Source organism: Sphingomonas sp. Leaf231 (assembly GCF_001421995.1).
Classification (GTDB): Bacteria; Pseudomonadota; Alphaproteobacteria; order Sphingomonadales; family Sphingomonadaceae; genus Sphingomonas.
The window spans coordinates 115,343-166,752 of sequence record NZ_LMLS01000006.1; the positions used below are offsets into that span (position 1 = coordinate 115,343).

A 51,410-nucleotide genomic window follows, 5' to 3' on the forward strand; every position below is an offset into this window, starting at 1 on the left:
CGGTCGGGATCGTACCGGGCAGGCCGGACGTCTCGGTATAGTGCAGTGTCCGCGTGGCCAGACCGCGAATGGTGAACGATCCTGGCAGGCCCAGCCCGCTGAGCGGACGGCGATAGCTCGCCTCGATGTCGAAGCCGTTCGTGCGGACCCGCGCGAAGTTGAACAGCTGCTCGTTGACGAACAGCGGGCCGGCAGCGGTGTCGAGATTGAAGGAAGAGCAGAACTGGGCGATGTTCTGCAGGAAGCACTGGTTGATCGCCGACTGGCCGCTGAAAGGCGTGATGATGCCTTCGACCTTGATGTTGTAATAGTCGAACGACGCGCTGAAGCCCGGCAGGAAGCCCGCGGTGCCGCCGTCGAAGACGAAGCCGCCGGTGGTGTTGCGCGAGGTTTCGGGCTTCAGGGTGGTGTTGCCGATCGTGTTCGACGGCGACTGGACGAACTGCCCGCCGGTCGGCGACTGGTCGGGCGCGCGCGGATCGAGGAAAGTCGCGTTGGCGAAGGTCGGCGTCCGGAACAGCTCCGACAGATTCGGCGCACGCACGTCGCGTGAGGTGACGCCGCGCAGCCTGACGCCGGTGAGCGGCGTGTCCCAGGTGGCACCGACCTTCCAGCTCGTGATCCAGCCCGAGGTGCTGTAGTGCGTCTCACGGATGCCGGCGTTGATGTTCGCGCGACCGATCTGGTCCTCGTTCGAGATCGGGATGTCGAGCTCGATGAAGCCCTCGTGCACGTTGTAGCGCCCGGTGCCGTTCTTGTAGTTGCCGGCGTACCAGTTGCCGCCGGTCAGCGTGTTCTGGGTCGGGTCGGCGGGATAGTCGGCCGTGTTCGGCGTGGCGCCACTCACGCCGTTACCGTACGGATCCGCCTTGGTGCGATACCATTCGCGTCGGTATTCGTAACCGAACGCCACCGACAGCGGTCCCGCCCAGGTCGAGACGGGCTGGCCGTTCAGGCTGACCGCGCCGGCATTCTGCGTCGACCACGTATGCTGATAGGGGCCGATCGCCGGCTTTACGTAGTTCAGCGCCGCCTCGGTCACGCCGCCGTCGCCGATGATGTTGAGCGGGACGCAGCCGGCCGCCCGCGCGGCGGCGTTGGCGCAGCCGATCGTTCCGTTGGGCAGGCGGATCGCCTGATAGGCCGCCCGGAAGCGCGAGATGTTGAGCATGTTGTCGACATGCAGGTCGGTGTAATTGCGCCCGTACTGGTAATAGGCGTCGTAGCTCCATTCGGTGTTCAGGCCGCGGAACTTGCCGGTCGCGCCGACGACGTAGCGCAGGTTGGTGCGCACCGGCTTCACCTCGATGAAGTCGCCGAGTTGCGCCAGCGCGGAGCCGTACTGGAACTGCGTGATGCCGGCGTTGGTGCAGGCCTGCTGAATCGATTGCGGCACGAACGGATTGGCGTTGGCGTTGTTCACGCCGCACTGGACCGACAGGTTCGCCTGTTGCGCGAAACCTGGGTTGGGGGAGTTCTCCGAACTCACCCGCGAGCCGTTGAACGTGAAGTAGATTTCGTTGTTCGGCGCGAAATCGAAACCGACGCGCGAGTAATAATTGTATCGCTCCAGCGTCGAGGCCAGGCTGGTGCCCGCGCCGACCACGCCGCTGGTATCGCCGCCGGAGCAGAACGACGGCGTACAGCCCGTCACCGCGCCGGTCCCGGTCGGTACGCCGTTGGATCCATACTGGAACTGGTACGGGGTACCGTTGGCGCCAAAGGCGGTGCCCTGTAGCGGTCCGGAGGTGATGAGGCCGAACTTCGAATATTGATATTGCTGCGCGTTCTGGATGTAGACGACGCGCGGCTGGCCCGCAGGCGTGTTCGTCACGCCGGTCTGTACGAACGCCGGCGAATTGTACCAGTCGCGGCCGTTGGCACCGACGATACCGAAGCCCGGGTTGGGTACGCCGCCCTGCCGCCCGTATTCGGCGCTGACGACCACATGGAGGCGATCCTCGTAGTAGCTGTTGCCCCATGCCGCCTGCGCGGTGACGCCCTCGTCGTCGCCATAGGTCGTGATGCTGCCTTGCAGGTTGGCCTTGAACCCCTTGAAGCGCTTGTCGGTAATGAAGTTGACGACGCCGCCGACCGCGTCCGACCCGTACGAGGCCGATGCGCCGCCGTTCACCACGTCAACGCGCTGGACGAGCAGTTGCGGAAACTGGCTGACGTCCGGCACGCCCGAGTAATTGGCGCCGACGAAGCGCTGCCCGTCGAGCAACGTCAGCGTGCGGATCGCGCCGAGCCCGCGGAGCGAGAAGGAGCTGAGGCCCTGTATGCCGCTCGACGTGCTGCCGACGGACGTGGCCCGGCCGGTCGAACCCTGTAGCGACGGCAGCTGGGTGACCGCGTTGAAGATGTTGGGTTGCGCCAGGCGTTGCAGGTCCGCCGCGCCGATCACCTGGGTGGGTGTCGGAGCGTTGAAGCCGCTCGAGGTGATGCGCGATCCGGTGACGATGACATCGCTGCCCGTTTCGACCGCGGGGTCGGGTTGGTCGGCCGTAGCGATGCTGTCGGGGGTGGCGGGGTCGCTGCCGGAGGGCGTCGCCGCGGCCGAGCCGGGCTGCGTCGTCGCCGATGGCACGGTCTGCGCGGTCGCCTCGGTCTGCGCGGTCGCCTCGGTCGCCTCGGTCTGCGCCTGCGCCGGCATCGACAGCGACAAGGCAAGCGCCGTCCCGCTCGCCGCGATCAGCGCGCCGCGGCGACACGCCATGCGGCCACGTACCAGGTTCTTCTCGAGTGTCAGCACGTCCATACCCCTCCTCCCGTCGGCGAAGAAGCTGGTCGACGCTCTCATAGCGCATCGGCGACCCGATGATCCGGCGGTTGTTCCACCTGGACCTGCGCTTTTGGTCGAGCATCGCTGACCATCCTCTCCTGTGGACCCTGTTGTCGTGCAGATCTTTCGAATTGTCGACAAAAATCTCGCAATGTGTGCAAGAAGTTTGCGCCAGATCGATCGCATCGGCGATCGATCGCCGGTCCCGTCGAAAGGCGACGCTGCGCACGACCGGCCGGCATCCCCGCATCAGGGGACCCGGCGGTGAACGACCGGCAGGATACGGCAAGTCGCGGTGGTCAGGGGCGCTCCGGCAAGCCGAAGACGTAGACCGCATAGCCGGTGATCGGGCGATGCACCTCGGTCAGCATCGTTCCCGGCTTGAGCTGCGGGCTGCCGCCGCCCAGCGCGGTGGTCACGGCGACATATTGGTGGCCGTCAACCGCGAAGGAGACGGGGAAGCCCTGCACGGTCGTTCCCAGTCGCGTCTTCCACAGCGTCTCGCCGGTGCGCACGTCGACCGCGCGGAAGACGCGGTCGAAGTCGCCGACGAAGGCGAGATTGCCCGCAGTCGACACCACCGAGGTGAGGAAGGGCGCGCGCTGCTGAACGCTCCACAGCGGCGTGCGGTCGCGCGCGCGATAGGCCGACAGCCGCCCGAGATTGCCGCCGGTAGCGGGCATTTCGTAATAGACCTGGCTGCCGTTGCCCAGCATCAGCACGCAGCTTTGGCTGAGCGGGATGACCAGCGCGTCGCTCGGCTGGTGATAGCTCATCGCCTGCCAATTGTGCCCTCCCTGGGGGCCGGGGCAAGAGGACAGCCATTGATCGGACTGTTGCTTGACCACATCCTCGCGATAGCTGGGTCGGCCGGTCACCGGATCGATCCGGGTGAAGACGTTCTGGAACACCGTCTCGGTCGCACCGACGAACTTGCCGGTGGCGCGATCGAGTTGCCACAGGATACCGGCCTTGCCGATCGTGTAGAGCGACTTGCGCTCGCCATGATCGACCAGCACGCGCTCGAACACCTCGTCCAGGTCGAAGGTTTCGCCCGGCGCGTGGTTGAACCACCATTTCAGCTTCCCGGTCGCGGGATCGAGCGCCAGCGTCGAATTGGCGTAATCGGTCGCGCCGGTAGCGGAACCGCGCTCGTCGCGACGCCACGGCTTGCCCTGCGCGGTGCCCCAATACGTGGTGTCGAGTTCGGGGTCGTAGGTGCCGGCGATCCACGTCTCCGATCCCTTGCGATCGTTGTCGGGCATCCCGCCCCAGCTCTCGCCGCCGGGCTGGCCGGTCAGCGCGACGGTGGTGAAGGTCCAGTCGCGCTTGCCGGTCGCAGCGTCATAGGCGCTGATGTAACAATGGTCGGGCGTGCCCTTGCGCCCGCAATTGGTCATGCCGACGATCACCTTGCCCTTGATGATGATCAAACCGCCGGTGGAGCGGCCGACGCCGGGCTTCTCGTCGGTGATGTGCGTTTTCCACATCTCCGCGCCGCTGCGCGCGTCGAGCGCGTACACCCAGCCCTCCGGCGTGTTGACGTACAGGTTGGTGCCGTACAGCCCCATCGCACGCGTCTCAACCGAGGAGGGGCCGGGCCCCGCGCTCGTCGGAAACGGGCCGAGCCGGTTTTCCCACAGCAGTTCGCCGTCGCGCGCGTCCAGTGCCTGTATGACGTTGCCGACGCCCCACATGTACATGATGCCGTCATGGACGATGGGGGTGTCCTCCATCGTCCCGTTTTCCGGCATCGACCACATCCATTTTAGCTGGAGCTGCGCCACGTTGCCGGTGGTGATCTGCGCCAGCGGACTGTAGCTCCAGCCCTGGTAGTTACGGCGGAACATCAACCAGTCGCCGGGCGGCGGATCGCGCAGCATCGCGTCGGTGACCGGACGATAATCGGCGATCGCGCCCTTCAGGGTCAGCCCGGGCTTGCTCGGCAGCACGAAGCGGCCGGGATCGGCGTATTTCACGGTCTGCCCCGGCGCGGCGAAGCCCGCCGAGGTGGCGGGCGCGGCGGCGCCACCCGGGCCGTTGGCGGGCGCCGCTTCCTTGGCGCCGCCGATCTGGGCCTCCTGCGAGGCGACGCTGCCGGCGGGCGCGCCGGTCGCCGCCGTGGCGTCCTGGGTGGGAGCGGTGAAGGCATCCGCCGGTGGCGTTCCGCTCGCCACCGCGCCCAGCAGGGTGGGGGAACGGCGATCGAGCGGCGTGCCGCCCGCGCGCGCGCCATTGGCGTAGAGGATGTAGGCGACGATCGCGTCATAGGTCGCGTCGTCCAGGCTGGCACCGCGGCCGTACGGCATGGACGCGTGGATCTTGCTGTAGAGCGCCGCGATGGCGCGCTTGCCCCACACGCCGTTGAACGAAGCGCCGGTCAGCGCCGGCGCATCGGTGGCGCCGGCCAGATCGGGCTGGTGGCAGGCGGCGCATTGCTCGCCGTACGCATCGCGCCCGGCGGCGACCTGCGCGCGTGTGAAGAGCCCGTCGGGCTGCTGCCCGATCGCGATCGTGCCGACCAGCGCGGCCCCCCCGGCGGTCGCCAGACAGGCGGCGCGGACGCGGAATGACAAGCGTCGCATCTCAGCGCCGCGGCGTATCGAGCTGCGGCAGGAACCAGGCGTCGCGTTGCGGCACGCCGGGCGTTGCGCGCGCGTGCGCGGGGAGCAGCCAACCCCATAAGGTGCCTTTCGGACCCCAGGCATAGCCGGGCGGCGCGCTCTCGCTGTCGATCTGGACGTACAACCGCCCGCTGCGCAGCGCCGCCGCCTGCGCCGCGCTGAGCCGGTAGCGCCCCGCGACCGTTCCCTCCGTGCCGCCGGTCACGACGAGCGACAGCGCCTTGGTGCCCGGCACGCCGATTGCGGGGCCGATCAGCAGATGCGCCGCGGTGGCGCGCGACGGCAGTCCGTGGAACGTGCCGCTGAGGGTGAGTCGCGTCCCGTCGAGCCGCGCCGCCGCCTCGCCGCGGCCGGCGATGACCGCCTTGGTCTCGTCGTCGAGCGGCATCGGGCCGAGATCCGCCTGATAGTCGGCGGCGTGCAGAGGGACGGCGACGATCGTCGCCAACAGCAGCCCCGCCAGCGTCCAGCGCATCCCGTTCCTCCCCGTCGCGCCAGCGCCGGTTGACGACGACCATCGTCCGTGCGCTTGACGTCGTGCCAAATCGCATACAAGATTGCGACTGTCCATACAAACGAGGCACCTTCGGGGAGCGTCGCAGAAAAGGAGAGTGGGATGAAGGGGTTGCTGTACCTGGGCAGCGTGCTTGCGGCGCTCGGTGGCGGTGTCGCTGCCTCCGCTCAATTCTCCGGGCGCGAGGATCCGATGCCCGTGACCCAGCCCAGGATGCCGGGCGAATATTGGGCGCCCAAGCCGACGCAGCCGACCGCTTATGCGACGCCCAACAAGGTCCACTGGAAGCTCGCCGACATTCGTGCCGCGCATCGCGGGCAGAGCGACTGGATCCATCCCGTGATCCGTAACCCGGAACAGGACGCCGATTACGTCTCGCTCGGCGCGGGTAAGAAAAGCAAGCCGCGCTTCTACGCCGACGACCGGATCATGTTCATCGTGTGGGACGGCAGCCTGCGCGTCTCGATCGACGGCGCGGAGCCTTTCACCGCGACCAAGGGCTATATGGTCAGCGTGCCGTTCCGCCACGTCTATTCGGTCGAGAATGTCGGCCGGCAGCCGGCCGTATGGTTCGAGGTGCGCCAGGCCGGCTCCGCGCCACTCTACCCCGCCAGCGAGACGCCCGACCCGGTCAAGGGTCGCACTTATGTCAAGGTGACCGGCAATCCCGGCCCGGCGAAGGACCGCGAGACCAACCCGGTCTACGTCGACTTCTTCAAGACGATCGCCGTCGGCGACAAGCCGTATAACGGCAAGTTCGTGTGGGACGATCACTGGACGTCGAACATCCTGCGCGGAAAGGCCGCCGATGCGGTGCCGCCCGACACCAACAAGGGGCATTTCCATACCGAATGGACCGAGTTCTGGTTCATCATGGAAGGCAAGATCGGGTATAAGATCGAAGGTTATCCCTATTTCACCTCGGAGCCGGGCGATGTCGTCACCGCCGCGCGCGGGCGCTGGCACCGCGCCGGCAACGATCCCAGCGCGCCGATGTCGACCCGCATCCCGATCAACCCGCGCCCGGTCATCCTCCACAATTTCGAGCCCGCGCACTGACCCGGCCGGCAGAGGATCGCGCGATGCGCTTCACCCGACGCGCGCTGCTGGCGCTGCCGCCGCTTACCTGGCTCGCGCTGCGCGCGCCGCTCGCCGCGGCGCAGGTCAGCCCGCGCCAGCGGGCGCCCGGCGATACCGACTGGCGCCATTACGCCAACGACCTGGCCAGCACGCGCTACGCCGCGCTCGACCAGATCAACGCGGCGAATTTCAATAGCCTGGAGGTGGCGTGGCGGTTCCGCACCGACGCACTCGGCGCGCGCCCCGATTACCAGCTGGAGGCGACGCCGCTGGTCATCAACGGCGTGATCTATTCGACCGCGGGATCGCGGCGCGACGTGGTCGCGCTCGACGCGGCGACCGGCGAGCTGTTGTGGATCCATCGCGAGGACGAGGGCGAGCGCGCGCGCAAGGCGCCGCGCCAGCTCTCCGGTCGCGGCGTATCCTACTGGACCGACGGCACCGAGGAGCGGCTGCTCTACGTCACGATCGGCTATCGGTTGATCGCGCTCGACGCACGCACCGGGCAGCGCATCCCCGCCTTCGGCATCGACGGCGTGGTCGATCTGAAGACCGAGTTCGACCAGGACGTCGACCTGATAGAAGGCGACGTCGGCCTCAATTCGACACCGCTCGTCGCCAGGGACACGGTGGTGGTGGGGGCCGCGCACACCGCCGGCAACGTGCCGAAGACGCGCGACAACGTGCGCGGTTATGTGCGCGGCTATGACGCGCGCACGGGCAAGCGGAAATGGATCTTCCACACCATCCCGCGTCCCGGCGAGTTCGGTTACGACAGCTGGCTCGACGGTACCGCGAAGATCGGCAATGCCGGCATGTGGTGCCAGATCTCGGCCGATCCGGCGCTCAACCTCGCCTATCTCGGGATCGAGCTGCCGACCGGCGATGTCGGCGGGCAATATCGTCGCGGGCCGGGGCTGTTCGGCGAGAGCATCGTCGCGGTCGACCTCGATAGCGGCGAGCGGAAGTGGCATTACCAGCTCGTCCATCACGGGCTGTGGGATTACGACATCCCCTGCGCCGCGATGCTGCTCGACGTGCCGGTCGGCGGCCGGATGCGCCAGTTACTCGCGCAGCCGACCAAACAGGGGTTCCTCTACGTGCTCGATCGCGCGACGGGGAAACCGATCTGGCCGATTCCGGAGCGCAAGGTGCCCAAGGGCGACGTCGCCGGCGAATGGTATGCGCCGACGCAGCCGATCCCGTCGCGCCCCGCCGCTTACGATGTCCAGGGCGTCGGCGACGACGACCTGATCGACTTTACGCCGGAACTGCGCGCGAAGGCGCTCGCGCTCACGAAAAACTACCGCCGCGGCCCGCTGTTCACCCCGGCCTCGATGTTTGATCGCGACGGCACCTGGGGCACGCTGACCGCACCCAACCTGACCGGCGGCACCAACTGGCCCGGTGGCGGAGCGGATCCCGAAACCGGCGTGGTCTACGTCTATTCGAAGACCGTCGCGGACGTGATGAGCGAATTGCCCAACGACGATCCGACGCGGTCCGACTTCGCGATCATCAACGTCCGTGGCCTGCCCGACGCACCGCGCCGCGGCGACCATAGCTATGGCGTGCTGACCGTGGACGGCCTTCCGCTGCTCAAACCGCCCTATGGCCGGATTACCGCGATCGACCTGAAGCGCGGCGCACACGTCTGGCAGGTCGCGCACGGCGAGACCCCGGACGCGGTGCGCAACCATCCCAAACTCAAGAATGTGACGGTTCCCAAGACCGGACGCGCGGGCAATGTCGGGCCGCTGGTGACCAGGACGCTGGTGATCTGCGGCGAACCCGGCGTCTTCACGCTGCCCGACGGGCGACGCGGCGCGATGCTGTGCGCCTATGACAAGGCGACGGGCGAGCAGAAGGGCGCGGTCTACATGCCCGCCGGACAAACCGGTGCGCCGATGACCTACATGCTCGACCAGCGCCAGTACATCGTCATCGCCATCGGCGGCGGTGCGTACAGCAGCGAGCTGGTCGCCTATCGTCTCCCCGCCGCGTGACCGGCCCGTCCAACGAGGTGCGTATGACCCGCTCTTCCCTCCGCCCGTTCCTTGGCGTCGCGCTCGTGGTGCTGCCCGCGGTCGCCTTGTCGCAGGGTGCGCCGCGCGACGTCTGGGGCGGCGTCTACACCGCCGCGCAGGCGCAGCGCGGCGCGGCGCTCTATGCCTCCACCTGCGCCAGCTGCCATGGCGATGCGCTCGGCGGTAACGACCAGGCCCCACCGCTGGCGGGCGGCGGTTTTCGGGCGAACTGGACCGGGCAGACCGCGGCGGCGCTGTTCACCCGGATCAAGACGACGATGCCGCTGGACAATCCCAACTCGCTGGGTGCCGCCAAGGTGGCCGATATCGAGGCGCTGATCCTGTCGCGCAACGGCTTCCCCGCGGGTCAGGCGGAATTGCCCGCCGACCCCGGCGCGCTCGATGCGATCGCGATCACCCAGGACAAACCCGGCGCGTGAGCGTGTGCAGGCCCTTGCCGCCACGTGCAGATGTTGTATGCAAGATACAACTGATGGATACAATTGAGCGCCGGACGGCAGGGCGGGGACGATGACGGGCGATCAGCCACTGGCGGGGATCCGGGTGCTCGACGTGTCGCAGGTGATGGCGGGGCCGTTCTGCTGCATGCTGCTGGGCGACATGGGCGCCGACGTGATCAAGGTAGAGCCGCCGGTGGTCGGCGACAGTTCGCGCCGGTCGATGGGGTTCCGGCTGAAGGGCGACGACAGCCCCGGCTTCCTCGCGCTCAACCGCAACAAGCGCAGCATCGTGCTCGACCTCAAGGACGCGGTCGACCGCGATACCTTCTACGCGCTGGTCGACACCGCCGACGTGGTGGTGGAGAACGGTCGGCCGGGCGTCGCCGCCCGGCTGGGCATGGGCTATGAGACGTTGCGCGCGCGCAACCCGCGGCTGATCTACGCCAGCATCTCGGGCTTCGGCGCGACCGGCCCCTGGGCGATGCGCCCGGGTTACGACCTGATCGCGCAGGCCATGTCGGGGCTGATGAGCGCGGTGGGCGTGCCGGATGCCGCGCCGGTGAAGAACACCACCCCGGTCGGCGATCTCGGCTCCGCCTTGTTCGCCGCGTACGGCATCCTGTCCGCGTTGTTCGCGCGAGAACGCAGCGGCGAGGGGCAGCTCGTCACCGCCTCGTTGTTCGAGGCGGCGCTGGGCCTTTCGGTGTGGGAGACCGCCGAATTGTGGGGCACCGGCAAAAGCCCGCGCCCGCTCGGCAGCGCCAATCGCATGTCCGCGCCTTACCAGGCCGTGGAGGCGGCGGACGGCTGGTTCGTGTTCGCCGCCGCCAACCAGAAACTGTGGCTCGCGTTGCTCGGCGTGATCGGGCGGCAGGAGCTGGCGGACGATCCGCGCTTCGTCGACAACAGCCTGCGCGTCGCCAATGCGCCCGAGCTGATCGCGTTGCTGCGCCCCAGTTTCCGCCCGCGCGCCGTTGCGGAATGGGTCGAAATGCTGCTGGCGGCGGGCGTGCCCGCCGGGCCGATCCTCGACTATGCGCAATCGACCACCAGCGAGCACGCGCAGGCGCGCGCCATGGTGCAGGATATTCCGCACCCGGTGGAAGGCAGCATCAAGGCGCTGGGTTTCCCGGTGAAATTGTCCGAGACACCGCAGCAGGTGCGCTATCCGCCGCCATTGCTGGACCAACATGGCGACGAAATCCGGTGCGAGCTGCGCGCGGCGGGGCGGTTGGCGCGGGAGATCCCGGCGTGAGCGCGGGCGTCACCCGGTACGAGAAGGACGGCGCGGTCGCGCGCATCACCTTCGATCGCCCTGCCGCGTATAACGCGCTGACCTGGGACATGTGGCGCGGGCTGGGCGACGCCTGTGCCGCGATCGCGGACGACCGCGAGGTGCGTGTCGTCACGCTGCGCGGCGCAGGCGGGAAAGCCTTTGTCGCGGGCACCGACATCGCCGGCTTCCGCGACTTCACCAGCGGCGAACAGGGCGTCGCCTATGAGGCCGAGATGGACGGCTATGTCGGCGCGGTCGAGTCGCTGCCGCAACCCGTGATCGCGATCGTCGACGGCTGGGCGGTCGGCGGCGGACTCGCGCTGGCGTTCGCAAGCGATTTCCGCGTCGCCGCGCATGGCGCGCGGTTCGGCTCGCCGCTGGCGCGCACCATCGGCAATTGCCTGTCCGCGCGTGGTTATGGCCGGCTGGTCCAGCATGCCGGCGTGGCCATGGCGAAGCGGCTGCTGCTCGGCGCGGAGATTGTCGATGCCAGGGACATGCAGGCACTCGGGCTGGTCAACGCGCTGGTCGCGCCAGCGGAGATCGACGTCACCGTCGCCGCCTTGGTCGAGCGGCTGCTGGCCCATGCGCCGCTGACGATGGCGGTAAGCAAGGAGGCGATCCGCCGCGCGGCGGTCGCCGCGCAACCCGACATCGCCGACTTGATCGCAAGCGTTTATGGCAGCGCCGATTTCGCCGAGGGCGTGCGCGGCTTCCTGGCCAAGGAGACGCCACGGTGGAGCGGCGCGTGAGCACGCGATGATCGCTGCCTCGATCCCCGCCTCGATCGAAGACTTCCGCGCGCTCGCGCGGCGGCGCCTGCCCGACTTCCTGTTCGAATATATCGACGGCGGCTCCTATGCCGAGGAGACGCTGCGCGCGAACACCGACGATCTTGCCGCGCTGAAACTGCGCCAGCGCGTGATGCGCGACGTCGACGGGCCGCGGCTGGAAACGACGCTGATGGGGCAGCCGGCCAGCTTCCCGGTCGCGCTCGCGCCGATCGGACTGGCCGGGCTGTACGCGCGGCGCGGAGAGGTGCAGGCGGCGCGCGCCGCCGCGACGGCCGGTGTTCCGTTCATCCTCTCCTCCTCGTCGTGCTGCGCGATCGAGGAGGTCGCCGTCGCCGCGCCGGTGGTGCTTCAGCTGTATATCATCAAGGATCGCGGCTTCATGGAGGACCTGCTGGCGCGGACCGCCGCGCTGGGGGTCGATACGCTGGTGCTGACCGTCGACCTGATCGTCCACAGCCCGCGCCGCCGCGACGTCCGCACCGGCCTGACCGGTGACCAGGGCATCGCGGCGCGGCTGCGGCGCGGGATCGAGATCGCGCGGCATCCCGGCTGGGCATGGGACGTCGGCGTGCGCGGGCGGCCGCACACGCTGGGCAATTTCGCCGCGCGCATGCCGGGCGGCGCGGGGCTGGCGGAGTTCACCGCCTGGGTGGGCCGCAACTTCGATGCCACGGTCACATGGGCCGATCTTGAGTGGCTGCGCCGCCACTGGCGCGGGCGGCTGGTGATCAAGGGCGTGCTCGACCCGGAGGATGCGCGCGACGCCATCGCGGCCGGAGCGGAATCGATCGTCGTGTCCAATCACGGCGGGCGTCAGCTTGACGGCGCGCCCTCCGCGATCGCGGCGCTGCCGCGCGTGGTGGAGGCGGTCGACGGGCGCGCCGAGGTGCTGATGGACGGCGGCATCCGTTCGGGAACCGACATCCTGCGCGCGCTTGCGCTCGGCGCGCGCGGCGTGTTGCTGGGCCGCGCCTGGGCCTATGCGCTCGGGGCGCAGGGTGGGGCGGGGGTGACGCGAATGCTGACGTTGCTGCGCCATGAACTGGCGGTGGCGATGGCGTTGGCGGGGCAGCGCGACGTCACCACGATCGGGCGCGACGTGCTGGTCGCGCCGCCGCGCTGATCGCGCGGGACGTTCACTCCGCCGGGGAATAGTGACGCGCGAGATAGTCGACCAGCGGATCGAACTGCGCGTCGGGCACCTGCGCGCCATAACCGACCATCTTTTCCACCGTCGCCGCCCAGTCTGCGCGCGCGCGGCGCTGGCCGGTGACCTGCGCCGCGACGTGGCAGGCGGTGCAGGCGCGTTCCGCAAACGCCTTCACCGGTCCCGGCGCGAAATCGGTCGAGGCGGAGGCGACTGCCACGGTCGCGGTCGGCGTCCGGGGAGGATTCGGCGCGCGGACCGGCGCCACCGCCCGCGCTGCGATCGCCGCGACGCCGCGCTCGCCGGTGCGCGGCAGGGCGAACACCACCAGCCGGCTGGCGCTGTTGGGGCTGCCGAGGAACGAGCCGCCGGCCGACACCAGCGCGACATATTGCCGCCCGTCCCCGCCACGATAGCTTACCGGCTGTGCGTGCGCCGCGGCGCCCAGCCGGAAGCGCCACAGCTCGCGCCCGCTCGCCGTCGCGAAGGCGCGGACGTAGCGGTCGTCGGTCGCGCCGATGAACGTCAGGCCGGTCGCGGTGACGAGCGGTCCGCCGACGTTGGGGCGTCCGGTCACGCGTCGCGACGGCGGCAGCCCGTCGGTGACGCCGAGCGGCACCTGCCACGCGATCCGCCCGCTCGACACATCGACCGCGGCGAGCTGCCCCCAGGGCGGGCGCTGACACGGCAGCCGGCTCCCGTCCTGACCGAACCATGACGGGCCTGGCGCGACATTGTACCAATTGCCCTGCGCATCCTGCCCAAGCTGCTCGATCGAGCCGAGCTCGCTGGTGTTGATCACGTACAATCCGCGTGCGGTATCATAAGCCCCGCCGCCCCAGTTCGGCCCACCGCCGCTGCCGGGGAAGCGCACCATCGGCCGGTCGGTGCGCAGCGGCTCGAACGGTGCGGCGAAGCCGGCGTGCTCGCGTGCGATGCGCGCGCGACAGAAGGCGGTATGTTCCGGGGTCAGCGTCGCGATGTCGGTCGCGTTCATCGCCTGACGCGTCAGCGGCGCGGGTGCGGCGGGGATCGGCTGGGTCGGCCACGCCTGTTCGCCCGCAACGCTGCTGCGCGGCACGGGACGTTCGTGCACCGGGAAGATCGGCTGGCCCGTGACCCGGTCGAGCACGAACAGATAACCCGATTTGTTCATCGCCGCGATCGCCGGGATCACGCGGCCGGCGCGGCGCACGTCGAACAGGGTCGGCTGCACCGGCAGGTCGAGATCCCAGATGTCGTGGTGGACGGTCTGGAAATGCCAAAGGTGCCGCCCGGTGCGCGCATCGAGCGCGACGAGCGCGTTGGCGAACAGATTGGCGCCCGGCCGGTCGATCCCGACGCGGTCGTAGGCGGGGGTGCCGAACGGGACGTAGACGATGCCGCGGCCGACGTCCGCCGCCATGCTGCTCCACACGTTCACACCCGTGCGCCGCAATCCGTCGCCGGCGCGCCACGTCTCGGCAAAGCGTTCCCCCGCGCGCGGGATCGAGCGGAAGGTCCACAGCAGCCGGCCGGTGCGCGCATCCCAGCCGCGCACGTCGCCGGCGGGGCCGCGCGTCGGCGATTCCTGCAGCCGTGCACCCGTGACGATCACGTCGCCGACGATCGCGGGCGCGCTGTTGATCTGGTAGCTGTAGCCGGCGGGATAGCCCCCGCCATCGGTGCCGTTCATGATCTCCGGGGTGCGAAGGACGAGCGGCGCGAAGCCCGCCGCCACACGGCCGGTCGCCGCGTCGAGCGCGAGCAGCCGCCCCGATCGCGTGCCGACGAACAGCCGCGCCGGGGTGTCCGGGTCGCCCGGCCAGTAAGCGAGCGCGCGCCCCGCCACCCCGTCGTCCGCGGGTAGATCATGGGTCCAGCGAGTCGCCCCGGATGCGCCGTCGAGCGCGACGATCCGGCCATAAGGCGTCGCGAGGTACAGCATGCCGGCGATCGCGAGCGGGGTCATGTTGCTGGTCAGCAGGCGCGCGTCGGGACGGTCGGCCGGGCGCAGTTCGAAAGTCCACACCGGGATCAGTCGCGCGACATTGGCCGGGGTGATCTCGCCGAGCGGCGAGAAGCGCCGTCCCGCCTCGTCGCCGCCGAAGCTGGTCCAGTCTGCCTGTGGGGCCTGCGGGCGGCTCGGCCCGCCGATCATCGTGGCGACCAGCAGCGCGGCGGCTCCCCGCATCGCGGCTTTCCTCATACACCCTCTCGTTTATGCTCTGGGTACAGCGACTTGCCAGATTGCATACATCGCGTAAACATTGCATGCATCGATCGACTGCGGGCAAACGACCCGCGCGGCGGGCGGAGGAGAGCGGGTGATGGCGAGCGGCAGGCGGGCGATCTATCGGTGGGCGGTCGCGCTCGCCGCGGTGGCGGTGGGCGGGGCAGGGGCGACGGCGGGGCACGCCGAGCCGATCCTCTATCGCGGCTTCACGCTGATCGACGGCACCGGCGCGGCGCCCCGTGCCCGGCAGGCGATGCTGGTCGATGACGCACGGATCCGCTGGGTCGGCGCGGAGGGCAAGGCACCGCGGCGGCGCGGCGTGCGCACCGTCGACCTGGGCGGCAAATATCTGATGCCCGGCATTATCGACCTGCACATCCACATCGGCACGGTGCGCGATCTCGTCCAGAAGGCGGATTATTTCACGCCGGACTCGGTGCAGCGCGACCTGCGCACCTATGCCGCGTTCGGGGTGACGACCGTGCAGTCGATGGGCACCGACAAGGATAGCGTGATCGCGATCCGCGACGCCGGGCGCACCGGTCCGCAGACGATGGCGCGGCTGCTGACCGCGGGGCAGGGGCTGGTGTTCAAGGGCGGCTATGGCGGCGTACCCGGGATCAACCACCCCGTCGCGACCCCTGAGGAGGCTGCCGCCGAGGTGGAGGCGCAGGCGCGCAAGGGTGTCGACTATATCAAGCTGTGGATGGACGACGAACTCGGCGCCATGCCGAAGATGTCCTATGCGATAAGCAAGGCGATCATCGACGCCGGCCACCGCCACGGCAAGCGCGTGCTGGCGCACGTCTTCTACCTCGCCGACGCCAAGATGCTGGTGGCGCAGGGGATCGACGGTTTCATGCACAGCGTGCGCGACAAGCCGGTGGACGCCGAGCTGATCGGCGCGATGAAGGCGCGCGGCGTGTGGCAGGGTGCCGCGACGCTCAGCCGCGAGGCCGCGGTTTATGCGTTCGCCGCGGACAATCCCCGCACCCGCGACCCCTTTTTCCGGCAGGCCGCCGACCCGGCGACGATCGCCGGGCTGGAGAGTCCCGAGCGCGAGAAGACGATCGCGTCGAGCCGGATCTACCCTGCCTTGCCGCAGATCGACGAGCAGGCGCGTGACAATGCGACGGCGCTCGCGCGCGCCGGGGTTCGCTACGGCTTCGGCACCGACGCCGGGCCGCCGGGGCGGCTGCCGGGCTATTCCGAACATTGGGAACTGGAGCAGCTGGTGAAGGCGGGGTTCACCCCGGCGCAGGCGATCCACGCCGCGACCGGGCGCTCGGCCGCCTGGCTCGGCACCGGCGACCGCGGCGTGATCGCGACCGGGCGGCTGGCCGATTTCGTGGTGCTCGACGCCGACCCGACGCGCGACATCCTCAACAGCCGCCGCATCGCCGCAGTCTATATCGGCGGCAACAAGGTTCCCTCGGTTCGATGAGCGGCGTGCCGCTCGCCGCGGCGGCCGAGCCGACGACCGCCGTCGCGGCCGCCCGCCCGACCCGCGTGCGCCACGTCGTGCTGTGGCTGACCGTGCTGGCCTATATGATCACCTATATGGACCGCGTCGTCATCTCGGTGACGGGGCCGATGATCCAGCAGGAATATGGCATCGGCGACCGCACCTGGGGCTGGGTGCTGGGCGTGTTCCAGATCGGCTATGCGCTGTTCCAGATTCCGGGCGGCTGGCTCGGCGATCGCTATGGCCCGCGCCGCGTGCTTACCGCGGTGGTGGTCTGGTGGTCGACCTTTACCGCGCTGACCACCGCGACCTGGAGCACGGGATCGCTGATCGCGTGCCGTTTCCTGTTCGGCTGCGGAGAAGCGGGCGCGTTTCCCAATGCGACGCGCTCGCTCAGCCGCTGGATGCTGCCGTCCGAACGCGGCTTCGCGCAGGGCGTCACGCATGCGGGCGCGCGGCTGGGCGCCGCGCTGACGCCCCTGGTGGTGGTGTGGCTGATGATCCACTTCGGCTGGCGTGCGCCCTTCCTGATCTTCGCCGGGCTCGGGCTGGTCTGGGCGGCGGTGTGGTACGGCTATTATCGCGACCGGCCGCAGGATCACGCGGCCACCAACGCCGCGGAGCGCGAGATGATCGCTGCGGCGCTGGCGCCACAATCGGCGGGCGATGCGACGGCCAAGGTGCCGTGGCGGCGCATCCTGGCGCAGCCGCAACTCTGGCTGATCTCGGCGATGTATTTCTGCTACGCCTATTCGATCAACATCTTTCTCACGTGGTTTCCGAAATATCTCGGCGAGGTGCGGGACTTCGAACTGGCGCAGATGGGGTTGTTCGCCAGCCTGCCGTTGATGGCGGGCGTGATCGGCGACGTGACCGGCGGCTGGGTATCGGATCATCTGCTACGGCGGACGGGGCAGGTCACCCGCGCGCGACGCGTGGTCGCGGTGGTCGGCTTCGCGCTCGCCGCGGTGGCGATCCCGGCGGGGGTGCTGAGCGGGTCGCCGCTCGTCAGCGTCGCGTGGTTCGCGCTGGCCGTGTTCGGGCTGGAATTGACCGTGGGCGTCTCCTGGGCGCTGACGCTCGACGTGGGCGGGGTCTATGCCGGATCGGTGTCGGCGGTCATGAACACCTTCGGCAATATCGGCGGCGCGCTGGCTGCGGTGATCACCGGCTACATCCTCCACTGGAGCGGGTGGAACGCCGCCATGTACGTGCTCGCCGCGCTGTCGGCGCTGGGCGGGTTGCTGTTCCTGCGGATCGACGCGGCACGGTTGCTCTACCGCGACGCAGACTGACGCGCGCCGCTACGCGAGGTGCCCGACGCCGGTCATTCCGCGCCGGGTGCGCTCTTGTAGGCGCGTGATCTTTGCTCGCGCCGCGCGCGTTTGCGCGCCTCCTGGATGCTGGCGGCGCCATTGTCGAAATGCGCCTCCATCAACCGCGTGATCGCGACTACGTCGCGCGCGCGGAATGCGCGTTCGATCTCGACATGTTCCCCGAACGCCTCGGCCCAGCGCGTATGATCGAGCGTGCTGACATGGCGCGCGCGCTCGGCGCGCGGCAGCAGCAGCCGCCACGCCAGGATCAGCGAGCTGTTCCGGGACGATTCGACGATATGCTCGTGGATCAGGCGATTGGCTTCGAGATAGCGTACGCGGTCGCGGACGTCGAAATAATGCGACAGGTCGTCCTGCAGCTCGGACAGCACCTCGACATCCTCGGGCTTCATCCGCTCGCACGCCAGCCGCGCAGCGAGCGACTCCAGCGCTCCCAGCACGCTGAACACGTCGGAGGCGGCCTGTTCGTCAAGCTGGCTGACCTGCACCGTACGGTTGGGCAGCAGCGTGACCAGCCCTTCGGCGGCGAGCGTCCGCAACGCCTCGCGCACCGGGGTGCGCGACGTGCCGAACCGCTCGCTGAGCGCCACCTCGCGGAGCGGCTCGCCGGGCGGGAGATCGCCCGACAGGATCATTCGCCGCAGCAGGGTCACCGCTTCCTGGTGCCGGTCCCCCTTGCGGGCGGGTGCGCGGGTGTCGGGTACCACGGGGGAGGAAGCGTCGGACATTGCATGCTCATACGCCAGCGTGTCGACAACGGCAAATCCGGGCCGATGCGGCGGCACCCTCAACCGGCGGTCGGATACCGCGCGGCGAGTGTCCGCTTTCCTCACGGCGTCACGCCGCCGCTTGCCATATCAGCGCGACACCGACCGCGATCATCAGGATGTAGATGGCGGTGAAGAAGCGTTCGGGCGCAACCCGGCGGGCCAGCGCGACCCCCGCGACCGTTGCGATCAGCGCGAGCGGCAGGAGCGCGAGCGAGGTCATCAAGTTGGCGCGCGTAAACTGGCCAAGCGCGACATAGGCCGGGACCTTGATCCAGTTGACCGCCGCGAAGAAGATCGCGGTGGTGCCGATCAGCCGATCGCGCGGAAGATCCCGCGGCAATACCCATAACTGGAACGGCGGCTGCCCGGCGTGCGCGATCTGGCTGGTAAAGCCCGAGGCAGCGCCGAAGAGCGTACCGAGCCATTCGGGCCAGCGTGCGACGCGGCGGCGCTGACGGCGAGCCGCCCACAGGCGGTACAGGCCAAACAGGATCGAGATGAGCCCCACCGCGGCCATCACTGCCTCGGCCGAAACGCTTGCAGCGAAACCGTAGCCGAGCGTGATGCCGACGGCGGCGCCCGGTAGCATCCAGCCGAGCAGGCGCCAATCGACGGTGCGGCGGAACGCCCACACGCCGACCGCGTCCTGCGCGATGAGCAACGGCAGCGTGATCGCGGCGGCGCGGACCGGGTCGATCGCTAGCGCCATCAGCGGCAGCGACAGGGCACCCATGCCAGCGAACCCGCCCTTCGCAAGGCCGAGCAGGATGACGGCGGGTATCGCCAGCAGGTAGAATTGCCAAGCGGTGATCATTGCCCGTCCGGATGGATGATAGTGCGAGATTGCCATCAGCGAGGTTCGTCTGCCGCGCAACCACGTCAGCACCGGCGTCCCACGATTCAACATCGTCCAAATGGGCGACCCTGCACAAGTGAGGGCAAGCACAGCGTTCACAAATTGATTCCGCGTTCGCGGTGCATGGTTGCTGGCAGCTGCTTTCAATCGATGGGGTAGCGCCAGCGGAAACAGAGGCGAGCGGGGCAGGTCGGCGAACGGCAGCGACAGAGGTCAACGAACGTTCGAAACCGTGGTGCTTGAAAACACGCCGGCGAATTCGACTGGTCATCGCAACGGGTGTTTGTTGATCTGGGCGAGGCATTCGTCAAGCGCTTCGGCGGGCGTTTTCCAGCCGAGAGTCTCTTGGGGGCTGCCATTGAGGATGGCGGCAACAGCCGCGATGATTTCGGCACCATGCGCGCTGAGGTCGGTACCCTTTGGGAAGTAATGGCGTAGCAGACCGCTTGTATTTTCATTGATGCCGCCCTACCAGGGCTTTGCGGTCCGCAGAGATAGACATAGACCTTCAGTTACGCGCGCGCACACGACATCGATATGGCCGCATGAATCACAAAACAAAGGTCTCTGATAGACCCGGCGCGGTTCAATACTCCAAAGCTGACTTTTCGTTGCTACCACGCGAGCGCTTTAGGCAGTGTATACGCCGATACAAGCCGCCTGTTATCGGTTCCGGGCCGGTCGATCACGCCGGATCGAAGCACCCGGTGAACTCGCGATCGGCATAGTAGCGCAGCTTGGTCGCGATCACCGGCCGCTGTCCGGCGAGGAACAGGAGCTGGCGGTCGGGACTGAGTGTGCGGGCCTCGTCGGGGGTGAGCAGAGGGCGGCCGACATGCTGCTGCCCGAAGCTGATCCCGCTGCCCTCTGCGTCGAGCGCGCGGCTCATCGTTTCGAACACGACCGTCTCCTGGCCGAGCAGGTCGGAGACGAGCTGGGCGCTCTCCCGGTCGTTGACCCCGAACACCTGAAGGACGCCGGCGTTGGACAGGAAGGTGCCGGCGCGCTTGCCGTAGAGCGCCTGCAACTGGTGGATGTCCTGGACGATCGGCCAGAGCTGGATCCCGTAGCCCGCCATCAGCCCCATCGCGCGCTCGACCGGTTCGAGGTGGCCCAGCGCCGCGAACTCGTCGAGTAGGAACAGCACCGGCCAGGGCGGGCGTCCCGGCGCCCGCGCCAGCTCGGTCAGCGCTTGCGCGACCATCAGGCGCAGCCAGCGGGCATAGGTATCGAGCCGATCGGGCGGCAGGACAAGGAAGATGCTCGCCGGGCGCTCCTTCAGATCGGCGAACCGGAAGTCCGAAGCCCCAAGCGTCGCGGTCATGCGGGGGCTGTCGAGGAAGTGGGTATGGCGCTGCGCGGACGACAGCACGCCGGCCGCCTCGCGATCGGACTTGCCGAGCTGGCGGTTGGCGGCACGCGCGACGAGGCCACCGGCCTTCTGCATCCGGTCGAGCAGGCCTGCGAACCCCGCCGGCGCCAGCGTCAGGTGATCGCGCAGGGTCGCCAGCGTGCGGGTCGCGGCCGGTTCGCTCGCCACGATGTGCATCAGCAGGCCGGCGATCAGCGCTTTCGCCTCCTCGTTCCAGTGCGCCTCGCCTTGCTGGCCGTGCGCGTCGTGGACCAGCGCGTCGGCGAGCGTCATGCAGTCGTCGGCGACATCGAGGCCCGCCGGGTCGATCCGGTCGAGCGGGTTGAACGCTGCCGCGGGCAGCCCAGTGATCCCGAACGGATCGAGGACATGGACGGCACCGAACTTCCCGCGCCGGCACGCGGCGATGCGCGCATTCTCGCCCTTGGGATCGATGCAGACGACGGCGAAGGGATATTCGAGCAAATTGGGGATGATCGTGCCCACCCCCTTGCCGCTGCGGGTGGGTGCGATCGTGAGCAGATGGGCGGGGCCGGCATAGCGCAGCAGCTTGCCCGACTTGCGGTCCCGGCCGATCAGCAGGCCCATGTCACCAGTCAGTCCGCGCGCCTCGGCGTCGGTCGCGAAGCGGGCCGAGCCGTGGGTGTCGTCGGCGGTCGTGCCGCCATAGTGGAGGATCAGCGGCTGGAAGAGCGCGCGCAGCGGCACGAGCAGGATCGCGGGCCAGATCAGCAGCAGGATGACCGTGTGGAGTATGGGATAGCGATCGATGCCGGCATACCAGACCAGCGCGGCCGAGCCGAGATTGAGGACGATCGCGACGGCGATCATGAGAACCAGGACGCCGAACAGGTGGCGGGCGAAACGGAAGGGCGCGAAGACCAGGCTCTGCACCGCCCAGACCGGGTTTGCCCAAGCGATACGCCCGAGGTTGCGTGATGCGCGCGCCAGCTGGCGGAACCACCCGGTCATCATGAAATCCTTTCGTCCGCGCCGATGGCGGTGCGAGGGTGCAGCGCGATGACCGCAGCCCCTGCCCGGCCGGGCAGGGGCGGTGCCTCGACCGTCACCATGTCTTGCCAGCGCGACCGGAATAGCAGGCCGACGGGATCGATGACGCCGGCGAGCAGCCCGGGATCGGCGACGAGGACATGATATGCGGCACCGGTCGCCGGGGCTCCGAGGTAATGGACGTCGCCCCCGCAACCGACGACGGCGCACGGATCGCTCCGGTCGATGAGGCTGGCGGACCCGCCCAGCCGGACGCGCATGGCTTCGGGATCGACGTGCAGCAGAACATGGCAGCGCCGGCAGCGCGACCGTGTCCGCGCGAGGCTGGCGATCATGCTGTCGAGCGTGCGCGTCCAGGCCGGCCAGAAGGTCATGACACGCCCGGGTCCGGACGGTCCGGTCATCGATCCTTAGTGGCGTTGATGCCCTCGTCAAAACTGGTGAAATACTCCTGCACCCGCTTGCCCTGCGGCAACGAGCGACCGTGCGCGAGCAGAGCGTCGAGAAGCTCGCTGTCGGACAGTTGCCCGGCGACGTAACGCGCATTCAGCCGTTCGATCTCAGGATCTCGTTCGTCCCCAGACGGCGCGACACTGCCACGCACGAAATCGACCGCTTTCTGGCGAGCCGTGTGTTCCTCATCGGACAGTTCAGGCATCGGTCCTGCTCCCTTCCGCTTCGCTATCGAAGGCGCGCCGCCCCCGTCGTTTCCAGAGCGCGAGCACATCGTCTGCCGTCCCGCTCCGCGCCTTGCCGACCAGTTCCAGCAGCGCGCCGTAGATGGTGGCGCGATCGTCACCGGCGAGGTCGACCAGCCCGGCTTTGTGCACGAGTCCGCCGAGCTCGATTAGGTGACGCGTGCGCTCGCGGCGGGCCACGACCCAGTCCCGCGTATCAGTCCGACTCCGCGCCGCTTCCAGACGCCGGATCAGCGCCTGGTTGCGGATTTGCGCTACAGTCGTCGCTGCCAGCAGTCCGGCTGCCCTTTCGCCCGCGTCGCTGAAAGAAGGCGGCGCCTTTCCCGCGCCACGCCTCCTTCACATCGGCATCGGCCGAGGCGACCGCATCGAGCAACGCGCCGGCGAGCGTTTCCATGTCGAGCGCATCGGCGCCGGTGGTGGTGACGAGGGCGCCGAGCTGTTCGACACGCCGGGCCTTCAGGGCGCGAGCCTTGTCCTCCAGCGCCTTCAGCTCGGCATCGTAATCGCGAACCTTCCGCATCGATCCTCCGGAACGAATGTCGGAACCATGATGCCAGTGCACAGGTTAAACAGCAATCCCGTCGTGATAACATGTTGGTTCAGCACTATTTCACAAACACATTCCGTGAAAATGCGCCTTCGAAGTTGGCGAATCGGTTCCGTCGATTGATCGACAATCTATCAATCTCAGGAGGCGTGTTGTTCAATACGGATCGTAACAAATTATGCGTGAAGTCACGTGCGGTGGAGAGGAAAACTGAACATGGAGTGAAAACATTCCGGACGGATTGCTATCGATAACATGCTTATTTGATTGTGTCAGGCTGAAGGTAGATCAGCGCGTTGCTATAGGTCAGTCAAGAGATGCGCAGCAGATCGTGAGTGCGCGCTTATACGTCGTTGCCGACGTGCGCTTGAAAGTGCAGAATGACGGACGCGATGGCGATCTATCATTTCAGCGCCAAGGTCATCAGCCGCGCTAACGGCTCCAGCGCGGTTGCGTCCGCTGCCTATCGCTCGGGATCGGCGCTGTTCGACGAGCGGCTGGAGCGGCATCACGACTTCTCCAACAAGGCCGATGTCATCCACTCCGAGGTGCTGCTGCCGAAGGGCGCACCGGAGCGGTTGGCGGATCGCACGACACTGTGGAACGAGGTGGAGGCTGGCGAGAAGCGCAAGGACGCGCAACTGGCGCGCGAGGTGGAGTTCGCGATCCCGCGCGAGATGACCCGCAAGGAGGGCGTCCGGCTCGCGCGCGACTTCGTCCAGGCGCAGTTCGTCGACCGCGGCATGGTCGCGGATCTCAACGTGCACTGGGACCGCGCGGAGGACGGCAGTCCCAAGCCGCACGCGCATGTCATGCTGGCGATGCGCGGGGTGGGGCCGGACGGGTTTGGTGCAAAGGAGCGTGACTGGAACGGCACCGCGCTGTTGCAGCACTGGCGCGAGGCGTGGAGCGCGCATGTCAACGAGCGGCTGACCGAACTCGGGATCGATGCGCGGATCGACCATCGCTCCTATGCCGAACAGGGCATCGCGCTCGAGCCGCAGCACAAGATTGGACCGGCTGCATCGCGGCGACCGGGGCAGGGGCTGGAAGCCGAACGGATCGAGGATCATGCCCGCATCGCGCGCGAGAACGGCGACAGGATCATCGCTGATCCAGAGGTCGCGCTGGACGCGATCACGCGGACGCAGGCGACCTTCACGACGCGGGATCTGGCGGTGTTCGCGTTCCGGCATTCGGATGGCAAGGAGCAGTATGACCGGGTGATGGCGGCGGTGCGCGCCAGCCCCGAACTCGTCGCCTTGGGCAAGGACGGGCGCGGCGATGCGCGGTTCACGAGCCGGGAGATGATCGCCACCGAGGCGCGGCTGGAGCAGGCCGCCGACCGGCTTGCCGGCACGCGGGATCACTTCACCGGTGCCGGGCATGTCATCCGCGCGCTGGAGGCGGCCGAGGGGCGCGGGCTGGTCCTGTCGGAGGAGCAGCGCGATGCGCTCGGGCGGATCACCGCCCGCGACGGGCTGGCGTCCGTCATCGGCTATGCCGGCACCGGCAAGTCGGCGATGCTGGGGGTCGCGCGCGAGGCGTGGGAGGATGCCGGCTACACCGTGCGCGGCGCGGCGCTGTCGGGGATCGCGGTCGAGAATCTGGAGGCTGGCTCCGGCATCGAGTCGCGCACAATCGCCAGCCTTGAGCATGCGTGGAGCAGAGATCGCGAGCAGCTTTCCCCGCGTGACGTGCTGGTGGTGGACGAGGCGGGGATGATCGGCACGCGCCAGATGGAGCGGTTACTGTCAGCCGCGGACCATGCCGGCGCCAAGGTGGTGCTGGTCGGCGACCCCGAGCAGTTGCAGGCGATCGAGGCCGGCGCGGCGTTCCGGGCACTGTCCGAGCGCCACGGGGCGGCGGAGATCACCGAGATCCGCCGGCAGCGGACGGACTGGCAGCGCGATGCGACGCGCTGGCTGGCGACGGGGCGCACCGAGGAGGCGGTTCGGGCCTATCGTGACCGGGGCATGGTGGTGGCCGCGGACACGCGCGAGGCGGCGCGGACGGGGCTGGTGGAGGGCTGGGACCGGCAGCGCCAGGCCGAACCGGGGGCGACCCGTATCATCCTGACCCACACCAACGCCGAGGTGCGCTCGCTCAACGAGGAGGCGCGCGAACGGCTGCGCATATCGGGCGACCTCGGGCAGGATGTGGACGTGCAGGCGGAGCGGGGCGAGCGGCAGTTCGCGTCGGGCGACCGGATCATGTTCTTGCGCAACGAGCGCGCGATGGGGGTCAAGAACGGGACGCTCGGCACGGTCGAGCAGGTATCAGCCGAGCGGATGGGCGTGCGGCTCGATGACGGGCGGCAGGTCGGGTTCGATCTGAAGGACTATGCCGCGGTCGATCATGGCTATGCCGCCACAATCCACAAGTCGCAGGGCGTGACCGTCGACCGCACGCATGTGCTGGCGACGCCGGGGATGGACCGGCACGCCGCCTATGTCGCGCTGTCGCGGCACCGCGACGGGGTGCAGCTTCACTACGGCCGAGACGACTTCGTCTCCGACGCGAAGCTCGCCGCGGTACTGTCGCGTGACCGTGCCAAGGACATGGCGGCTGACTACGTGGCCGAGCCTGACGAGGTGGTGCGTGCTTTCGCGGACAGACGCGAGATCCGCCTGCCCGAGCGGGTGCGCGAGATCGTGCGGGCCGTCGAAACGAAGGCCAGGAGCATGTTTGCCGGGTTCCGGCCGAAGGCGTCTGACGCCGAACAGGCTTTTCCGCGCGAAAACACGAGCCGGCCCGACCAGGAGGTGGCGATCCGGCGTTATGCGCGCGCCGCGGTCGATATCGCCGGCATGGAAGAGAAGGGCCTGCCGGTGTTGCCGCACCAGCGCACCGCGCTGGCCCGCGCTGGCGAGGCGCTGGACGGTGTGCGCCCCCACGGCACCCGAGACCTTGCCGCGGCGATCGAGCGCGATCCCCGCCTCGCGCACGATGCCGCAGCGGGGGACACCCGAAGCGCTGTGCGGGGGATGGCGGCGGAAGCGCAGGTCCGCGCCGATCCGCAACTCCGCGCCGTGCGGTTCATGGAACGCTGGCGGGCGCTGGAGGCCGGGCATGGCGACGGGCGGGGCATGGCCGCCCAGGCGGAAATGATCGACGGGTTGCGCCATGATCCGGCATTGCGCAGCGAGCTGGAACGCAGCGCGCCCGAGCTGGGGCTGAACCGTGACCGGCAGCAGGTGGCCGAGCAGATGCGGGAACGCCAGATCGAGATGGATCGCGCGCGCGATCGACAGCAGGATCGCGGGTTCGAGCGGTAGGGGAGAGTGAATGGCGGACGGCGAGGGAGCTGACGAAGACGGGGCGGCACGGGCGTTCAAGGATCTCCGGGGCGAGGTCACGCTGCTGCGCCGTGCCGTCGAGCGGTTGGCGGCCGAGCGGACCGGGGGCAGTGATGCGCCGGACTATTCCGAGACGCTGGGCGTTATCGCCAACAACATCACCGCGACCGCGCAGCGCGTCGATGCACTGGTGAACAGTCCGGCGCTGGCGCTGACGCCCGAAGAGATCGGTCGCCAGATCACGACTGCCGGTATTGCGGGGCGGAGCGAGGATCGCCGGGCCATCGCCGCTGCCCGGCAGGTGATCGAGGAGGTCGCGACGAAGCTCGGTCGTCAGCTGGACTCGCATGTCATGGCGGACGATCAGCGGCGCCGGCTGTGGCAGGTCGGGCTTGCCTGTATCGTGGCAGGCATGGTGCTGTGGGCGATCCTTGCCGGTCCTCTCGCCCGCAGCATGCCGGCGAGCTGGTTGCTGCCGGAGCGGATGGCGGCGCGATCCCTGCGCATGCCGATGTGGGAGGCGGGGCAGCGACTGATGCGGGCAGGGGATGCGCGGGCTTATGCCGGCGTACTGGCGGGCAACCGGCTGGTGGTCGCCAACCGCGAGACGCTGGAGGCGTGTCGCAAACAGGCGGCGAAGGCGGAGAAGACGGTGCGTTGCACGATCGAGGTGGGAACGGGCGAATGACGGACGGTAACGCGGGCATGACGCACGAGGCGCTGGAGGCCCTGATCGGGCGGATGCTCGATGCCGAAAAGCGGGAAACGCCGCCCCCGGCGGGTGAGGAGGGGGACTGGCTGTACGGCAGCGCCGGCTTTACCGAACCCGACCAGCATGGCTGGATGGCACCGCTTCCCTCCGCGCATGTCTGGGTGCCGCAGGCGCTGGTGTTCTGGCATATGGTCGTGCGGGTGGGGGGGGGCGCGGACGAGGATCTGCTGCGCGATCCGCGCCATTCGCTGGCGCGCTGGCCGACGATTGACGCGGCGGTGCGGGACTACGTTGCCTGACGGAGAATGCCTGCTTGGCTCGATGCCCGTAAGCCGTGCGAAACATTACTGATTGACGCGTCGGCTACTACGATCGAGCAGCTACCAACGGAATGAACTCGATCTCCGCTCGGTGCATCGTCTCACGCGCAGCGGGCGACTGAACTGTCACCGATGGACGGGCACCGGCACCGCCAGTTGAGGAGAACTCTATCCTCTTCAGCGGTATGCCTCGCTGGACCAAGGCGTCGACAACCGCTTGGGCGCGCTGCTCCGCTATATTGTGCTCTGGTGAATCGCCTTCGCCCTCGCCGTCCTCGCCAAAAGCCATGACTCGGATTTCGACCTCCCCGGAGCGGTTGTATGCAGACACGGCGTTGTTGATGAGGGTCAGCGCTTCCGGCGTCAGCGCGCTCTTCCCCCATTCGAAGAAGGTTATGATCTTGCCCGGCACGGAGGCAGGTCGCGCTAAAGGGCCCGGCTCATTCTTCAGGATGCCATAAGCCTGCAACAGGCGGGGCAGCTCGGCACGCATGCAATCTCGTACCTGTTGCCGCTCGGAAATCAGAGCGGCTTCCCCGACCGCGAGATCCACGGATTTTGTGACTTGGTCCACCGTGTAGGTTCCAGAGCTCGCCAAGGTGCGCAGCTGAGCGCCAATCGAGGTTTGCACTTTCGTCGTGTCCGTCTCGCGTATATCCGCGAGGCATAGCTTGGACGCCTGCCGAATGGCGTGAGGGTCCCCCGGTTTCTCATCCAGGTTCAGGGTGAGTTTCCGGCGTTCATTCGGCCGCGATCTTGGCCGCGGCAGCAGCATATTCGACCGGCGTCAGCCAGCCAAGCGATGTGTGGGGACGGCTCTCGTTGTAGTCGCGCCGCCAAGCCTCGATCTTTGCCCGCGCGTCCTCCAGGGACAGGAACCAGTGCGTGTTCAAGCACTCGTCCCGGAGGCGGCCGTTGAACGACTCCACGAAGGCATTGTCCGTTGGTTTGCCCGGCCGGCTGAAGTCCAGCGTGACGCCGTTCTCGTAGGCCCAGCGATCGAGCGCCTTCGAGATGAACTCGGGCCCGTTGTCGACCCGGATAGTCCTGGGTGCGCCGCGGACCGCTGAGATCCGCGTCATCGCCGCGACCACCTGCTCACCCTTGATGCCCTGGTCGACATCAATCGCCAGCGCTTCCCGCGTGAAGGCGTCGACCACCGTCAGCGCCCGCAGCCGCCGACCATCGAACAGCGCGTCCGAGACGAAGTCCATAGACCACATCTCGTTGGCCGCCGCAGCCGCGGGTTGTCGGTCGCGGTTGGCAGCGCTGACGTTGCGTCTGGGTTTCTTGAGCCGAAGGCTCAGTCCATCATCCCGGTAAAGCCGGTAGACGCGCTTGTGGTTCACGAACCATCCTTCCCTGCGCAGCAGGATGTAGATGCGGAAGTAACCGTACCGCGTTCGTGTCGCCGCCAGATCACGGATGCGCAGCATCAGCGGCGCCTGGTCCGGCCGATGCGACACGTAGCGCACCGACGAACGGTCAACGCCTAGCGCCAGACAGCTGCGTCGCTCGCTGACACCATGGGACGCCTGGACGTGCGCAACGAGCTCGCGCCGTCGTCCAGGCGTCAGAGCTTTTTTGCCAAGACGTCCTGCAGGATGTGCTTGTCCAGACTCAGGTCGGTAACCAGCTGTTTCAGCTGTCGGTCATCCTCAAGCTGCTTCAGGCGCCGCAGCTCGCCCACGCCCAGACCGCCGTACACTTTCTTCCAGCGATAGAACGTCTGCTCCGAGATCCCCATTCGCCGGATGACTTCGGCCGCCGGCGTGCCGGTTTCCGCCTGCTTCAGCGCAAAGGCGATCTGCTCCTCGGTGTACCTCGACTTCTTCATTTCCAGCTCCTTGCCCGAAGGCTCCTCAAGGCCGGAAACTCTCGCTCAAACTGGATGAAAAAACAGGGGAAACGTTAGCTGTCATCCAATCTGAGCAGAAATCAGCGCTGTTTGCGAGCAGGAGGCGCTACGATTGCAAGTGCCTACAGGTAGGGGGCGTCGTCTTCCCGGGACAGCCCGCAGCGATGACGTGGAGGATCCGGGGTCGAGGCGCTCCTTTTCCGATCCGGGTCGGGGGCGGGGTCGGGCATCTTGGTTATGAACCTGGGGCGGCCACCGGTACGCCAGTTTCCGCCTGCTTCGGCACAAGGGCGAAACGTCAGCGTCGACGACGGTCGGGATTGCCCGATTGCAGACTGTCGACCGCTGCCTTGAGTGACGATGCCGCATCGGCAGAGCCATCATAGACGCGATCGATCCGGCTATGCAGTCGCGATTCCACCCTATTGGCAATCCTGCCATCGACACGTGCGTTGGGCGGTCTGGTTCGATCGAGCGGCACGTTCGTACTACGCCGGCCAACTTCACCTGCTGCCGAGTTCAATATCGGTGTGCCAGGGCTTCCCTGTGCGATGGCCGCGAACCCGGATGCATGGCATATGGCGAACGCCAGACTGGAAAGTGTCCAGGCGAACGGATGACGGCGGATCGCGCGCATCACGGTCATGGACGCCGTTCGCCACCGGGAGATGCCGGTTGCAACACCGCTTCCTCGATTGTCCCTGACACGCCCGCCATGGCGTCCGATGGTTGAGCGGTCAGGCGCAGCGTCTGCGTGCCGCAGCCTGGCGGAACGTCGAAATAGCCGGTGAAGGGCACGGAGGCGTTTTCGGATACGGGCAACGGCAGGCGGCCGAGCTCCACGTTGCTTCCGCGGCACACCAACGACCAGTAAGGGCGCATCTCCTCCGCCGCTGCGATGCCGTTGCTGCGCCCGCTCAGGCGGTAACGCCCGGAAGGCAGTACCTGAAGCTGTTCCAGCAGCGGACCACCGACACTCGCCGCGACCGAGAAGTCGAACACCCCGGCCTTGCCGTTTCGTTGGACAGACGTGGTGATCCCCACGTCATCCAGGGTGCGCCAGTCGAACAGGGACGGACTGGTCAGATCGGCCATGAAATGCGGGTCGCGCGATTGCGTGCGCGATGCGCCTGGCCGCAGTTGCGAGTAATAGGCCCAGGCCTGATCCAGCCGACCGCTTTCGATCAGGCCGTCTACCGTGGCACGACGGGCATTGTCCGAAACCGGAACCCCCGCCCGCGCCAGACCGATGAACAGATCGGCGATCGACTGCGGATCGGGGCCTTTCCCCGCGACATAATCGATGAAAGCGTTGCCCCATGCTGGCTTGCCCTTCAGCGTCCCGATCAGCGCCGCACGGATATTCGGGTCTGCAGTCGCACCGGCCAATACCGGAAACAGCAGATCGGGTACGTGACGCGATGTCCGCAACGCGATATCATAATGACGTAGCGCGCCAGGTACATCGCCACGCCCGACCGCATCCTCGATCGCCCAGAGCTGCGTCTGCAAATCGCGCCGCGTCAGCAAGGCGGCATAAGCGAAGAACCGCCGTGCGCCTCGCGTATCGCCGCGCACTTGAGCATTGATACCCAGGGTCGACACCGCTGCGATCGCGGTCGGATCCTGTGCCAGCGCACGGGCGGCCAACCGATCGGCTTGCCGCCGATCTACCGCGGTCACTTCCGGACCGGATCGGGATGCCGCATACAGGCCCGTGATCCGCCCGTCGCCCGGGGCCAATGCAAAGGCGCGCGCGGGATCACGTTCCCGCAGGGAATAGGCCAGCGTCGATTTGACCGCCGCAAATCCTGCCCAAAGCGCCAGGAAAGCCAGCCCCAGTCTTACGCCCCATTCGACGACAGAACGCTGCTGCCAGGCGCGGCGGCGCATTACTTTCTTTTCCCATCCCGGCCATAGCCATAGCCGTATTCATAGCCATAACCGTATTGCGCCTTGCGGGCCTCGAACTTCGTCAATACGCCGCCGATCACCCGAGCGTTCGCGCTCAGGAGGCGCTTGAGCGCGGTCTTGACCATGCTCGAGCGGATGCCGTGCGATTCAACGGCGTAGATGACGCCCTCGACGCGGCTGGCGATAAGCGGTGCATCGGCCAGACCCATGACCGGCGGGGAGTCGATCACGACATGGTCGTAGCTTTCGAGCAGCCGTTGGATCAGCACAGGCAGGCGATGCCCCATCAGGAGTTCTGCGGCGTTCGGGGGAATGGGACCGGCGGTCATCGCCGAAAAGCCGAACTCGCTCATCTCAAAGACGAGATCGTCGATATTATCGTGACCCGTCAGGAAGTTGCTCAGGCCACGATCGTGATTGACGCCGCCCAGGTGATGGACAGATGGGGAGCGCATATCGCCGTCGACCAGGATGACGCGTCGGTCCGAGCGGGCCAGCGTGGCGGCCAGCGCCAATGCCGTCGTCGACTTGCCCTCTGCCGGCCGGGTCGAGGTCACCGCGAACGAACGTGGCACGCCGTGTTCGGTGGTGAAGGCCAGATTGGTCTGGACGGCCAGATAGGCATCGACCAGATCGGACTTGCGATCCAGCAGCGCATCCTTGGGCGTGCCGGAATCGATCTTTGGAACCGATCCGAGCAGCGGCAGCCCGAGCCGCCGCTCCACTTCGACCGGATCGGCGATTGCTTCGTCGATCTGCTCCAGGCCGAGTGCGACCAGCGAGCCCAGACCAAGCCCCGCCAGCAGGGCAATGGCCAGGTTCAGCAACAACTTGGGGCTGGACGGCTGCTGCGGAACGTCGGCCATGTCGACGATCGAGATGTTGTTGACGCCGACGCCACCTGCGACACCAATTTCCTTGAAGCGCTGTAGCAGGCCATCATACAGTGCCTTGTTGGTGTCCACTTCCTGCTGGTAGATATTGTACTGGATGCTGCGACGGCGCAGATCCAGATAGCTGGCTTTGAGCTGGTTGACCTTGACCTCCAGCGCCCGCTCCCGCTCGAGCGCTTCGCGATAGCCGGCCTGCAGGGAGCCCGAAACGCGGGCTTCCTCGCGCGTGATCGATCGATCAAGCTGGTCGATCTGCGACTGGATTGCCTGCGCCGCGGGATAGCCGGGCTCGAATTGCGTCATGAGGCGCTGATACTCGGCCGCCAGCTCGACGCGCCGCTGACGCAACGTGCTGATGACCTGATTGCGCAGCGCCTCTGCCGAGGCCCCCGAGCGACCCGCCTGTTCATAGCGTGCCTGGGCCTGGATGCGATCGGCGGTCGCCTGTGACAAGGCGGCGTTCAGTGCCGACAGGTCATCCGCGACGATCGAGCGTTCGGAACTGGTGCGCCCGTCGCCGGATTGCGAAGGCAGGTTGATGATGCGTTGCGCCGATGCGTAGCTGACGAGCTGACGTTGTGATTCGTCGAGACGCTCCTTGATCTGGGCCAGCTGACGTTGAAGGAGGTTGCGACCATAGGATGTCGCCTGCACCTTGCGTTCCAGATTGGTCTGGATAAAATTTTCCGCCCATGCATTCGCGATCTTCGCCGACAGATCGGGTGAGGGGCTGGTGAACTTGATGGCGACCAGCCGCGACTGCCGCGCGGGCGTTATCGACATATGGTCCAGCAGGATCTTGCCAGCCTTGCGCTGGCGCGCCTGGCGGCCGCTGGCCGGATAGCGGCCGTTGGCGAGCTGGAATGCCGGACTGTCGTCGGAGACGCCGAAGAGATCGAAGAATTCCGGACTATCCACCAGACGTAGCTGCGCGGCCACACGCTCCGACAGGGCGCGAGATTCCAGCAGGCCGTACTGCGTTTGGTAGAATTCCTGGTCGGCGACGCTGGCATCGCGCGCGACGCCTTGGAGATCAGTGACCTTGTTCGATTCGCGCGCGATTTCCACCGTGACTTCGGCTGTGTATTTCGGCGTCATCAGCAACGTGGCGACCAGGCCAAGCAGAAGGCAGCCGATCGCCGTTCCGATGATGACGTATCGCCACCGCATTGCGATACGCAGATACTGACGAATCAGCGGCATCCGTTCGGGCTCGATGCCGCGCAGGGCCGCAATATCCGTACGAGGGGGCGCGATGCTGCTGGGCAGACCGTTGGGCGTAATCGGAGTCATGAAGCGGCCTATTGCAGGATCGCGATGAGCGGTGCCGCGATAAGCGGCGACAGCGAAACGAAGTTGCGGAACATGCGCCGCTGCGGGGAATCGCCTACGACGATGACGTCATTGGCGTAGATGGCGGGATCCTGATAGGCGCCGCGCCGGATCGCACTGATATCGTAGAGCCCGGCCATCCGCCGTCCGCCGACCGTGCGCAGGATGACGATTTCATCCTCGCGGGCAAACTCGGACAGCCCCTTCGCAGACGCGATGGCGCGCATCAGCGTCATCTGATTGGTCACGGGATATAGACCCGGCTCGACCACCTGGCCGTCGATCGTCGCCACCTGGCTGACCGACGTCTTGATGTTGACCGTCACTTCCGGATTGCGGACGTACCGTGCGCGCAGCGCCGTCTCGATCGCACGTGCGACCTCGCTGGCGGTGCGACCGCGCGCGTCGATCACGCCGGCGAGCGGCATCGCGATGCGTCCGCTGGAGTCGACCTGTATCTCCCGGGTGAGGTCGGGCACGTTGAAGACGTCCACCTGAATGGTGTCGAGCGGTCCGATCAGCGTGGGTCGGTCGGCGGCGACCAGGTCCGTCCTGACGGGCGGCGGCAATTCCTTGCTGTCGCTCAATACCGTCAGTTGCGGTGTCGACTGCAACGGAACTCTGCCGCCACATGCGGCCAGCGCCATCGACAATACAGAGGCCGTGATAAGCTTACGCATGCGGTTACATGATCCAGGCTCGCGACGAGCGTGCGCGCTATAGGAGTTGGTGGTCATCCCGTAAAGCAGAGGCGACTGGACGGGGTCGTCACCGCTCCGCGCGTTCTTCGCTCAGCCACATGGCTGCGATGACCACCACCGCCATGATCATGGGCGTTCGGGCGGGATAGTCGAAAATGCTGGCGACCATAACCAGGAGCAGGATGCCTGATCCCGTCCGCGCGACGTGCTTCCGATCACTGGTCGGGCCGCTCCATACCCGCAGGCTGGTCCGAACCCACCACACCACCGCCGTCAGCAGCAGCATGCCGCCTGCCACCCCAGCGTCGAGCACCACCTCGAGCCAGTCATCGTGCGCGTGGTTGAAATATGTCGGCTTCAGCAGCGCGAACGGCTCGTGGATGCGGAAGATCGGGTCGAAGCTGCCCAGCCCGGCGCCGGCAGGGAAATAGGCGGAAAGTATGGCGAGCATGGTCGGGAAACCGCGACTGCGCATGTCCCGGCCCATGTCGACCGAGAATGCGCGATCGATGGCGACTGCCCGGTCGGCGGTGACGGCAAGCAGGACGGCACCGACGGCTATGACGGTCACGCTCGCGATGATGACGGGCAGCACCCACCGCGGCCGGTGCCGCAGTTCACGCCGGATGCCGTCGCTTGCCAGAAGCAGCCCGATCACGATCGCCAGCACTCCCAGCAGAAGCCCAGCGCGCGACCCGGTCGCCAGGATCGTCAGGACGAGGACCAGCGTCAGGCCGAGTGCCAGCGGTGCACGCCAGCTGGCGCGCCGCTCGACCGGAAAGGCCCAGGCGGGGCACAGCAGGCAGCCGATCGCGAGGAAGAGGGCGAGGTGGTTGCGATTTGCGAACGAGCCGCTCACCTGCCCCGGAGAGTCGTTGATGAGCGGATTGTTGAAACCTGCGCCAGCGAACTGGAGCAGTCCGAGTATCATGGAGCCGACCACCAGGCCGAGGATGGCAGTCGGCAACCAACGACGGTCCCCGGGTCCTGCCTGCCACATCAGCGCGATCATCGCGGCCGGCACCAGCAACGAGGCCAGGGCATTGGCCGTGGCGCCAGGCACGATGGCCAGCGGTCGCCACGGCTGGGGCAGCGCGGTGATGTCGGCGGCCTGCGACATCAGGGTCCGACCGGGCAATTCCTGCCACCACGCCGGCGGTAAGGGGATCAACTGGATCGCCGGGAGCGCGATGGCGCATCCCAGCAGGACGCCGACCGGCCAGATCGCGGACCATGCCGGCCGCCGCCCCGCCAGCGCCGCCCAGATGAGGATGGCTGCCGATACCCCGCGAACCACCAACTGCCCTGACGCATCCGGGCGTGACGCTCCGCCTGCCAGCCACAGGACGCCGAGGAACACGATCAGGGCGACGGGATAGATGCCGAGCCGTGCAAGATGGAAAGAGCGGATCGAAGAAGACATACCAGGCGCGCGCTTACGCGATCAGACGACATTGGGAAACCGGCAAGATGGGGGAACGGCGGGTACCCGGTTTGCCCCAAATGTCGGTTGCTCGATTTGGCATGAATCATCTAAGGGGGCCAGCATGGCATCCCAGCGCATCCTGGTCGTCTTCGGAACCCGGCCCGAAGCCATCAAGCTTTTTCCTGTCGTGAGGGCACTCGCCGAGCGGCCGGGCATTCAGATCAGGACGTGCGTGACCGCGCAGCATCGCGGATTGCTGGATCAGGTGCTTGACGTCGCGGGTATCGTTCCCGACCACGACCTTAATATTATGGAGCCCAACCAGAGTCTCGACCGGCTTCTAGCACGGCTCGTCACCGGGGTCGGCGGGGTACTCGACGTCGAGCCGATCGACCGCGTGATCGTCCAGGGTGACACGGCTACCGCACTGGCGGGAGCACTGGCGTCCTATTATCGGAAGATTCCTGTTGCGCATGTGGAGGCGGGCTTGCGGTCCGGCGACATCTACCACCCGTGGCCCGAGGAAGTGAACCGGCGGATGATCGCGCCGATCGCCGACTATCATTTTGCTCCTACCGAAACCGCAGCGGAGGCGCTGCGCAGGGAAGGGATCACGCACGGCGTTCATGTCACCGGCAACACGGTGATCGATGCTCTGCACGCGACGCTGGCGCGCATTGCCGATACGCCGTCGATGACCCGCGCGCTCGATGCCATCCGGCCCAGGATTGCGGAGCGGAAAGTCGTGCTCGTGACGACGCATCGTCGCGAGAATTTCGGCGACGGCATGCAGCAGATCGCGAGCGCCATCGCCCGTATCGCGCAGCGGGACGATGTTGCGGTCCTTTTCCCCGTCCATCCCAATCCGAGCGTCGTATCGGTCATGGACGCGATGCTCGGCGGCTGCGACAACGTCATTCGGGTCGATCCGCTCGACTACCCGACCTTCGTCAGTGCCTTGTCGCTGTCGCATATCGTGCTGACTGATTCCGGCGGTGTGCAGGAAGAAGCGCCGGCACTAGGCAAGCCGGTTCTCGTCATGCGCGAGACGACCGAGCGACCGGAGGGAGTGGCTGCGGGGACGGCCAGGCTGGTCGGCGCGCGCACCGATCAGATCGTCGCCGGTGTCATGGATCTGCTGGATCATCCTGAAACCTATTTGGCCATGTCACGCGCCCATAATCCCTTCGGAGACGGAAAGTCCGCCGCTAGGATTGCGGATCTCCTGTCGTAACCCGCGGGAATAGGGTCATTGCCGGCCAACACCGCTCGCTGCAGTCTCAGACATTTCCATAGGACGTAAGAGACGTAAGATGGGCTCCCACGCTCTACACAGCCGGCGGATCCGCCATTCCTTGCGCAACCAGATCATCGCCGTCCTGATCAGCGCGATACTGCCTTATCTCGTGCGCCTGCTGTTCATCGACCAGCAGCAGCAGGATTTCACGGGGCTGCATGTTACGCTGGCTGCTGCCAGCATCGGCGGGTTGCTGATAGTCTTCTCGCAGCGCAATTTCAGCCGCTATCCTGGTGCCGAATCGGTATCCTCGATCCTTTCCATCACCTCCCTGATCTATGGCCTTATCGTCGCCATCTTCCTGATCGGACGGATCGACTATGTTCGGGCTGTTCTTGTCGGTAATTATCTGCTGTGCGTCATCTTGCTGTTTGCCGAGCAGGTGATCGGTTCCCAACACCGGCACATGCGGATCGCGATCGTTGAGCAGGGAGATGCGCGACGTTTCGATGCGCCGGGTATCGAATGGATGCCGGTTTCCGATCCGGCCATGCCGATCCTGGAGGTCGACGCGATCACGGTCGATCTTCGCGCAAATCTGTCGGCGGACTGGGAGCGCCGGATCACGGAACTCGCGCTGATCGGCGTACCTGTCTATCACATCAAGCATCTCCGTGAATCCGTGACCGGCATGGTCGAGTTGGAGCACCTTGCCGAAACGAGCTACGGTACGCTGTCACCGCCCTATATCTACATTCTTTTCAAGCGCGTCATCGACGCGGTCATCGCGGCGATCGCCCTGTTGATTGCATGGCCGGTCATGTTGCTTGTCGCTTTGGCGATCAAGCTGGATTCGCCCGGGCCGGCGGTTTTCCGCCAGACCCGCATTGGGTTTGGCGGCCATCCCTTTACCGTGCAGAAGTTCCGGACGATGCGCGTGTCGCAGGCCGCTGCCGACAGTCGGTCGGCGGCCATGACCCAAGCGGATGATGTGCGCATCACCCGGATCGGTCGTTTTCTTCGCAAGTCGCGGCTGGATGAATTGCCGCAGCTGCTCAACATCCTGCGCGGCGAGATGAGCCTCATCGGACCCCGTCCGGAGGCGGCGGTGCTATCATCATGGTACGAAAGCGAGATTCCGTTCTATCGTTACCGCCATATTGTGATGCCCGGCGTGACGGGATGGGCGCAGGTCAATCAGGGTCATGTCACCAATGTCGAAGATGTTACGGCAAAGCTGCACTACGACTTCTATTACATCAAGCATATATCCCCCTGGATCGACATGCTGATCGTATTGCGTACCATGATTACAATGGTATCGGGGTACGGCGCAAAATAAAATTGATCCTACGAGTGGTGAGAGGCCCGAACGTACCGCGCAGCATATTTTGAGACGCGTTATGCAGAAACTGTCGGTATTGCCTGTTACGGCGGAAAGATTGTTTGATGACGTCACGTCGGTCACGGCCTGCCGGTAGAATCCCGGAAATCCTGCTTTTACGGTCGATTCCGCTGCAGCGGGATTCGCGTTCCAGCAAGATGGCGGCTGCCTATACGAGCCGTGGCTGGCGGGTGACACCGCTCATCTGGTCGCGCGGCGAGGCAGGGGAGAATAATGGGGCGATCGTCTGCACCGCGAAAGGCGGTTACGGCAATCGCTTCAAGGGGCTCGCGGCCAGGCTGCGCTGGATGGCCTTCATGGCGCGCCAGATGATGCGGCACCGGCATCGCTATGATGTGGTGCATGCCGTCGACCTCGATACCGCGATCGTCGCGGTGCCGATTGGCCTGCTGCTTCGCAAGACCATCGTCTACGACGCTTTCGACAGCATCGGCGCCATTCTTGGCGGCGGAAGGATCGCCGCCTGGCTGATAGCGGTGGAGCGCGCCTTCATCAGGGCATCGGCCGTGGCGATCTTCCCCGATCCGATCCGGCTCGAGCAATATGGGATCACCGCCCGCGGGAACGTGACGATCATCAGCAACGTACCCGATGAGGTCGCAGGCGTGGAGGCGGCGATCGGCGACGAGCCGCCCGCGACCGTATCCCGTCCGTTGCGCTGTGTGTATGTGGGAACACTCGAGGCGCAGCACCGCGGCTTGGAATATATGGCCGCCATCTGTCGCGCCCTGCCCGAAAAGGTCGAGTTCGTGGTCGGAGGAACCGGCCAGATCGAGCCGCTGCTCAAGGCGCAGAACGACGAGATCGCAAACCTGCGGTACGTCGGGCGGCTCGGCTACGACGATGCGCTGGATCTCATGCGGTCCGCCGACATCCTCTACGGGCCGTATCTGCTCTCGGCGCCCGCGCACCGTTATGCGTCACCCAACAAGCTTTACGAACACCTAATGCTGGGCAAGCCCCTCATCACCAATACCGGTATCCCGCCGGCGCGCGTCATCAAGGAGGCGCGGTCGGGATTTCTGTTCGACGGCTCGCTTGATTCGATCGTGGCGCTGTTGCGCGACCTTGACCGGGATGCCTGCCGTGAAGCCGGCAAACGCGCCCGGGCCTGTTGGGACGGGTTCTATTCCACGCTGCGGGCGCGCGAGTTGCAGGCCTTCTTTGAAAAGCTCTACGCGCGCGACGCGCATTGAGCGCAGGCTGATGCCGCCTGACCATTCATCCAGTCGCCCGACGTCGGGAAATGACAGCCAGGAGCGGTATAGTGGACGATATGGGGACCGACAGACGTCAGCTCCTGGCTGCGCTTGCGCTTGCCACCACCCCCGCAGCATCATCGGCCGGCAGCAGCCCGGGCACCGCTCCGTCCTCGCCGCGCTCCCCGGCACAGCCGGGCGTGCCGATCGAGGCGTTCGGCGCGCTCGGCGACGGCAGTCACGACGACACGTCCGCCTTTGAAAAGGCCTTCGATGTCGTCGTCGCCGGCACTTCGATCCTCCTTGCGCCCGGTCGTTCCTATCGCCTGACGCGGTCGCTGCGCTTCACGAAGCCGCTCATTCTGAAGGGAGGAACCAAGGAGGATACGTCGCTGGTCTTCGACCGCGGCAGCTACGCGACGCTGGGGGACCAGCGCGCCGCGATCCTGCTTCCGCATCTGGACGATGCGCGCACCCCCCGCGAGCGCGGTGCACAGCGCAGCGTCCTGACCGGCTTCTCCGTCCACTGGAAGGGGGGGGGCAGCGACGCGCTGCACGGCGTGCTTGTCAATTCGCCCGTCTATCTGGCCGAGATCGATGTTCACGGCTTCCCGCATGACGGTTTCCGGATCGAGGCTGCGACGAAACGCCTCAAGGGCAATGCCAACGGCAGTTCCTTTACCGATTGCTCGGCGCTGGGAAACGGTGGCCATGGCTTTGCGCTTTACGGCGACAACGCCAATGCCTGTGTATTCATCGGCGCGCGCGCCTTCGACAACAAGGGGGCCGGGTTCTACGACGCCAGCCTGCTCGGCAATACATACATTGCCGCCGAGGTCGACAACAACAAGGGCGGCGGATACACGTCCGATGAAAGCCTGCCGAACACGAGCGTGTTCGTCGGATGTTATGCCGAGCCTGGACAATTGTATCGGCTCAACCCGCGCAATATCGTTATCGGACCTCTTGGTCACACCAACGGTTATTGCCCGGCGATGGTCAGATCGCTTCCGTCGGGGGAGTTGTTCACGTCGACGGGGCTCGTTGTCGCCAGGGACGTCGCTACGGCTGGTGCAAACGGCAAGGACGATTGTTTCCGCATTTCGGTGCGCGGCTTCGAACTGATGCACGGTGACGGACAGAGCGTGCGTCTTTCCAAACTTTTGTCCTCCGATTACGTCGACCTCCTGAATGCGGGCCATCCGGTCATGCGGCTTCCGGCGCGGGCGATCGCGGGTAACGTGGATGTCGCACGCCCGTCTTTTCCTGCGGGCTTCACCCTTGGGGCAAGCGGCCGGTCGGGCATTATCGGCAGTGGGACGCACCCGCCACGCGACGGAACCCATGCCAGGGGGGCATTGTGGCTGAACGAGGAGCCGGATATGGGCGGCTTCGTGGGATGGACCTGCATACGGTCGGGCTCTCCCGGCGTATGGCGGCCCTTCGGAAAGATCCATTCGTCATAGGGCCGTATTTCGCAGCACCGACCAGCCGCAGCGTCAAGGAAGCCCGCTTGTTCATCTATCTCGCGACGTTCATCGTCTTTTCGACCATCGCCGTCCTTCGCCTGTGGGAGCGGGAAGACCAGATCGTTATCCCTGTCCTTTGCGGCGTGTTCATCACGGTTTTCGTCGGATACCGATACCAGATCGGCGTCGACTGGACGACATACGAAACCATCTTTCTCGACAATGTCCGCTCATCGCTCCTCGATGCCCTAAAGCAGGGCGACAGCGCCTATTCGTTCACGAACTGGATCGTAGGCCGTGCTGGCGGTCAGATATGGCACGTCAACCTCATCTGCGCGGCACTGTTCTCCTATGGCCTGATCCAATTGTGCCGGATCCTGCCTCGACCCGGACTGGCGTTGGCGGTAGCGGTTCCGAACCTCGTCATCATCACGGCCATGGGCTATACACGGCAGGCGGTGGCTGTCGGCTGCATCATGCTGGCCTGTCACCATTTTCGCGGTGTGTTCCATTGGAAATGGATCGGCTGGCTGTGCCTTGCGCTGTTCTTCCACAAATCGGCCTTTCTCGTCTTCCCCGCGTTCTTGCTTGCCAGCAACAAGCATCGATGGGTCAGCATCGTCGTCGGCGGTGTTCTGGCGTTTGCCGCGCTCCTGCTCATCGTGTCGAGCGGATTGAACGACATCCTGTCGCTGTATCTTGAGGGCGATATCGATTCGTCGGGCGCGCTTCCCCGTATCCTCGTTTGCTCGAGCGGGGGCGTTGCCTTCCTGCTCATCAAGGACAGGCAGGCTCTTTTTGTGGACCGCTCGAAATTGTTCCGCAATATGGCCATGATGATGGTGGCGCTGCTGCCGCTGTATTTCCTAGTTCCTTCCCGTACAATCATGGACCGGATCGGCGTTCTGCTGATTCCCATGCAAAGCGTCGCATACGCCGGGCTGGCGGCAAGCTTCGCGATGCGGAATCGTCATCTGGAATTGCCCTTCACGATGATGGTGATCGCCGCATATGGAGGGCAGATGCTGGTGTGGTTCTTGTACGCTACCTTTGCGAGCTACTGGATTCCCTATTCCAATATCCTGTGGGTAAAGTGGATCTGAGGGACGATGTTGATCGCGATTATCGGAAACAGTGCGCAATCGCTCCTGTCGTTCAGGAGTTCGTTGATCAGGAAATTGGTTGGCCGGGGGCATCGCATCGACGCCTATGCGCCCGATTACGCGCCGGACACTGCCGCAGCGGTAGAGGCTCTGGGCGCGCGTGCGGTGCGTTTCCATATGCAGCGTAGCGGCACCAATCCCTGGCAGGATGCGCGCACGACGTTGGAGATCGCCGGACTGCTGCGGCGCAGTCGACCGCAGGCTGTGCTCTGCTACTTCATGAAGCCGGCGATCTATGGATCCATCGCGGCGGGCATTGCCGGCGTGCGGCGCCGTATCGTGCTGCTCGAAGGGCTCGGTTATGGTTTTGCACCTGGCGCGAACGAACGGCTGCGGCATCGCACGATCGCGGCGGTGATGAAGGCATTGCTGCGATCGTCGCTCACGCTGGTGAACCGCGTCCTTGTGCTCAACGGGGAGGATCGCGATATTCTGGTCGAACGGCTTCATGTGCCGGCAACGCGGGTGGAGAATATCGGCGGGATCGGTGTCGAGCTGGACTGCTATGAACCAGCCCCGGTCAATGCGACCGCCCGGGTCTTTGCCCTTGCCGCCCGCATGATCGTCGAGAAAGGCGTCCGCGACTATGTCGAGGCCGCGCGACGGATAAAGACCCGGTACCCCGACACCTCGTTCCTCCTGCTGGGCGAGGTGGACGACAATCCCGGCTCGCTGCAGAGATCCGAACTGTCGGAGTGGACGGAGAAGGGATTGGTCATCTGGCCGGGTCGCGTCGACGATATCCAGGGATGGCTAAAAAAATGCGACGTCTTCGTCTTGCCGTCCTTCTACCGGGAGGGGGTGCCACGGAGCATTCAGGAGGCGATGGCACTCGGCCGCGCGATCATCACGACCGATCATGTCGGATGCAGGGACACCGTGGTCGTGGGCGAAAACGGCTATCTGGTGGATATCAGGAACGTCGACCAACTGGAGGCCGCGATGGAGCGGCTGATCACCCAGCCCGGTCTTGCCCGCCGCATGGGTCAGGCCAGTCGCCGCCTGGCGGAGGAGCGGTTCGATGCCCGGCGGGTCGACGGCATCATCACGGCGCATCTCGAAGAATAGGGGCGATGGTCCGGATACGTCGCGAAGATGGAAGGGCCTGATGCGGGATCGTCCGGCGTGCCCTACACGGCACCATGCCATAGCCGCCGGAGCAGGATGACGATGTCCCGGGCGTTGCCGGAACGCTCCGCGACGCCGGTAGCGGCCTGGACGTCCGATCGCGACAGCGGCACGCCCCACATCCGCGCGAACGCGCGTCGCTCACGGGATATGAGGGCCGGGAGATATCGCGCCCACGATGCAGGCACCATTCCGGCCTGGATGAGCGCCGATCGCAGCCGCAGATTGTTGACGAGAAATCCCAGGAGCGTTGCCGGCTTTTGTGATTCGTTGACCTGGACGCGCATCACTCCCAGCCGTTCCGGCACCCGGTAAAGTCGTCCGGCGGATGCCAGGCGCACGTGGAAGAAATAATCGGCGGTCGGATGGTCTTCCGGATAGAAACCGCCAAGCTTCTCGATCATGGCCTTCGGGAAGATCATGCCCAGTCCGGTTCCGGAAACATGGGCCCAGAACAGCTTCTGCGGCGTGATAGGGACGAGCGAGCGTCCACCCGACCGGATCAGTCCCTTCGTCGCTGACAGGGCAGGGGCGATGCGCCGTCGACGGGGGCGCGCTTCGCGCTGATCGAGGATCGAGACGTCACAGGTGTAGGCGGTGTCGCCGCGAGCCAAGTCGATATGGGCCAGCATCCGGTCGAGGAACGCCGGCACCAGCAGGTCGTCGTCATTCAATATCGTGATCCATCGCCCGCGCGCCTCCTTGACGCAGCGGTTCCAGTTCGGAAACATCCCGATATTCGTGTCGTTGACCAAGTACCGTAGCGGCGGATCGTCCATCCGCGACAACGCTTTCGTCAGCGACCGGACGTTGTCCGGGTCGGAGGCGTTGTCGACGATCAATATCTCGATCGGAACGGCGTGGGTCTGGGCCAGTACGCTTGCGATCGCCTCTGTCGCCAGAGTCGGCCGGTTGAAGGTGGGAATGGCGAACGTGATGACAGGCGCAGGATGCAGCCGCCCCTCGAAACGGACGTTCGATCGAACGTGATCGTGATCGTCGAGCGCGTGACGCAGGGGCAGTGCGCTCATGCCCTGCACTCCCGATACACCATCAGCGGCCACTTCCAGTTGTTATACGCCAATTGAACGAGCCCTTGGCAGATCACGACGCCCGCAACGCCATATCCCAGCTTCACCGCCGCGGTCGTCGAGACGGCGACGGCGACGCCCGAGAGAAGCGCGGGAAGCACGAACGGGACAGCGTTGCGTGTCGTGATGACGAAGGCGGCCATCGAATGGAACCCTTCCAGGGCGATGACCATCGCGAACACCGCCAGCGTGGCGCGCGGCAACAGCTCCACACGGCTACCGATCAGGGCAAGAAGCATGTCGCCGCCCAGGATGACGATCCCCGCTCCCAGGATATAGATCGCGCCGTAGAATGCCGCAGATCCGGCGATCAACCGGCGGAAACGCGCCATGCCGCCCGTGACCCGGGCACTGACGACTTTCGCCAGACTGGCCTGGATCGGAAGCTGCCCCACGGACGATATGCCGCTGAGAAGCTGGAAGCATATTCCGTAGCTGGCGGACGCCTTCAGCCCGAGGGTGCTGGAAAGAAGGAAGATGTTGTAGCGCGTGATGAAGAATGCCCCGATCGCCACCAGTCCCAGCCGGCTGGCATTGGGCCAGACCGCCGCCAGGACGATGCGGGCTTCTTCGCGGGTGCCGGGCTGCGTGCCGGTGGCCGACGTCCCCCGCAACATTGCCACGGCGATCAGGCGCGCCACCAATTGGCTGGCCAGGAAGCCTGCCGCCAGGGCCAGCAATCCGCCCCCCGCCAGAAGGACGACGATTCCGAACAGCGCAAATCCGCCGCGCGAGAAGATCAGGTAGAAATAGTTCGACGCGACCTTGCTGCTGCCCAGCAGAAACGCCGGTATCCACATGAAATATAGGCTGACGGCGACTGCGGATGCGAACAGCAGCCATGACGCGCGGATATAGCCGACGTCGATTTCGCCGACCTTGGCCAGGTTCGAAACGTAAGGTGTTCCGAAGACGCATAGTAACGCAAGGGTCGCCAGCGCCAGTATCAGATACAGTCGCCTGGCCACGCTCAATAGCGACCGCGTCAATGCGACGTTGGGCGTTCCGTCACCGGCGACGGTGACGCCTTCGCGGGCTAGCGCGGGCACACCGGAATGCGCGAGCGAGAAGAAGCGCGCGAAGGTCGGCTGGAACCCGAAGTCCGCAACGGTCGCCAAGCTTTGCACCGTGAGGAATACATACCATATCCCCACCTCCGCGACCGAAAGCCGGCTGACCACGAACGGCATCAGGATAAGACCGGCACCATATTGCAGGGCCTGCGCGAAGAAACCGGCCAGCAATCCGGGATTGTCCTTGAGACGGCGCAGCATGATCGAGGATCAGGCGGACATCATCGCCGGCAGCGCTTCCGCCAACGATCGCCGTCGCTGCCAGTCGGGCAGGATCCTGCCGCTCGGATCGACCGGAACCATCACTTCCCGGTCACGATACGGCCTTCCACCGAAGTTTACGCCCAGCGCACGATCGATGGCATCCTCCACCTTGGCGACCAGATCGCGGAGCGACTGCCGCTCGCCGCTGACGAACCAATCCTCGGCCAGCGGGGCGCGGGCGGCGATCAGGCGCTGCCCGGCGGTGACGAACGCCGCCGTCACGTCGTCGACATGCGTCAGGTCGACGATCTGTTCGCCAGGGGACATATCCAGCACCTCGCCCGTCCGGGCGGCATCCAGCAGGATGCGGATCAGCTTGCGGCGCGGATCGCCCTGGCCATAGGTGTCGAACAGGCGCAGCGACACGACCGACAGGGCCTCGACATCCTGATAATAGGGGAGGATGGCATCGAAAGCCTGTTTCGTCGCGGCATAGAGATTGACCGGCCGCTGCATCCCCGCCGCATCGAACTGCCATGCCGTGCCGGTATTGACCAGGCGGCGACATCCCGTCCGCACCATCGCCTCGACCAATTGCATGGGGAAGCTGATGTTTGCGGCCGCCAGCTCCGTCACCTGCGCAGGGGTATGGCTGGCGAGGAACAGTGATGCGAGATGGAATGTCACGTCGGGCTGGACGTCGGCGAGGATCGAGAGCAGCCGCTCGTGCGAACCGTCTAGCCAATGCGCCTGCGCGTCCCCAGGGGGGGGTGTCGTCCGTGCGAGGGCGTGAACCTCCCATCCCGCGTGCGCCAGGGCAGCGACGAGATGACCGCCGATGAAACCGGTCGCGCCGGTGACGAGCGCACGCGGCATCGATCAATCCTTTGCGAAGATGAACGGAGTATCGAAATCTGTCAGCGCCGGATGCGACCGATCGCGCGGCGACAGCAGCGGATCGGCGATCGGCCAGTCGAAGTCGATGCTGTCCCACGCGATGCCCGCGTCATGTTCCGGTGAATATACGCTCGTGACCTTGTAGTACATCCCGCTCGTCCCGCTCAACGACAGGAAGCCATGGGCGCAGCCAGCCGGCAGGTAAAGTCCGCGCCCGTTGTCAGCGGTCAGCTCGAAACCCAATGCCCGGCCGAAGGCAGGTGATCCCTTGCGAAGGTCAACGACGACATCCAGCACCTTGCCGACAAGACAGAAAACCATCTTCGCATGATCGGCGGGTGGACGCTGGAAGTGCATTCCACGCACCACACCCTGCGCCGAGAGCGTGAAATACTCTTCCACCCAGTCGGTGCGCAGCGTCGCATCCTCGAACATGGGAGCGTGAAACGTCTTGGTAAACGTACCACGCTCGTCGTGGAGCACCCTCGTCTGAAGAACGTGACATCCCGGGATTTCGGTATCTTCCACCAGCATCGTCGCGGGCGTCCTCAGAAGTTCAGCCCGAAAAACTCTTCGAGCTTCTCGCCGACATAGTCGAAATGCTCCTGGCCCAGCGCCGGGAAAAGCCCCAGCCAGAAGGTGTTGTTCATCACCCGGTCGGTCTGCGTCAGGTCGCCGACCACGCGGTAGTCGACATGCTGGAAATACGGCTGGCGCGTCAGGTTGCCTGCGAACAGCAACCGCGTGCCGATCTTGTTCTGGTCTAGGAAGCGCGTGACGTCGACGCGCTTGGCGTCCACGCCGTCGCGCAGCATCAGCGGATAGCCGAACCACGACGGGTTCGAATCCGGCGTCGCCTCGGGCAGGATGAAGATCTCCTCCATCCCCTTCAGCCGCTGGGTCAGCAGGTCGAAGTTGCGGCGACGTGTTGCGACGAAGCCCTCGGCGCGGTCCAGCTGCGCCAGCCCGCACGCCGCCTGCATGTCGGTGATCTTCAGATTGTAGCCGAGATGGCTGTAGACGTATTTATGGTCGTAGCCGAATGGCAGCGTGCCGTGCTGCTGCCCGAAACGCGACCCGCAGGTGTTGTCGCAACCCGGCGCGCAATAGCAGTCGCGACCCCAGTCGCGGATGCTCTCGATGATCGGGCGCAGTTCCAGCGACTGCGTGAACACCGCGCCGCCCTCACCCATCGTGATATGATGCGCGGGATAGAAGCTGACCGTGGCGACATCGCCCCACAACCCGACGTTCTTGTGCGCGCCGGTCCTGGCATCCAGGAACGTGGCGCCCAGCGCGTCGCAGCAATCCTCGACCAGCCACAGGTCATGTTCGTCGCAGATGCGGCGCACCTCGGCCAGGTCGAACGGATTGCCCAGCGTGTGCGCGATCATGATCGCGCCGGTCTTCTCGGTGATCGCCGCCTCGATCAGCGACGCGTCGATGTTGTAGGTCGGCACGTCGACGTCGACGAACACCGGGATCAACCCGTGTTGGATCGACGGGTTAACCGTGGTCGGGAAGCCCGCCGCGACGGTGATGACCTCGTCCCCCGGCTTCAGGCGGCGATCGCCCAGCTTGTGGCTGGTCAGGCACGACAGCGCCAGGAGGTTGGCCGACGACCCCGACGTGGTGGTCAGCACGTACGGCGCGCCCAGCAGCTTGGCGAGCCCGGCCTCGAACTCGGTGTTGAAACGGCCGGTGGTCAGCCACCCGTCGAGCGACGCCTCGACCATCAACTCGATCTCGGGCGCGCCGATCACCTTGCCGGCGGGCGGGATCACCGTCTCGCCCCGGACGAACGGCCTGGGCGCGAACTGGGCTTCGGCATATTGGCCGACAAGCTGGCGGATCTGCTTGCGGAGGTCGTCGGCGGTCATTGGGGCGGTCATGGGCGGTCCTAAATCCTATGCGGCGTGAACGAAGCGGGCGCCGGCGAAGCGCTCCAGCTCGGAATGGCAGTAATCATGCATGTCGTCGCCCGCACGCCAGGCGCGATGCCACACGACGATGCTCTCCAGCGCCGTTCCCAACGACCAGCGCGGGCGCCAGTGCAGCCCGGCACGGGCCTTGGAGATGTCGAGCTTCAGATAATGCGCCTCGTGCGGCTGGACGCTTTCGTCGCGGGTCCACCCCGCGCTGTCGCCCCAAGCCTCGCACATCCGCTCGACGATCCACTGCACCGGCTGCGCATCCTCATCGCGCGGGCCGAAGTTCCACGCGTCCGCCGCAACCGCCGGATCGTGCCACAGCGCCTGGCACAGCGTCAGATACCCCGACAACGGCTCCAGCACATGCTGCCACGGGCGGATCGCCAGCGGGTTGCGGATCAGGACCGGCTCGCCCTTCTCGACCGCGCGCAGGATGTCGGGGATCAGGCGGTCGGCGGCCCAGTCCCCGCCGCCGATGACGTTGCCCGCACGCGCCGAGGCGATCGCGGCCTTGCTCGCGCCGCCAAAGAACGAGCGGCGATAGGCGGAGGTGACGAGCTCGGCGCAGCCCTTGGAATTGCTGTAGGGGTCGTAACCGCCCATCGCCTCATCCTCGCGATAGCCCCAGGCCCATTCGCGGTTCTCGTAGCATTTGTCGGTGGTGACGACGCACGCCGCGCGGACGCCGCACGCCTTGCGGACCGCCTCAAGCAGATGCACCGTGCCCATGACGTTGGTGGCATAGGTGCCGACCGGATCGTCGTAGGAGGCGCGCACCAGCGGCTGCGCGGCCATGTGGATCACGATTTCCGGATCGGCCGCGAGCAACGCCCGTTCCAAGACCTCACGATCGCGAATGTCGCCGATGATCGACGTCATGCCGCCTACGACGCGCGCTTCCTCGAACAGCGACGGCGTGGTTGGCGGCGTGAGCGCGAAGCCGGTGACGTGCGCGCCCATCTTCTGCAGCCACAGCGACAGCCAGCTGCCCTTGAAGCCGGTGTGCCCGGTCAGGAACACACGCTTTCCCGCCCAGAAGGCGGGATCGACGTCGCCGGAAATGCTCACCAGATCCGCCATGGGGCACGGCCGCTGTCCCACAGGCCCTCGAGATGCTGCTTGTCGCGCAACGTGTCCATCGGCTGCCAGAAACCGTGATGCTCGAACGCCATCAACTGACCATCCGCGGCAAGACGGCGCAGCGGCTCTTGTTCCCAGATCGTCGCATCGTTCTCGATATAGTCGATCACCTTCGGATCGAGTACGAAGAACCCGCCATTGATCATGCCGCCATCCCCTTGCGGCTTCTCAAGAAAATGCGTGACCTGTGCCTGGTCCATCTGCAGCGCGCCAAAGCGCCCGGGCGGATAGGTTGCCGTCAACGTCGCGATCTTTCCATGCGCGCGGTGAAAGGCGATCGACTGCGTGATGTCGATGTCGCCGACCCCGTCGCCATAGGTGAAGAAGAAGAATTCCTCGTCCTTCACATGTTCGCGCACGCGCTTCAGGCGCCCGCCGGTCATGCTGTCGTCGCCGGTGTCGACCAGCGTCACCTTCCACGGCTCGGCACGCTTTTCGTGGACGATCATCTCATTGGCGCGCATGTCGAAGGTGACGTCGGACATGTGCAGGAAATAATTGGCGAAATATTCCTTGATTACATAGCCCTTGTAGCCGCAGCAGATCACGAAATCCGTGACGCCGTGCGCGGCGTAGATCTTCATGATGTGCCACAGGATCGGTCGCCCCCCGACCTCGATCATCGGCTTGGGCCGCAGACTGGTTTCCTCGGCGAAACGCGTACCGAGGCCACCCGCGAGGATAACTGCCTTCATTCTTTCTTACCTCAGTTCGAGCTGACGAACGCGTCGGAGAGGAAGCGGCGCGGAGGCAATCCGCGTGCGATCAGAGCGTCACGCGCCGATGCGATCATTGCGCTGGAGCCGCAAGCATAAACTATCGTGTCGGCAGGATCGATGCCGTCGGCGATAGCCGTATCGTGCACGTACCCCCGTCTGCCGGACCAGTCGGGATCGGCGCTGGAGAGCAGGTGATGAAAGCCAATATCCAGTCCCAGAGCAACCGGATCCCAGCAGAAATTTTCCGCGTCGCGATTGCCCCAGAACACCCGGATACGTCGAGGCCGGCCCGTTTCCCGATCCGCCGCGATCTCCTCCAGCAATGCCTTGATCGGCGCGATCCCGGTCCCCGTCGCAAGAAAGACGATGTTCGTCGGCTCCGGGGCACGTCGGAAGAAGGTGCCGAACGGTCCTTCGAGGCGGATCAGGTCATTCGGCTTTGCCCGCTCGAACCAGAACGCGCTGAGATGTCCGCCGGGATATCGTTTCACGATGAGTTCCAACAGGCCATCGGCCCGCGGGGCGTTGGCAAGACTGTAGCTTCGACGGGCACCATCGGCGATCACATCGATGTATTGCCCGGGAACAAAGCGCAGCGGTGTGGCTGGCGGCGTCTTCAGGACGACCCGGACAATCTCCTGCGCAAGTCGCTCGATCGAAACGATCCGTGCGGGCATGGTGCGTATCTCGATCCCGGCCAGGCGATCGAGCGATTCAATATCGAGGGAAACATCGCTGTCGACGGACCGGCAACAGGTCAGGATCAGGCCGTCGAGTGCCTCCTGGTCGGTCAGGCTTTCCTCTTCGGAGCGCAGGATGGTGGTCTTTCCTGCCAGAAGCGGTGCCTTGCAAACACCGCACCGACCCGTACGGCAACTGTATTCGAGCGTTATTCCCGCGGCATTGGCCGCCTCAAGAATCGAGACTCCGGGATCGACGCGGAAGGATCGACCGTTGCTGAGACTGACCGTGCGCATGGCCGGGTTCCCGATAGCGATTTTTGATATTCAGTCCAGTATCGTTCCGGGCGGCATGCTTCCATGCGCCTTCCGCGGTTGCCGGTGACGTCTTCCCTGCTTGGTGACGTGCTCCCCTGAAACTCTGCCAGTTTGAGCTAGAGTCCGCCTTCGTGAGGAGACGGAAGTTGATCTTCCCTCGGTTTGACGGACACCGATGATAGGTTCTGCGGAGCCAGGAGGTGTATAATGGCGATTACGACGAAGCGTCGGTTCACGGACGAGTTCAAGCGTGAAGCGGTGGCGCTGTGGGAGACGAGCGGTCGGATGCAGACCGAGGTGGCCGCCGAGTTGGGGATCA

The 51,410-nt window shown here is 66.1% G+C and carries 44 protein-coding genes and 1 pseudogene (1 of these 45 cut by a window edge); 18 read left to right on the forward strand and 27 right to left on the reverse strand.

The features are described 5' to 3' along the window. The 3 genes from ASE95_RS16800 to ASE95_RS17970 form a co-directional block, all read right to left on the reverse strand. A protein-coding gene (locus ASE95_RS16800; protein ID WP_235528390.1) for a TonB-dependent receptor plug domain-containing protein crosses the window boundary here: on the reverse strand, positions 1-2,755 show its 5' portion. The gene continues 401 nt to the left of window position 1, outside the view; 2,755 of the gene's 3,156 nt are visible here — the first part of the coding sequence; it begins with the start codon at positions 2,753-2,755; the stop codon falls past the left edge of the window. A gap of 329 nt (positions 2,756-3,084) precedes the next feature. Further along, positions 3,085-5,361, reverse strand: a complete 2,277-nt coding sequence (locus tag ASE95_RS16805) for an outer membrane protein assembly factor BamB family protein (RefSeq protein WP_162234726.1) — start codon at positions 5,359-5,361, stop codon at positions 3,085-3,087. Positions 5,362-5,371: 10 nt separating this feature from the next. After that, positions 5,372-5,884 carry a CHRD domain-containing protein gene (locus tag ASE95_RS17970; RefSeq protein WP_056639021.1) on the reverse strand — a complete coding sequence of 171 codons (513 nt, stop codon included), beginning with the start codon at positions 5,882-5,884 and terminating at the stop codon, positions 5,372-5,374. 141 nt (positions 5,885-6,025) lie between these two features. On the opposite strand from ASE95_RS17970, the gene ASE95_RS17885 reads away from it, so the two are divergent. The 6 genes from ASE95_RS17885 to ASE95_RS16840 all read left to right on the forward strand — a co-directional run bounded on the left by ASE95_RS17885 (position 6,026) and on the right by ASE95_RS16840 (position 12,684). Beyond that, positions 6,026-6,982, forward strand: coding sequence for a cupin domain-containing protein (locus tag ASE95_RS17885; RefSeq protein WP_056639022.1), 957 nt, complete (start codon positions 6,026-6,028; stop codon positions 6,980-6,982). 23 nt (positions 6,983-7,005) lie between these two features. Then, entirely contained in the window at positions 7,006-9,009 is a 2,004-nt protein-coding gene (locus ASE95_RS16820) for an outer membrane protein assembly factor BamB family protein (RefSeq protein WP_056639024.1), read from the forward strand. 23 nt (positions 9,010-9,032) lie between these two features. Then, a complete protein-coding gene (locus ASE95_RS16825; RefSeq protein ID WP_056639159.1) occupies positions 9,033-9,470 on the forward strand; it encodes a c-type cytochrome in 438 nt (145 codons plus the stop codon). A gap of 91 nt (positions 9,471-9,561) precedes the next feature. After that, positions 9,562-10,746, forward strand: coding sequence for a CaiB/BaiF CoA transferase family protein (locus ASE95_RS17890; protein ID WP_056639026.1), 1,185 nt, complete (start codon positions 9,562-9,564; stop codon positions 10,744-10,746). Next, positions 10,743-11,519, forward strand: a complete 777-nt coding sequence (locus ASE95_RS16835; protein WP_056639163.1) for an enoyl-CoA hydratase — start codon at positions 10,743-10,745, stop codon at positions 11,517-11,519. Before ASE95_RS17890 ends, ASE95_RS16835 begins: the two co-directional genes overlap by 4 nt. 7 nt (positions 11,520-11,526) lie before the next feature. Continuing rightward, positions 11,527-12,684 carry an L-lactate dehydrogenase gene (locus ASE95_RS16840; protein ID WP_056639029.1) on the forward strand — a complete coding sequence of 386 codons (1,158 nt, stop codon included), beginning with the start codon at positions 11,527-11,529 and terminating at the stop codon, positions 12,682-12,684. A 13-nt stretch (positions 12,685-12,697) separates the two neighbouring features. Here the strand turns inward: ASE95_RS16840 and ASE95_RS16845 are convergent, their stop codons facing one another. After that, entirely contained in the window at positions 12,698-14,896 is a 2,199-nt protein-coding gene (locus tag ASE95_RS16845; protein WP_082450243.1) for an outer membrane protein assembly factor BamB family protein, read from the reverse strand. 121 nt (positions 14,897-15,017) lie between these two features. Here ASE95_RS16845 and ASE95_RS16850 point away from each other — a divergent pair, with 121 nt between their 5' ends. After that, positions 15,018-16,367 carry an amidohydrolase family protein gene (locus ASE95_RS16850; protein ID WP_056639034.1) on the forward strand — a complete coding sequence of 450 codons (1,350 nt, stop codon included), beginning with the start codon at positions 15,018-15,020 and terminating at the stop codon, positions 16,365-16,367. Further along, entirely contained in the window at positions 16,364-17,683 is a 1,320-nt protein-coding gene (locus ASE95_RS16855; RefSeq protein ID WP_056639037.1) for an MFS transporter, read from the forward strand. The genes ASE95_RS16850 and ASE95_RS16855 overlap by 4 nt, the downstream gene beginning before the upstream one ends. A gap of 32 nt (positions 17,684-17,715) precedes the next feature. On the opposite strand, the gene ASE95_RS16860 is transcribed toward ASE95_RS16855, so the two are convergent. From ASE95_RS16860 to ASE95_RS16890, 8 genes and pseudogenes are all read right to left on the reverse strand, one after another. Next, positions 17,716-18,453, reverse strand: a complete 738-nt coding sequence (locus ASE95_RS16860; protein ID WP_056639040.1) for a GntR family transcriptional regulator — start codon at positions 18,451-18,453, stop codon at positions 17,716-17,718. Between the two features lie 109 nt (positions 18,454-18,562). Then, positions 18,563-19,309, reverse strand: a complete 747-nt coding sequence (locus tag ASE95_RS16865) for a sulfite exporter TauE/SafE family protein (RefSeq protein WP_056639043.1) — start codon at positions 19,307-19,309, stop codon at positions 18,563-18,565. Between the two features lie 309 nt (positions 19,310-19,618). Further along, positions 19,619-19,851 (reverse strand): annotated as a pseudogene (locus ASE95_RS17445) (IS30 family transposase); the annotation flags it as partial. A 185-nt stretch (positions 19,852-20,036) separates the two neighbouring features. Then, positions 20,037-21,695, reverse strand: coding sequence for a type IV secretory system conjugative DNA transfer family protein (locus ASE95_RS16870; protein ID WP_056639167.1), 1,659 nt, complete (start codon positions 21,693-21,695; stop codon positions 20,037-20,039). Next, the gene (locus ASE95_RS16875; RefSeq protein WP_056639046.1) at positions 21,695-22,108 is read right to left on the reverse strand and encodes a hypothetical protein; all 414 of its coding nucleotides are present in this window, start codon (positions 22,106-22,108) and stop codon (positions 21,695-21,697) included. The genes ASE95_RS16870 and ASE95_RS16875 overlap by 1 nt, the downstream gene beginning before the upstream one ends. A 26-nt stretch (positions 22,109-22,134) precedes the next feature. Continuing rightward, positions 22,135-22,392, reverse strand: a complete 258-nt coding sequence (locus ASE95_RS16880) for an antitoxin VbhA family protein (protein ID WP_056639049.1) — start codon at positions 22,390-22,392, stop codon at positions 22,135-22,137. Beyond that, positions 22,385-22,612 (reverse strand): conjugal transfer protein TraD, encoded by a 228-nt coding sequence (locus ASE95_RS16885; protein ID WP_056639052.1) that lies wholly within the window; start codon positions 22,610-22,612, stop codon positions 22,385-22,387. The genes ASE95_RS16880 and ASE95_RS16885 overlap by 8 nt, the downstream gene beginning before the upstream one ends. Positions 22,613-22,628: 16 nt before the next feature. Continuing rightward, positions 22,629-22,955 (reverse strand): conjugal transfer protein TraD, encoded by a 327-nt coding sequence (locus ASE95_RS16890; RefSeq protein ID WP_056639055.1) that lies wholly within the window; start codon positions 22,953-22,955, stop codon positions 22,629-22,631. A gap of 419 nt (positions 22,956-23,374) precedes the next feature. Here ASE95_RS16890 and traA point away from each other — a divergent pair, with 419 nt between their 5' ends. The 3 genes from traA to ASE95_RS16905 are packed head-to-tail and all read left to right on the forward strand — an operon-like array spanning position 23,375 to position 27,292. After that, entirely contained in the window at positions 23,375-26,260 is a 2,886-nt protein-coding gene (gene traA / locus ASE95_RS16895; RefSeq protein WP_056639171.1) for a Ti-type conjugative transfer relaxase TraA, read from the forward strand. A 10-nt stretch (positions 26,261-26,270) separates the two neighbouring features. Continuing rightward, entirely contained in the window at positions 26,271-26,969 is a 699-nt protein-coding gene (locus tag ASE95_RS16900) for a DUF6118 family protein (protein ID WP_056639058.1), read from the forward strand. Next, on the forward strand, positions 26,966-27,292 hold the full coding sequence (locus ASE95_RS16905) for a hypothetical protein (protein WP_056639061.1): 327 nt from the start codon (positions 26,966-26,968) through the stop codon (positions 27,290-27,292). The genes ASE95_RS16900 and ASE95_RS16905 overlap by 4 nt, the downstream gene beginning before the upstream one ends. Before the next feature lie 67 nt (positions 27,293-27,359). On the opposite strand, the gene ASE95_RS16910 is transcribed toward ASE95_RS16905, so the two are convergent. The 7 genes from ASE95_RS16910 to ASE95_RS16940 all read right to left on the reverse strand — a co-directional run bounded on the left by ASE95_RS16910 (position 27,360) and on the right by ASE95_RS16940 (position 35,131). Continuing rightward, positions 27,360-28,088, reverse strand: a complete 729-nt coding sequence (locus tag ASE95_RS16910) for an OmpA family protein (RefSeq protein ID WP_056639064.1) — start codon at positions 28,086-28,088, stop codon at positions 27,360-27,362. Further along, positions 28,054-29,150 (reverse strand): IS3 family transposase gene (locus tag ASE95_RS16915; protein WP_156348110.1). Its coding sequence is split into 2 segments (ribosomal slippage): positions 28,054-28,901 and positions 28,901-29,150, totalling 1,098 coding nucleotides; the frame shifts between segments, so codons are not numbered across the junction. The genes ASE95_RS16910 and ASE95_RS16915 overlap by 35 nt, the downstream gene beginning before the upstream one ends. Before the next feature lie 319 nt (positions 29,151-29,469). Further along, positions 29,470-29,817: a hypothetical protein gene (locus ASE95_RS17895; protein ID WP_156348111.1), complete on the reverse strand. Its 348-nt coding sequence runs from the start codon at positions 29,815-29,817 to the stop codon at positions 29,470-29,472. Beyond that, complete coding sequence (locus tag ASE95_RS16925; protein WP_056639072.1) at positions 29,814-31,064, reverse strand: hypothetical protein; 1,251 nt, start codon at positions 31,062-31,064, stop codon at positions 29,814-29,816. The genes ASE95_RS17895 and ASE95_RS16925 overlap by 4 nt, the downstream gene beginning before the upstream one ends. Further along, entirely contained in the window at positions 31,064-33,271 is a 2,208-nt protein-coding gene (locus ASE95_RS16930) for a GumC family protein (RefSeq protein WP_056639075.1), read from the reverse strand. Before ASE95_RS16930 ends, ASE95_RS16925 begins: the two co-directional genes overlap by 1 nt. An 8-nt stretch (positions 33,272-33,279) precedes the next feature. After that, positions 33,280-33,990 carry a polysaccharide biosynthesis/export family protein gene (locus ASE95_RS16935; RefSeq protein ID WP_156348112.1) on the reverse strand — a complete coding sequence of 237 codons (711 nt, stop codon included), beginning with the start codon at positions 33,988-33,990 and terminating at the stop codon, positions 33,280-33,282. Positions 33,991-34,078: 88 nt separating this feature from the next. Further along, positions 34,079-35,131, reverse strand: a complete 1,053-nt coding sequence (locus ASE95_RS16940) for an O-antigen ligase family protein (protein ID WP_162234727.1) — start codon at positions 35,129-35,131, stop codon at positions 34,079-34,081. Positions 35,132-35,558: 427 nt separating this feature from the next. Here ASE95_RS16940 and wecB point away from each other — a divergent pair, with 427 nt between their 5' ends. The 6 genes from wecB (at position 35,559) to ASE95_RS16970 (ending at position 42,978) form a co-directional block, all read left to right on the forward strand. Further along, on the forward strand, positions 35,559-36,671 hold the full coding sequence (gene wecB, locus ASE95_RS16945) for a non-hydrolyzing UDP-N-acetylglucosamine 2-epimerase (protein ID WP_200918876.1): 1,113 nt from the start codon (positions 35,559-35,561) through the stop codon (positions 36,669-36,671). Positions 36,672-36,750: 79 nt separating this feature from the next. After that, a complete protein-coding gene (locus ASE95_RS16950) occupies positions 36,751-38,016 on the forward strand; it encodes an exopolysaccharide biosynthesis polyprenyl glycosylphosphotransferase (protein ID WP_156348113.1) in 1,266 nt (421 codons plus the stop codon). Between the two features lie 107 nt (positions 38,017-38,123). Then, on the forward strand, positions 38,124-39,275 hold the full coding sequence (locus tag ASE95_RS16955) for a glycosyltransferase (protein ID WP_082450244.1): 1,152 nt from the start codon (positions 38,124-38,126) through the stop codon (positions 39,273-39,275). Between the two features lie 80 nt (positions 39,276-39,355). Further along, positions 39,356-40,744, forward strand: coding sequence for a hypothetical protein (locus ASE95_RS16960; RefSeq protein ID WP_056639087.1), 1,389 nt, complete (start codon positions 39,356-39,358; stop codon positions 40,742-40,744). A 47-nt stretch (positions 40,745-40,791) separates the two neighbouring features. Beyond that, on the forward strand, positions 40,792-41,850 hold the full coding sequence (locus ASE95_RS16965; protein ID WP_056639089.1) for an EpsG family protein: 1,059 nt from the start codon (positions 40,792-40,794) through the stop codon (positions 41,848-41,850). Positions 41,851-41,856: 6 nt separating this feature from the next. Then, positions 41,857-42,978 carry a glycosyltransferase family 4 protein gene (locus ASE95_RS16970; RefSeq protein WP_056639093.1) on the forward strand — a complete coding sequence of 374 codons (1,122 nt, stop codon included), beginning with the start codon at positions 41,857-41,859 and terminating at the stop codon, positions 42,976-42,978. A 62-nt stretch (positions 42,979-43,040) separates the two neighbouring features. Here ASE95_RS16970 and ASE95_RS16975 read toward each other — a convergent pair whose 3' ends face one another. The 8 genes from ASE95_RS16975 to ASE95_RS17010 are packed head-to-tail and all read right to left on the reverse strand — an operon-like array spanning position 43,041 to position 51,070. Beyond that, entirely contained in the window at positions 43,041-44,069 is a 1,029-nt protein-coding gene (locus ASE95_RS16975) for a glycosyltransferase family 2 protein (RefSeq protein WP_056639095.1), read from the reverse strand. After that, positions 44,066-45,403: an O-unit flippase-like protein gene (gene wzx / locus ASE95_RS16980; RefSeq protein WP_056639097.1), complete on the reverse strand. Its 1,338-nt coding sequence runs from the start codon at positions 45,401-45,403 to the stop codon at positions 44,066-44,068. The genes ASE95_RS16975 and wzx overlap by 4 nt, the downstream gene beginning before the upstream one ends. Positions 45,404-45,412: 9 nt before the next feature. Next, complete coding sequence (locus tag ASE95_RS16985; RefSeq protein ID WP_056639100.1) at positions 45,413-46,282, reverse strand: NAD-dependent epimerase/dehydratase family protein; 870 nt, start codon at positions 46,280-46,282, stop codon at positions 45,413-45,415. 3 nt (positions 46,283-46,285) lie between these two features. Then, a complete protein-coding gene (gene rfbC / locus ASE95_RS16990; protein ID WP_056639103.1) occupies positions 46,286-46,837 on the reverse strand; it encodes a dTDP-4-dehydrorhamnose 3,5-epimerase in 552 nt (183 codons plus the stop codon). A gap of 14 nt (positions 46,838-46,851) precedes the next feature. Further along, positions 46,852-48,195, reverse strand: coding sequence for a lipopolysaccharide biosynthesis protein RfbH (gene rfbH, locus ASE95_RS16995; protein WP_235528391.1), 1,344 nt, complete (start codon positions 48,193-48,195; stop codon positions 46,852-46,854). Between the two features lie 15 nt (positions 48,196-48,210). Then, the gene (gene rfbG, locus ASE95_RS17000) at positions 48,211-49,302 is read right to left on the reverse strand and encodes a CDP-glucose 4,6-dehydratase (RefSeq protein WP_235528392.1); all 1,092 of its coding nucleotides are present in this window, start codon (positions 49,300-49,302) and stop codon (positions 48,211-48,213) included. Beyond that, on the reverse strand, positions 49,299-50,069 hold the full coding sequence (rfbF, locus tag ASE95_RS17005; RefSeq protein WP_056639109.1) for a glucose-1-phosphate cytidylyltransferase: 771 nt from the start codon (positions 50,067-50,069) through the stop codon (positions 49,299-49,301). Before rfbF ends, rfbG begins: the two co-directional genes overlap by 4 nt. Positions 50,070-50,080: 11 nt before the next feature. After that, complete coding sequence (locus ASE95_RS17010; RefSeq protein WP_056639112.1) at positions 50,081-51,070, reverse strand: FAD-binding oxidoreductase; 990 nt, start codon at positions 51,068-51,070, stop codon at positions 50,081-50,083. A gap of 228 nt (positions 51,071-51,298) precedes the next feature. Between ASE95_RS17010 and ASE95_RS17900 the strand changes: the two genes are divergently transcribed. After that, the coding region (locus ASE95_RS17900; RefSeq protein ID WP_156347896.1) for a transposase at positions 51,299-51,410 on the forward strand (112 nt) is incomplete at its 3' end.

Coding starts and splice junctions, on each gene's coding strand:
- ASE95_RS17970 (WP_056639021.1), bottom strand. CDS start 5,884: ATGCGCTGGACGCTGGCGGGGCTGCTGTTGGCGACGATCGTCGCCGTC.
- ASE95_RS17885 (WP_056639022.1), top strand. CDS start 6,026: ATGAAGGGGTTGCTGTACCTGGGCAGCGTGCTTGCGGCGCTCGGTGGC.
- ASE95_RS16820 (WP_056639024.1), top strand. CDS start 7,006: ATGCGCTTCACCCGACGCGCGCTGCTGGCGCTGCCGCCGCTTACCTGG.
- ASE95_RS16825 (WP_056639159.1), top strand. CDS start 9,033: ATGACCCGCTCTTCCCTCCGCCCGTTCCTTGGCGTCGCGCTCGTGGTG.
- ASE95_RS17890 (WP_056639026.1), top strand. CDS start 9,562: ATGACGGGCGATCAGCCACTGGCGGGGATCCGGGTGCTCGACGTGTCG.
- ASE95_RS16840 (WP_056639029.1), top strand. CDS start 11,527: ATGATCGCTGCCTCGATCCCCGCCTCGATCGAAGACTTCCGCGCGCTC.
- ASE95_RS16845 (WP_082450243.1), bottom strand. CDS start 14,896: ATGAGGAAAGCCGCGATGCGGGGAGCCGCCGCGCTGCTGGTCGCCACG.
- ASE95_RS16850 (WP_056639034.1), top strand. CDS start 15,018: ATGGCGAGCGGCAGGCGGGCGATCTATCGGTGGGCGGTCGCGCTCGCC.
- ASE95_RS16855 (WP_056639037.1), top strand. CDS start 16,364: ATGAGCGGCGTGCCGCTCGCCGCGGCGGCCGAGCCGACGACCGCCGTC.
- ASE95_RS16860 (WP_056639040.1), bottom strand. CDS start 18,453: ATGTCCGACGCTTCCTCCCCCGTGGTACCCGACACCCGCGCACCCGCC.
- ASE95_RS16865 (WP_056639043.1), bottom strand. CDS start 19,309: ATGATCACCGCTTGGCAATTCTACCTGCTGGCGATACCCGCCGTCATC.
- ASE95_RS16870 (WP_056639167.1), bottom strand. CDS start 21,695: ATGACCGGGTGGTTCCGCCAGCTGGCGCGCGCATCACGCAACCTCGGG.
- ASE95_RS16875 (WP_056639046.1), bottom strand. CDS start 22,108: ATGACCTTCTGGCCGGCCTGGACGCGCACGCTCGACAGCATGATCGCC.
- ASE95_RS16880 (WP_056639049.1), bottom strand. CDS start 22,392: ATGCCTGAACTGTCCGATGAGGAACACACGGCTCGCCAGAAAGCGGTC.
- ASE95_RS16890 (WP_056639055.1), bottom strand. CDS start 22,955: ATGCGGAAGGTTCGCGATTACGATGCCGAGCTGAAGGCGCTGGAGGAC.
- traA (WP_056639171.1), top strand. CDS start 23,375: ATGGCGATCTATCATTTCAGCGCCAAGGTCATCAGCCGCGCTAACGGC.
- ASE95_RS16900 (WP_056639058.1), top strand. CDS start 26,271: ATGGCGGACGGCGAGGGAGCTGACGAAGACGGGGCGGCACGGGCGTTC.
- ASE95_RS16905 (WP_056639061.1), top strand. CDS start 26,966: ATGACGGACGGTAACGCGGGCATGACGCACGAGGCGCTGGAGGCCCTG.
- ASE95_RS16910 (WP_056639064.1), bottom strand. CDS start 28,088: ATGCTGCTGCCGCGGCCAAGATCGCGGCCGAATGAACGCCGGAAACTC.
- ASE95_RS17895 (WP_156348111.1), bottom strand. CDS start 29,817: ATGACCGTGATGCGCGCGATCCGCCGTCATCCGTTCGCCTGGACACTT.
- ASE95_RS16925 (WP_056639072.1), bottom strand. CDS start 31,064: ATGCGCCGCCGCGCCTGGCAGCAGCGTTCTGTCGTCGAATGGGGCGTA.
- ASE95_RS16930 (WP_056639075.1), bottom strand. CDS start 33,271: ATGACTCCGATTACGCCCAACGGTCTGCCCAGCAGCATCGCGCCCCCT.
- ASE95_RS16935 (WP_156348112.1), bottom strand. CDS start 33,990: ATGCGTAAGCTTATCACGGCCTCTGTATTGTCGATGGCGCTGGCCGCA.
- ASE95_RS16940 (WP_162234727.1), bottom strand. CDS start 35,131: ATGTCGCAGGCCGCCGACATCACCGCGCTGCCCCAGCCGTGGCGACCG.
- wecB (WP_200918876.1), top strand. CDS start 35,559: ATGGCATCCCAGCGCATCCTGGTCGTCTTCGGAACCCGGCCCGAAGCC.
- ASE95_RS16950 (WP_156348113.1), top strand. CDS start 36,751: ATGGGCTCCCACGCTCTACACAGCCGGCGGATCCGCCATTCCTTGCGC.
- ASE95_RS16955 (WP_082450244.1), top strand. CDS start 38,124: ATGACGTCACGTCGGTCACGGCCTGCCGGTAGAATCCCGGAAATCCTG.
- ASE95_RS16960 (WP_056639087.1), top strand. CDS start 39,356: ATGGGGACCGACAGACGTCAGCTCCTGGCTGCGCTTGCGCTTGCCACC.
- ASE95_RS16970 (WP_056639093.1), top strand. CDS start 41,857: ATGTTGATCGCGATTATCGGAAACAGTGCGCAATCGCTCCTGTCGTTC.
- ASE95_RS16975 (WP_056639095.1), bottom strand. CDS start 44,069: ATGAGCGCACTGCCCCTGCGTCACGCGCTCGACGATCACGATCACGTT.
- wzx (WP_056639097.1), bottom strand. CDS start 45,403: ATGCTGCGCCGTCTCAAGGACAATCCCGGATTGCTGGCCGGTTTCTTC.
- ASE95_RS16985 (WP_056639100.1), bottom strand. CDS start 46,282: ATGCCGCGTGCGCTCGTCACCGGCGCGACCGGTTTCATCGGCGGTCAT.
- rfbC (WP_056639103.1), bottom strand. CDS start 46,837: ATGCTGGTGGAAGATACCGAAATCCCGGGATGTCACGTTCTTCAGACG.
- rfbH (WP_235528391.1), bottom strand. CDS start 48,195: ATGACCGCCCCAATGACCGCCGACGACCTCCGCAAGCAGATCCGCCAG.
- rfbF (WP_056639109.1), bottom strand. CDS start 50,069: ATGAAGGCAGTTATCCTCGCGGGTGGCCTCGGTACGCGTTTCGCCGAG.
- ASE95_RS17010 (WP_056639112.1), bottom strand. CDS start 51,070: ATGCGCACGGTCAGTCTCAGCAACGGTCGATCCTTCCGCGTCGATCCC.